Source organism: Pseudomonas sp. JV245A, assembly GCF_032424515.1.
GTDB classification, from domain to species: domain Bacteria; phylum Pseudomonadota; class Gammaproteobacteria; order Pseudomonadales; family Pseudomonadaceae; genus Aquipseudomonas; species Aquipseudomonas protegens.
In genome coordinates this window covers 1-47832 of sequence record NZ_VYKE01000034.1, presented here as the reverse complement: position 1 = coordinate 47832, position 47832 = coordinate 1, and the positions used below count along the sequence as shown (strand labels likewise).

Sequence of the window (47832 nt, the reverse complement as noted above, 5' to 3'; positions counted from 1 at the left end):
GGCAAAGGCCGGCGGGTAGCCCTGCGCCAGCAGATGCTCATGGGTTGATTCACAGCCACCGACTAGCGCCAGCAACAGCGCTGCCCACCCGTACCGCCACATTTTCGTCTCCCAGGCTTCCTCTGCGTGAAGTCTAGAAGGGCGTTTGTCAGCAAGCCGTGAAAGCCGGGTGATCAACCCATTTATCCGTGGCCGCTGGTGCAGGCTGCGACAAGGCTCGCAGCACCTTCCAGGGCCCTTGAGAGCGGCCTCTGGCTGCCTTTAGTAGTGATACCACTTGAGTTCGAGCATGACCTCGTTGACCGGAGTCGCCAGTTGGCTGAACTCCCGCTGTGCGCTCAGGCGCAGGCCCAGGTTGCGCGACAGCTCCCACTGCTGGTTGAGGCTCAGGCTGCGGCGTACCTCGCCATTGGTGAAGTAGTCGCCCTTGGCCTCAAGGCTGAAGTTGCCCAGCGGGTTTTTCCACAGCAGCCCGGAGTTGAAGCCCGCTGCCGGGGCGATGAAACCGGCGAAGTCGGCGTTGTGCTCGACCCGCACCGTGCCCAGGACAAAGCCCAGGGTGTCCTCGCCCAACTGCCAGGTGCCGCCGGCCCCGCCGTTGACGTGGCTGACCAGGGTCTCGTCGTCGTGTTTGCCCGGTACTCGCTCCAGGCCGCCGGTGACCTGCCAGGACCAGGGTTGCAGCAGGTCGTTGCGTGGGGTCAGGGAACGGATGGTCGCCAGGTCCAACTGTTGCAACTGCCAGTGGTTGCCTTCGTACTGGCGCAGCTTCATCTGCAGGATCTCGATCTGCGCCCCCAGGGGGAAGCCTTCGGCGTTGTCGTTGAGGTCGTGATAGGCCATGCGCAGGCCGTACTCGGCGAAGGCCTTGTCGTCCCGGGTGCCGACTCCCAGCTGCCAGGTGCGCGACTGGTGGCCGTCTTCCGGCAGGCCGGGGCGCTGGATCTGCAGCTCCGGTGCCGGGTTCTGGTTGATTGCCCGCAGCAGTTCGAAACTGCGTTGCGAGCGCTGCGCATCTCGTTCCAGGCCGTTGGCCCGGTAGCGTTCAAGACGGTAGGCGGCATCCACGATCAAGGCCTGGCGATCCCGGGGCAGAGCCTTCAGCTCAGGGGCCTGCAATTGCTTCTGGTCAGCGCTGACCTTGAGCACCCATTGCTGTTCTTCCGGGTCCAGGGGCTGGGCGCGGCTCAGCAGCTCCCGCTCCCGGGACGGGCGATAGTCGATGCGTTCCACCAGCCCGGCGTCCTTGACTGCCTTGACCGTATCGGTAGGGATCGCCGTCAGCGGGAACTGTTCGGTCAGGCGCAGGCTGGGGCGCGCCACTTGCAGCAGTTCCAGGAGCCGGTAGGAGCAGTTTTCATCGAAGAAGAAGTAGTCGAACTTGATCTGCTTGAGTTCCCAGACATGCTCCACCATGCGTTCGGTTTCGGCCTGGGTCAGGTTCAGGCGGTATTCCCACAGGTCGCGGTTTTCCAGGCTGCGGTATTCCGAGAGCTTCTCCTGGTAGGGCACCAGAGCGAACAGCCCCGGATAGCCGCCCATCAGGCCTTTCCAGGCGTAGAGAATGCTGTTGTCCGAGCCCTCGATATAGGCCCCGAAGTTGATTGCGTAGCTGAGCAGCGCGGTGTTGTTGCTCTGTACGTCCGCCTGATCGATGCGCAGGAGGGTGTGGCCGAACATCGACGAGGGGCTGTTCAGGTAGGCCGCGGGAAAGATCATCACCGTGCTGTGGGGCGAGACATCCTTGAACCATTGCTTGAACTCGGCGCACTCCACCGCAGGCAAGTCATTCAGGCCCAGTTGCGCCTTGAGCCAGCGGGTGCGGGACGGGTAGACGCACTGGGCATGCTGGTCACCCGCATCGGCGGGGGCGTAGAGGGCGTTCAGAGTCGCGGCCAGCTCAGCGTCGGGATGATGGGCACCGTCGGCAGCGAGGAAGAATTTCGGGTCGCTGACATAACTGCGCCAGCCGCCGAGCTTGGCAGTTTCGTAGTGACCTATGGATATCCAGAAGGGGTCATTGGCCAGTTGCTGCAAACGTTGAGGGTCGATGTGAGGCGCGGCATACAGCGGGGCGCAGACACAGAGCGCCAGGTAGGCAAGGCGTTTGAGCATGTTGGGCAACTTAAGTCGGAAATACAAAGACCCAAGGTGGGCAAGGTCCGGAAAATAAAACCCGCTCCTCGCGAGGAGCGGGTGGGGCGAGCTTAAGCTGGGGTTGCGTACTTGGCCAGGCGCGCGTCGTTTTTCAACACGGCCAGGGTATTGGTGTGCACATCTTCCGCGGTCACGTCAGCCTTGCTGAAGATCTGTTGGAAGTGCTCGTGGGTAACCGCGGCAAAGTGCGCGCGATCCTCAGGGGCTACACCGAGTACCACGGCGTAGGTGGTCAGGGCTTCGCCTTGACCCTTGGCCATGTCTTCGGAGAGCTCGTTCATCATGCCGTTCATGGCGAACCAGGACTTGCCGCCATAGGTCAGCGAGGCATTGGTCGAGCAGCCGTTGGTACCGGAGGTCATGCCGAAAGTGGCGTTGCCTGAAGTGCCGTTGGTGGTGGATGCGAGGAAGTGCGCCGGAGTGCCGCGCTGGCCTTCGAACAGCATGTTGCCCCAGCCGCAATCCGGGCCGCCTGGCGCCTGGGCCATGGCGTTGAGGGATACAGCGGTGAAAAGAGTACCGAGAAGAATCCGTTTCATAGCGTTGTTCTCTTTGTGTGCATACCAATGGACAGGGAGACTGGCCCGTGTGGGCGCCAGTGGGCCGGTTATCTATCCAGCCGCGCAGTTTGGAGTTTAGGCAGGTTCCTCAGGTTCCGTAACTATTTACAAAACAATACCTGAAACAGCTGGTTTTACTTGGTGCGGGTCGTGGCCTGCGGCTTGTCTATGCTTTCCCCTGAGGCGCGCCTTGCCAGCCGGGCATACCCGGCGCCAGAATGCCGCCATCTGCCCCGCCTGATGTAAGGAAGCCCGATGCCTGATCCTGTTGCTGCCAGCCTGCGTCTTGCGCCTGAAGCGCTGACCCGTCCTTTCTCTGCTGAACAGTTCAGCTTCTCCACAACCAATGATCTGGAGCCCTTCCGCGGTGTGCTAGGCCAGGAACGTGCGGTCGAAGCCTTGCAGTTTGGCGTGGCCATGCCGCGCCCCGGCTACAACGTCTTTGTCATGGGCGAGCCGGGCACCGGCCGCTTCTCTTTCGTCAAACGCTATCTGAAGGCCGAAGGCAAGCGCCTGCAGACCCCGTCGGACTGGGTCTATGTCAACAACTTCGACGAGCCCCGGGAACCCCGGGCACTGGAGCTGCCAGCGGGGGCCGCGGGCAGTTTCATCAGCGACATCAACGGCCTGATCGATAACCTGCTGGCCACCTTTCCGGCGGTCTTCGAGCACCCTTCGTACCAGCAGAAGAAGAGCGCCATCGATCGCGCCTTCAACCAGCGCTATGACCGCGCCCTGGATGTGATCGAGCGCCTGGCCCTGGAAAAGGACGTGGCGCTGTACCGCGACAGCAGCAACATCGCCTTTACCCCGATGTTCGAAGGCAAGGCCCTGGACGAGGCTGAGTTTGCCCAGTTGCCCGAGGCCGATCGAGAACGCTTCCACGAGGACATTTCCGCCCTGGAGGAGCGCCTCAACGAAGAACTGGCGAGCCTGCCGCAATGGAAGCGCGAGTCGAGCAACCAGTTGCGCCAGCTCAATGAAGAAACCATCACCCTGGCCCTGCAGCCCTTGCTCGCGCCGCTGTCCGAGAAGTACGCGGAAAACGCCGCGGTCTGCGGTTACCTGCAGGCCATGCAGGTCTATCTGTTGAAGACCGTGGTCGAACAACTGGTGGACGACAGCAAGACCGACGCCGTGGCGCGCAAGCTGCTGGAAGAACAGTACTGCCCGAGCCTGGTGGTCGGTCACCCGGCCAGCGGTGGTGCCCCGGTGGTATTCGAGCCTCATCCGACCTACGACAACCTGTTCGGGCGCATCGAGTACAGCACCGACCAGGGGGCGCTCTACACCACCTACCGGCAGTTGCGCCCTGGCGCCTTGCACCGGGCCAATGGCGGTTTCCTGATTCTGGAAGCCGAGAAGATGCTCAGCGAACCCTTTGTCTGGGACGCGCTCAAGCGTGCCCTGCAATCGCGCAAGCTGAAGATGGAGTCGCCACTGGGCGAGATGGGCCGCCTGGCCACTGTGACCCTGACGCCGCAGGTGATTCCGCTGCAGGTCAAGGTCATCATCATTGGCGCCCGCCAGTTGTATTACACGCTGCAGGACCTGGATCCGGACTTCCAGGAGATGTTCCGGGTACTGGTGGATTTCGACGAAGACATTCCGATGGTGGATGAAAGCCTGGAGCAGTTCGCCCAGTTGCTGAAAACCCGCACCTCGGAAGAGGGCATGGCGCCACTGACCGCCGACGCCGTGGCGCGGCTGGCCACCTACAGTGCGCGCCTGGCGGAGCATCAGGGACGCTTGTCGGCGCGTATCGGTGATCTGTTCCAATTGGTCAGCGAAGCCGATTTCATCCGGCACCTGGCTTCGGATGAAATGACCGACGCCGGGCATATCGAGCGCGCGCTGAAGGCCAAGGCCACGCGTACCGGGCGGGTGTCGGCGCGGATTCTCGACGACATGCTGGCGGGCATCATCCTCATCGACACCGATGGTGCCGCGGTAGGCAAGTGCAACGGCCTGACGGTGCTGGAGGTCGGGGACTCGGCCTTTGGCGTGCCGGCGCGGATCTCGGCCACGGTCTACCCCGGCGGCAGCGGTATCGTCGACATCGAGCGCGAGGTCAATCTCGGCCAGCCGATCCACTCCAAGGGGGTGATGATCCTCACGGGTTACCTGGGCAGCCGTTACGCCCAGGAGTTCCCCCTGGCGATTTCCGCGAGCATCGCCCTGGAGCAGTCCTATGGCTATGTGGACGGTGACAGTGCTTCGCTGGGCGAGGCCTGCACGCTGATTTCGGCGCTCTCCAAAACCCCGCTCAAGCAGTGCTTCGCCATTACCGGCTCGATCAACCAGTTTGGTGAGGTGCAGGCGGTCGGCGGGGTCAACGAGAAGATCGAGGGCTTCTTCCGTCTGTGCGAGGCCCGTGGCCTGACCGGGGAGCAGGGGGCGATCATTCCCCAGGCCAACGTCGCCACACTGATGCTCGACGAGAAGGTCTTGCAGGCGGTGCGAGCCGGGCAGTTCCATGTGTATGCGGTGCGCCAGGCCGATGAGGCCCTGAGCCTCCTGGTGGGCGAGCCGGCTGGCGAGCCGGATGCCGAAGGGCAGTTCCCCGAGGGCAGCGTCAATGCGCGTGTGGTGGAGCGGCTGCGGGTGATTGCCGAGATGATCAGCGAAGACGACCTGAAGGAGGCCGAGAAGGAACAGGCCCAGGAGGCGTTGGCCGATACCAAGCCGGCGTGATGCTGTTCGATGGCGAGGGGAGTATTCCCTCGCCATCGGCGCCAGGCCGCTGACGCCAATTTTTCAAAATAGACCATTCGGCGCCTGTTGGATCGGTCAACTTTGTTTATCAGGCTTTTCTTCTATTCTCAGGGCAAGGAGAACGACAGTCGTCGCTGGATCGAAACAGCCTTGCGTTGAAGGCTGAATAGTGGATCTACCGAGGGTCGCCGCCATGTCGCGCAACCTTTGCCTTACTCGCCAATGCCTTGGCCTGGTTACCCGTATCGAATGCATTGTTCGCCCTTTGGCGGGGGACAACGGTATGTGGACCCTTCTCTTCGCCGCCGGAATGGCCGGTGAACAACCCTCGGCGATCAAGTCCCAGGGGCCGTTCTGCGGACCTGTGGTGGCCGAATCGATCCTCGATTCGATCGTTGAAAGCCTGACTACCCACGGTTACCAACTGGCCGACGATCCGCAGATATGGTGCCTGCATCTGCAGGCCCAACTGCGGCAGATCAACGGTGAGCGGGGGCGTCACGCCGGGGATTTCCAGTTCCATCCCGAACACTGATGGCTAGGGTGGTGTCGACTCGGCTTTGTCGAGTTTGACCTCGAAGCCGTATTCGACGGCATTGAGTTCGCTGCGCTCGTAGCTTTCCAGTTGGCTGGGCTGGCCGTAGAAGTAATGCACGTCGAACAGCGCGGGCCCGTTGTTCGAGGCGCCGTGGCTGACGGCAAGGATCTCCTTCAGGTACTGGCCACTGTCGTCCTTGGCATAGAAGCGCCAGGCATCCGCGGGAAAGAGCTTCTGGTCGACTATCAGGGCATTGCCCTTGAGATCCAGGCCCTTGGGCAGTTGCTGGGCACTGATGGTCTTTTTCTCGATGTTGGCGAGAAACAGCGGGATAGAGCCGACGGCATAGGCCGGGGTTTCCGGGAACAGGTTCAGGTCATAGGTGATGACGCCATGCATGGGGTCGATTTCAAAGGCCTCGTCCGGCAGTTCGATCGGTTCGCCACGCTGGCCCTTGTCGTCCTGAGTGAAGAAGGTCAGCGGGGTGTCGCCGGCATTGAACTCCGAGCCCAGCAGTTCGTCGTTGAAGGTCCGCGGATGGCTGAACTCAATGCGTGCTGCACTGGCATCTTCCACCGATTGGCTGATGGTCACGGACTTTTTCAATGAATCCTCATCAAGCTCCGCGCCCTTGAGGTAGCTGGCGGCCTGATCGTCATAGACCACCACCGGCATCGGCAGTGGCTGGATGTTCTTGTCGGTGGTGAGCCGATCGAAGCGGTGTACCGGCAGGTCGAGGTCCTTGCGGGTCACGCTGGCCTGAGCGAAGTCGAGTACGGCGACCTCCAGCTTGTCGATCTGGCCGTTGAAATACACCTTGGCGTAATGCTGGGTGTGCTGCTGGTCGAAGGCTTTCTGCTCATCCTCCAGTTGCTTCTCGAAGGCCTCGCTCCAGCTCTTCTGCTTCTGCATCTCGGCCAGTTGCTGGCGGTAAAAGGCGACCTGCTGGGCGCTCTCATTGATCGAGCCCGACCGAGAGAGGATTTGCCCGCTGCTGTCCCGAGCCTGCGCCAGCAAGGGGTTGAGGGAGGCGTCGTCGGCTTCCTCAGGCAGGGCGGCGTTATTGCTCAGTTCGATCTCGGCGACATTCTTTTCCAGCGCCAGCAAGGTCAGGCTGATGTTGCCGTCCTGGCGTGGCTTGCCGATGTCGGCCCGGGTCAGTTCGAAGGTCAGGGTGCGGCCGGGAGCTATCACTTCCAGCTTGCCCTGCAGCGAGACCGGCTGCGGCTGGTTCTTGTTGTCCACTTCCAGGCCCTCGATGAAGGGATAGGTCACGGTCAGGTCATCCGGGTTGGTCAGGTTGGAACTGGACGGGCTGAGTTGAATCCCCGGGTCGGTTTCCGACCATTCGGGCTGAAAGGGGATGACCTTCTTGTTGCTCAGGGTGACGGACTGCCACTCCAGGCCATGGGGAAAGGGGAACTGCGCGGGCATGTTGAAGCTGAAGGGGAACACCGGCTGCAGGTCGGTCAGGTAGTCCGAGCTGGAGGGCTTGCGCAGCACGAACAGGCCATTGACGTAGGTGTCCACCAGCGCCTGGGCCGTGGGGTAGTGCTTGAGCAGGGCCAGGCTGTCGTCACCGTATTCGGTTTCGATCGGCTTGCTGTCGAGCTTGATCTGCGCACGCTCGAGCAGCAGCAGTGAGCCGCCGAGGTCGGCGATGGCGTCCTTGAGCTTGGGGTCCTGGATGGCGTCCAGGGATTTTTCAAACTGTGCGGTCCTCTCTTCGAGGCTGGCCTGCTTCTTTTCGTCGCTGGGTGAACAGCCGCCGCTGATCAGCAGCGCCAGACCAAGGCCGAAGCTGGCCAAAGGCAATCGCAAATCCATTTTCCAGTCTTCCTGTCCAGTGTCGGTGGGCGGTGGCAATGGCTTCGACACTAGCAGAAAAAACGTTTGGAAAAACCCGTGGGGCAGGGGATTGTCTGTGGTTTATGGGCTTTTGGCGCGCTGATATACTCGCCGCCGTTTTTACACCGGGTACGAGATTCAATGGAACGTTTTATCGAAAATGCAATGTATGCCTCACGCTGGCTGCTGGCGCCGATCTACTTCGGATTGTCCCTGGGCCTGCTGGCACTGGCATTGAAGTTTTTCCAGGAAGTCTTCCACGTTATTCCCAATGTGTTCTCCATGGCCGAGTCCGACCTGATCCTGGTGCTGCTGTCGCTGATCGACATGGCGCTGGTGGGTGGCCTGCTGGTGATGGTGATGATTTCCGGCTACGAAAATTTCGTGTCGCAGCTGGACATCGATGAGGACAAGGAAAAGCTCAGCTGGCTGGGCAAGATGGATTCTTCGTCGCTGAAGATGAAAGTGGCGGCGTCCATCGTCGCGATCTCCTCGATCCACCTGCTGCGGGTGTTCATGGACGCCAAGAACACCCCCACCGAGTACCTGCTGTGGTACGTGGTGATCCACATGACCTTCGTGATCTCGGCATTTGCCATGGGGTACCTGGACAAGCTGACCAAGCACTGACCGCCCCCTGCCCACCGGACACCAGCCGCCCGGCCGTTGTGAAACGGACGGGCGGCGTTGTTTGTGGCTTGTGCTTTTTCCGGGCGGGGCATATGCCTGTAGGGGTCATGGCTTTCAATTGCACGAGGTGCGCTCATGAACCTGCAGGAAATGAATGCCTACGCCATTGCCGGAAAAGTCGATGAGTTGAACCTGATTTCGCTGGAAGGCGGAATCTACCTGCTTGAGGCGCGCATGCACGGGGCTGCATACCCGTTGAGCGATGCCCATGGGCAGATGTTTCATCTGCGTTCGGTGGAGCATGCCCGTGAAGTGCTGCAGTCGTTTCCCAAGCTGCCGTTCAACCTGATCCACACCTCGGTGCATGACGAGATGTGCGGGTTGTCTGCCAGCGCCGAGGAAAGCCTCAAGGTGCCGATCACCCTGCACTCCGGCTGGTAGCGCCGGGGTTGCGCTGATTGTCGCCGGACTTCTGTGCTAGTCTGCTCGCCCTTTTGGTTCCGGGCGCTCCGGAAGGTGCTGTGTTTCCACGGCCTTTCCCGAGCCGTCCGCACAGCGGAGCAGTGTCATGTCCGAAGTAAATCTGTCCACCGACGAAACCCGCGTCAGCTACGGCATTGGCCGTCAGCTGGGCGACCAACTGCGTGACAACCCGCCACCGGGCGTGAGCCTGGATGCAATCCTGGCCGGTCTGACCGACGCTTTCGCCGGTAAGCCAAGCCGTGTGGGTCAGGAAGAAATGTCTGCCAGCTTCAAAGTCATCCGCGAAATCATGCAGGCTGAAGCCGCTGCCAAGGCTGAAGCGGCTGCCGGTGCCGGTCTGGCATTCCTGGCGGAAAACGCCAAGCGTGAAGGCATCACCACCCTGGCTTCCGGCCTGCAGTTCGAAGTGCTGACCCAGGGCGAAGGCGCCAAGCCATCCCGTGAAGACAGCGTTCGCACTCACTACCACGGCACCCTGATCGACGGCACTGTGTTCGACAGCTCCTACGAGCGCGGCCAGCCTGCCGAATTCCCGGTTGGCGGCGTGATCGCTGGCTGGACCGAAGCGCTGCAACTGATGAACGCCGGTAGCAAATGGCGTCTGTACGTGCCGAGCGAACTGGCTTACGGCGCACAAGGCGTGGGCAGCATCCCGCCGCACAGCGTCCTGGTGTTCGACGTCGAGCTGCTGGACGTTCTGTAACCCCTGTAGGAGCCAGCTTGCTGGCGATGAAGGCTGCGCACTCGCGGTCTGCTCATCGCCGGCAAGCTTGCCCCTTGATCGGCTTAGGTTTCATAGACGGATTTTTGCGCTCAGGCTTTGACCATCGGTACCGGTCGGCCGCAAGGCTCTGGCGTAGCAGAACAAAAACAGGTTGCGCACCAATTCCTTGAGTACCAGCGGTTCGCTGGAGCTCAGGCCGTTCAGGTCCAGATCTCCCTGGTCCTGCAGCTCGTTCAGGGCTTCCTCTTCCAGTACCGCACAGACTTCCCCGGTTTCCCGATGCAGGATTCGCAGGTAAGGGTGTGGGCGGTCCAGCCAGGCATCAATCAAATAAGTCATGGTCGTCATCTCCTTGAATGGGGTTCAATGAGAATAATTCTTATTCAATGAATAGCAAGTGCCTATTGGCGGTTTCTGCTTTTTTCTGTGCAGAAATTGTTTTCGATCAAATCGACTGGCTTTCTGCTAGCAAGGTTGCGGGTTGACCGAGCGGGGAGGGGCGTAGGGGGGGACCCTCTCGCGGCGGGCGCGAGAGGGGGGGATTCAGACCTTGCGGACGAACTCGGACTTGAGTTTCATCGGGCCGATACCGTCGATCTTGCAGTCGATGTCATGGTCGCCATCGCACAGGCGGATGTTCTTGACCTTGGTGCCGACCTTGACCACCAGCGAGGTGCCCTTGACCTTGAGGTCCTTTATCACGGTAATGGTGTCGCCGTCTTGCAGCACGTTGCCCACCGAATCTTTCTTCACGGCTTCATCGGATACGGCTTCGGCTTCACCGCTGGCGGACCACTCGTGGGCACACTCAGGGCAGATCAGCTGGGTGCCGTCCTCGTAGGTGTATTCGGAATTGCATTTTGGGCAGGGTGGCAAAGTGCTCACTTAAGCTCCTCAAAGTCAGGATGGCTAAAAAGCGCACATTGTATAGGGTTTTGTGGGCGAGAGGGGGCGAAGGGGGGCAGGGCAACGAGCCGGCTCCTGTGATGAGCAGGAGCCGGGCTGTTTAGTGGGTGCGGGCGACGGCGAATTCGCTCAGTTCCACCAGGGCATCGCGGTACTCGCTCGGTGGCAGGGCTTCCAGGCAAGTGATGGCGCGCGCGACGTAATCGCGGGCCAGTTGTGCGGTGTAGTCCAGGGAGCCCGAGGCCTCGACGGCGGCACGGATGCTTTCCAGATCTTCGATGCCGCCTTTCTGGATCGCCTGGCGAACCAGGGCTGCCTGCTCCGGTGTGCCTTCGCGCATGGTGTAGATCAGCGGCAGCGTCGGCTTGCCTTCTGCCAGATCGTCACCGACGTTCTTGCCCAGGGTCTCGGCATCGCCGCGGTAGTCCAGCAGGTCGTCCACCAGTTGGAAGGCCACGCCCAGATGGTCGCCAAAGGTGCGCAGGGCCTCGGCCTGTTCCTCGGTGGCGCCGGCCAGTGCGGCGGCGCTGTGGGTCGAGGCTTCGAAGAGCATCGCGGTCTTGCCGCGGATGACTTCCATGTAGGTTTCTTCGGTGGTGCTGGCGTCACGCACCTTGGAGAGCTGCAGGACTTCGCCTTCAGCGATGATCCGGGTGGCCTGGGACAGGATGCGCATGACCGGCATCGAGCCGAGCTCGACCATCATTTCGAACGAGCGCGAGTACAGGAAGTCGCCCACCAGTACGCTGGGAGCGTTGCCCCACATGGCGTTGGCGGTTGAGCGGCCACGGCGCATGCCGGACATGTCGACCACGTCGTCATGCAGCAGAGTGGCGGTGTGCAGGAATTCGATGGTAGCGGCCAGCAGGCGCAGGTCGTCGCCTTCGCGGCCCAGGGCCTTGCCGCACAGCAGCACCAATAAAGGACGCAGGCGCTTGCCTCCGGCCGAGGTGATGTAATCGCCGATTTTGGAAACCAGCGGAACTCGGGAGGTCAGCTGTTTCTTGATGATGCCGTCGACGGCGCTAAAATCGTCCGCCACCGCGCGGTAGAAAGCTTGGGGTTGCATCAGCGACAGGTGCTCCAGAAGGGTTGCGCGGCATGCTAGGACCCACGTCCGCGGGTGTCAAGGCGCGGTCCCGCAAGGCTAAAGCCCCGACGGGCTGTAATTTGTCAGGGTAAAACACTGGGGTATAGTCGCGTGCTGCCATTAAACCCTGGTTTCAGGGGGTTAGGTCCCCGGCGCCAGGGCTGGCAGCGTTGTCCGACGTGGCCTGAACGGCACTTGCAAGGCCATTGAGCCTTGCGTACAATCGCGCACCCTGAACTTCCTGGGCAGCACCTGCCTTACGCAATTGCACTTGGGCCGTTCCAGCCCCATGCAGCCATGCCAGCCAATACCTCTTCTTATAAAGAGCTGGGTGAGCAGGATTATCGGAGAAATACCATGTACGCAGTAATCGTTACCGGCGGTAAGCAATACAAGGTCGCTGAAGGTGAATACCTGAAGATCGAAAAACTGGAAGTCGCTACTGGCGAATCCGTGACTTTTGACCGCGTTCTGTTGGTCGCCAACGGCGACGACGTGAACATCGGCGCACCTGTTGTTGCTGGCGCAACCGTCAAGGCTGAAGTGATCTCCCAAGGTCGTCACGATAAAGTCCGCATCATCAAGTTCCGTCGCCGTAAGCACCACATGAAGCGTATGGGCCACCGCCAGTGGTTCACCGAGATCAAAATCACCGGTATTCAGGCTTAATTTCAGCCTAATTCCTCACTAGGAGAATTGAACTCATGGCACACAAAAAAGCTGGTGGTAGTACCCGTAACGGTCGCGACTCAGAAGCCAAACGCCTTGGCGTGAAGATGTATGGCGGCCAGGTCATCAAGGCCGGCAACATCATCGTGCGTCAGCGCGGCACCCAATTCCACGCTGGCTACGGCGTTGGCATGGGTAAAGATCACACCCTGTTCGCGAAAATCGAAGGCGTGATCAAGTTTGAAGTAAAAGGCGCCTTCGGTCGTCGTTACGTGAGCGTCGTCGCAGCTTAATTGCGCGATCGCTGGAAAAGCCCTGTCTCGCGACGGGGCTTTTTCGTTTGTGGGATGAGTCTCTTGCAAAACTGTTTGTACGAGCTGCCAGCGTTGGATGTTTCGGTCGTTGATTGAGGTCGCTGCGCTCATTTTTGCAAGAGTCTTATGTCTTAGTGCTTTTCAGCTCGCCCGTGTGGCGAGAGGCGTTTGAACATGAAGTTTGTTGATGAAGTATCGATTCGAGTAAAGGCTGGCGACGGCGGCAATGGTTGCATGAGTTTCCGTCGGGAAAAGTTCATCGAGAACGGTGGTCCCAACGGTGGTGATGGTGGTGATGGCGGCTCGATCTACATGGTCGCCGACGAAAACCTCAATACCCTGGTGGACTACCGCTACACCCGGCACTTCGATGCCGAGCGCGGCTCCAACGGCGGCAGTACCGACTGTACCGGCAAGAAGGGTGAGGATCTGGAGCTGCGGGTTCCGGTCGGTACCACGATCATTGATGCGGGCACTCAGGAAGTCATTGGCGACCTGACCAAGGCTGGCCAGCGGTTGATGGTGGTGCAGGGCGGCTGGCACGGTTTGGGCAACACCCGTTTCAAGTCCAGTACCAACCGTGCGCCGCGCCAGACCACTCCGGGCAAGCCGGGTGAGCAGCGTGATCTCAAGCTGGAGCTGAAGGTGTTGGCGGACGTGGGTCTGCTGGGCTTGCCGAATGCGGGCAAAAGTACCTTTATCCGCTCGGTGTCCGCGGCCAAGCCGAAGGTGGCCGATTACCCGTTCACCACCCTGGTGCCGAACCTGGGTGTGGTCAGCGTCGATCGCTGGAAGAGCTTCGTGATCGCCGACATTCCGGGTCTGATCGAGGGTGCTTCCGATGGTGCCGGCCTGGGGATTCGCTTCCTCAAGCACCTGGCGCGTACGCGCATCCTGCTGCACCTGGTGGACATGGCGCCGCTGGATGAAAGCAGTCCGGCGGATGCGGCGGAGGTGATTGTCAATGAGTTGATGAAGTTCAGCCCGTCCCTGGCCGAGCGCGAGCGCTGGCTGGTGCTGAACAAGTCCGATCAGATCCTCGAGGAAGAGCGTGAAGAGCGGGTCAAGGAAATCGTTGATCGCCTGGAGTGGACGGGGCCGGTATACGTGATCTCGGCCATCTCCAAGGATGGTACCGAGCGCCTGAGCCGCGACATCATGCGTTACCTGGAGGATCGTGCCGATCGCCTGGCAGCCGACCCTGCCTATGCCGACGAGTTGGCTGAGCTGGATCAGCGCATCGAAGACGAGGCGCGTGCCCAGTTGCAAGCCCTCGACGATCAGCGTGCTCTGCGCCGCAGTGGCGTGAAGAGCGTCCATGACATCGGTGATGATGACTGGGACGAAGAAGACGTTGACGATGAAGATGGTCCGGAAATCATTTACGTCCGCGACTGATTCGGCAGGAGCGGGCTTGCCCCGCGAAGACGGTTTATCTGGCAGGGTGCGGTGTTATCATCGCAGCCAAGCCAGCTTCCAAGGCGCCGCTCATTTGAGCGGCGTTTTGGTGTCTGCAGGATACAAATACGAATAACCCCATGAGTGGCGCTCGGTCGCGTCGCTCGCTGGCAAAGGTTGAATAAGATGCGGAGCAAGGTGACAGGTGCGCAGCGCTGGGTCGTTAAGATCGGCAGTGCGCTGCTGACGGCGGACGGCAAGGGGCTGGATCGCACGGCAATGGGTGTGTGGGTGGAGCAGATGGTGGCCTTGCATGAGGCTGGCGTCGAGCTGGTACTGGTTTCCTCCGGTGCTGTAGCGGCCGGCATGAGTCGCCTGGGCTGGACCGCACGACCGAGTGCGATGCATGAGTTGCAGGCCGCTGCGGCCATCGGCCAGATGGGGCTGGTGCAGGCCTGGGAGTCGAGCTTTGCCGAGCATGGCCGGCATACTGCACAGATTCTCCTGACCCATGACGACCTCTCCGATCGCAAGCGCTACCTCAATGCTCGCAGTACCTTGCGTGCCCTGGTGGAGCTCAAAGTGATCCCGGTGATCAACGAGAACGACACCGTGGTGACCGACGAGATCCGCTTTGGCGACAACGATACTCTGGCGGCGCTGGTGGCCAACCTGGTTGAGGCTGATCTGCTGGTGATTCTTACCGACCGTGACGGCATGTTCGATGCCGACCCGCGTAACAATCCTGATGCCCAGCTGATCTATGAGGCGCGGGCCGACGACCCGGCGCTGGATGCGGTGGCTGGTGGTACGGGTGGTGCGCTGGGGCGTGGCGGCATGCAGACCAAGTTGCGTGCGGCGCGGCTGGCTGCGCGTTCCGGGGCGCATACGATCATCGTTGGTGGGCGTCTGGAGCGCGTGCTGGACCGCCTCAAGGCTGGCGAGCGCATCGGCACCTTGCTGTCGCCGGAGCGCGGCATGCTGGCGGCGCGCAAGCAGTGGCTGGCCGGGCATCTGCAGACCCGCGGCACCCTGGTGCTGGATGAGGGGGCGGTGTCGGCTCTGTCCCAGGGTAACAAGAGCCTGTTGCCGGTGGGGGTCAAGCAGGTCCAGGGTGGTTTCCGGCGTGGTGAGATGGTGGTGTGCGTAGCGCCGGATGGTCGTGAGATTGCTCGTGGCCTGGCCAACTACAGTGCGCTTGAGGCGCAGAAGATCATTGGTCAGCCGTCCGACGCTATTGTCGGTGTCCTGGGGTATATGGCGGAGCCTGAATTGGTACACCGCGATAACCTGATTCTGGTGTAAGTGGCGTAAGGAAAAACGTATGCGCGTAGCAAAAGGATTGTTGGGCTTGCTCTTGGCGATGCCGTTCATGGCTTCGGCCGAGGAGATTGGCCAGGTGTCCACGGTGTTCAAGTTTGTCGGGCCGAATGATCGGATCGTGGTCGAGGCGTTCGATGATCCCAAGGTCGATGGGGTGACGTGCTATCTGTCGCGAGCCAAGACGGGTGGGCTCAAGGGTGGCCTGGGCCTGGCGGAAGATCGTGCGGAGGCCTCCATTGCCTGTCGTCAGGTGGGGCCTATTGCGTTCAAGGGTGAGCTCAAGGATGGCGACGAGGTATTCAAGGAGCGCACCTCGCTGGTATTCAAGACCATGCAGGTGGTGCGTTTCCTGGATAAGAAGCGCAATACCCTGGTGTACCTGGTCTACAGCGATCGCCTGATCGAGGGTAGTCCGCAGAATGCGGTGACGGCTATCCCGATCCTGCCCTGGCCGCACCCGTAACGGAGTTTCTCCTGGCATGCTGGCCCTCTGTTGGGGGCGGGGCTGGTTTGCCGGGTGGGTAAAACGCGGGCAATAAAAAACCGACCCTTGGGTCGGTTTTTTAACAAGCGTGTCGCTTAGGCTGCAGCAGCAAGGTTCAGAGCCTTGATGTGGCCATTCAGACGACCTTTATGGCGAGCAGCCTTGTTCTTGTGGATGATGCCTTTATCGGCCATGCGGTCGATAACTGGCACAGCCAGAACATAAGCAGCTTGCGCTTTTTCAGCGTCTTTTGCGTCGATGGCTTTAACTACATTCTTGATGTAGGTACGAACCATGGAACGCAGGCTGGCGTTGTGGCTGCGACGCTTCTCAGCCTGTTTTGCACGTTTTTTGGCGGAAGGTGAGTTGGCCACCGTCGAGCTCCTCGAAAGACTTTTTGGGAAATAGCAAACAAAATAGGCCGCGAATCATGCCGATGAGTTGAAGTCTTGTCAAGGGCGGGTGATGCGTTCCGCTGAGTGGTCGATCTGAAGAGGCGGGATATTTATTTCCGGCGCTTGACCTGTAAACTCGCGAGCTTTGGCTCTGTGCTGTTGCGGCGCGGAGTATCGCATAAGTGGGTGTCTTTTCGCCTGCTGTTTATCTACAAGGCGCAAAACCTTTTCATGAACCTGCTCAAGTCGTTGGCCGCCGTCAGCTCTATCACGATGCTTTCCCGGATACTGGGGTTTGTGCGTGACACCATCATCGCGCGCACTTTCGGTGCCGGGATGGCCACCGATGCCTTCTTCATTGCCTTCAAGCTGCCCAACCTGCTGCGGCGCATCTTTGCCGAAGGAGCGTTCTCCCAGGCGTTCGTGCCGATCCTGGCGGAATACAAGAGCCAGCAGGGGGAAGAGGCGACCCGTACGTTCATTGCCTATGTCTCGGGTCTGCTGACCCTGGTCCTGGCGCTGGTGACGGCTTTGGGCATCATCGCCGCGCCCTGGGTGATCTGGGCCACGGCACCGGGGTTCGTCGACTCTCCGGAAAAGTTCGCCCTGACCTCTGACCTGTTGCGGGTGACCTTTCCTTATATATTGCTGATCTCGCTGTCGTCTCTGGCCGGGGCAATCCTCAATACCTGGAATCGTTTCTCGGTGCCGGCCTTCGTGCCGACCCTGCTCAACGTCAGCATGATCATTTTTGCGGTGTTTCTCACGCCGTACTTCGATCCGCCAGTGATGGCTCTGGGCTGGGCGGTGCTGGCTGGTGGCCTGGCGCAGTTGCTGTATCAGCTGCCGTACCTGAAGAAGATCGGCATGCTGGTGCTGCCACGCCTGAACCTGCGGGATACCGGGGTCTGGCGGGTGATGAAGCAGATGCTGCCGGCGATTCTCGGGGTTTCGGTGAGCCAGATCTCGTTGATCATCAACACCATCTTCGCCTCTTTCCTGGTAGCCGGTTCGGTGTCGTGGATGTATTACGCCGACCGCCTGATGGAGCTGCCGTCCGGTGTGCTGGGGGTGGCGCTGGGCACCATTCTTCTGCCGACCCTGGCCAAGACCTACGCCAGCAAGGACCGCCACGAGTATTCGCGGATTCTCGATTGGGGCCTGCGCCTGTGTTTCATCCTGGTGCTGCCGTGCTCCCTGGCCCTGGGTATCCTCGCCGAGCCGCTGACCGTGTCACTGTTCCAATACGGTGAGTTCAGTGCCTTCGATGCGTCCATGACCCAGCGTGCGCTGGTGGCTTATGCCGTGGGTTTGCTGGGGATCATCGTGATCAAGGTGCTGGCGCCGGGCTTCTATGCGCAGCAGAACATTCGTACACCGGTGAAAATCGCCATCTTTACGCTGATCGTCACCCAACTGCTGAACCTGGCCTTTATCGGCCCCCTGAAACACGCGGGCCTGGCCCTGGCCATCAGCGCCGGGGCCTGTATCAACGCCGGACTGCTTTTCTACCAGTTGCGCAAGCAACAGATGTTCCAGCCGCTGCCAGGGTGGGGGCGGTTCACCTTGAAGTTGCTGTTGGCGGTAGCGGTCATGTCCGCGGTATTGCTGGGCCTGATGCATTTCATGCCGGCCTGGGATCAAGGCCATATGCTCCAGCGGTTCCTGCGCCTGGGCGTGCTGGTGGTGGCTGGGGTGGTGGCATATTTCGGCATGCTGGCGCTGCTGGGCTTCCGTTTGCGCGACTTCAATCGCAAGGCCTTGAACTGACGGCTGTTTAGTCGCCAGGGCAGGGCAGGCATCGGTTTTGTCGGATCAACCACATTGGGTGCGGTGCTGCCTGTCGTCGGCCGCCGGGTGTGGTTATAATCGACCACTTTATGAGCAAGAAGCGCGTTATGCAGCTGGTTCGAGGCCTCCACAATCTGCGCCCCCAGCATCGGGGCTGCGTCGCCACTATTGGCAACTTTGACGGTGTTCACCGTGGTCACCAGGCTATCCTGGGCCGGCTGCGCGAACGTGCGCTCGAGTTGGGCGTGCCCAGCTGCGTGGTGATTTTCGAGCCCCAGCCGCGGGAATTCTTTGCCCCCGAGACGGCTCCGGCGCGTCTGGCCCGCCTGCGGGACAAGCTGCAGTTGCTGGCTGACGCCGGTGTCGACCGGGTGCTGTGCCTGGCCTTCAACCAGCGCCTGAGCAAACTCAGCGCCAGCGAGTTCGTCGAGCGAATCCTGGTGGATGGCCTGGGTGTACAGCACCTGGAAGTGGGTGATGACTTCCGCTTCGGTTGCGACCGGGTCGGTGATTTTGACTTCCTGCAGCAGGCCGGAGCCACCCACGGCTTTACCGTCGAGGCGGCGCAGACCGTCGAGCTCGACGGCCTGCGGGTGAGTAGTACCCAGGTCCGCAATGCCCTGGCCGCCGCCGATTTCGATCTGGCCGAGCGCCTGCTGGGTCGCCCGTACCGCATTGCCGGGCGGGTGTTGCACGGCCAGAAACTGGCGCGCCAGTTGGGTACGCCCACTGCCAATGTGCAGTTGAAACGCCGTCGCGTGCCGCTTTCCGGGGTGTACCTGGTGAGTGTCGATCTCGATGGCAAGACCTGGCCCGGCGTCGCCAATATCGGCGTGCGGCCCACGGTCGCAGGTGATGGCAAGGCCCACCTGGAAGTACATCTTTTAGATTTTGCCGGCGATCTGTATGACCGGCGTTTGACGGTGGTTTTCCACCACAAGCTGCGTGAAGAGCAGCGTTTCGCCTCCCTGGAGGCGTTGAAGACGGCGATCAATGCGGATGTTGCCGCCGCCCGTGCCCAAGTGGCACGTATCCATAGCGCCAATCGCTAATGAAGAGCCTTAAATGACCGACTATAAAGCCACGTTAAACCTTCCGGACACCGCCTTCCCAATGAAGGCCGGCCTGCCTCAGCGCGAACCACAGATTCTGCAGCGTTGGGACAGCATTGGCCTGTACGGAAAGTTGCGCGAGATTGGCAAGGATCGTCCCAAGTTCGTACTGCACGACGGTCCTCCCTATGCCAACGGCTCGATTCACATCGGTCATGCGGTCAACAAGATTCTCAAGGACATGATCATCCGCTCGAAAACCCTGGCGGGTTTTGACGCGCCTTACGTTCCTGGCTGGGACTGCCACGGTCTGCCGATCGAGCACAAGGTCGAGGTGACCCACGGCAAGAACCTGTCCTCGGACCAGACCCGCGAGCTGTGCCGCGCCTACGCTTCCGAGCAGATCGAAGGGCAGAAGGCCGAGTTCATCCGCCTGGGTGTGCTGGGCGACTGGGCCAATCCCTACAAGACCATGAACTTCGCCAACGAGGCCGGCGAAATCCGTGCCCTGGCGGAAATGGTCAAGGGCGGCTTCGTGTTCAAGGGCCTGAAGCCGGTGAACTGGTGCTTCGACTGCGGCTCGGCCCTGGCTGAAGCAGAAGTCGAGTATCAGGACAAGAAGTCCGCGACCATCGACGTGGCCTTCCCGGTCGCCGACGAAGCCAAGCTGGCCGGCGCCTTCGGCCTGGCCAAGCTGGCCAAGCCTGCTGCCATCGTGATCTGGACCACCACCCCCTGGACCATCCCGGCCAACCAGGCGCTGAACGTACACCCTGAGTTCAACTATGCCCTGGTCGACACCGGCGAACGCCTGCTGGTGCTGGCCGAAGAGCTGGTGGAATCCTGCCTGGCCCGCTACAACCTGGAAGGCTCGGTGATTGCCACGGCTCCAGGTTCGGCCCTGGAACTGATCAATTTCCGTCATCCGTTCTACGATCGTCTGTCGCCGGTGTATCTGGCCGAATACGTGGAGCTGGGTGCTGGCACTGGCGTGGTTCACTCGGCCCCGGCCTATGGTGAAGACGACTTCGTGACCTGCAAGCGTTATGGCATGGTCAACGACGACATCCTCAACCCGGTGCAGAGCAACGGTGTCTACGCGACATCGCTGGAGTTCTTCGGCGGCCAGTTCATCTGGAAGGCCAATCCGGCCATTGTCGACAAGCTGAGCGAAGTCGGTGCGTTGCTGCACACCGAAACCATCAGCCACAGCTACATGCACTGCTGGCGCCACAAGACCCCGCTGATCTATCGCGCCACCGCGCAGTGGTTCGTTGGCATGGACAAGCAGCCGGAAGCCGGCGACACCCTGCGCCAACGCGCCCTGCAAGCCATCGAAGACACCCAGTTCGTACCGGCCTGGGGCCAGGCACGCCTGCACTCGATGATCGCCAACCGCCCGGACTGGTGCATCTCCCGCCAGCGCAACTGGGGTGTGCCGATCCCGTTCTTCCTGAACAAGGAAAGCGGCGACCTGCACCCACGCACTGTCGAGCTGATGGAAGAAGTGGCCCAGCGCGTCGAGCAGGAAGGCATCGAGGCCTGGTTCAAGATGGACGCCGCTGAGCTGCTGGGCGACGAAGCCGCCCAGTACGACAAGATCAGCGACACCCTGGACGTCTGGTTCGACTCCGGCACCACTCACTGGCACGTGCTGCGCGGTTCGCACCCCATGGGCCACGAAAGCGGTCCGCGGGCCGACCTGTACCTGGAGGGCTCCGACCAGCACCGTGGCTGGTTCCACTCGTCCCTGCTCACCGGTTGCGCCATCGACAACCACGCGCCGTACCGCGAACTGTTGACCCACGGCTTCACCGTGGACGAGAACGGCCGCAAGATGTCCAAGTCCCTGGGCAACGTGATCGCGCCACAGAAGGTCAACGACACCCTGGGTGCCGACATCATGCGCCTGTGGGTCTCGGCCACCGACTACTCCGGCGAGATGGCGGTTTCCGATCAGATCCTGCAGCGCAGCGCCGACGCCTACCGGCGGATCCGCAACACTGCGCGTTTCCTGCTTTCCAACCTGAGCGGCTTCAACCCGGCCACCGACCTGCTGCCGGCCGAAGACATGCTGGCCCTGGACCGTTGGGCCGTGGACCGTACCTTGTTGCTGCAGCGCGAGCTGGAGCTGCACTACGGCGAATACCGCTTCTGGAACGTCTACTCCAAGGTGCACAACTTCTGCGTGCAGGAGTTGGGCGGCTTCTACCTCGACATCATCAAGGACCGCCAGTACACCACCGGCGCCAACAGCAAGGCGCGCCGCTCGGCGCAGACCGCGCTGTACCACATCTCCGAAGCGCTGGTGCGCTGGATCGCACCGATCCTGGCCTTCACCGCCGATGAGCTGTGGGAATACCTGCCGGGCGAGCGTAACGAATCCGTGATGCTCAACACCTGGTACGAAGGCCTGACCGAATTGCCCGCGGACTTCGAACTGGGCCGCGAGTACTGGGAAGGCGTGATGGCCGTCAAGGTTGCGGTGAACAAGGAGCTGGAAGTTCAGCGCGCGGCCAAGGCCGTCGGTGGCAACCTGCAAGCCGAAGTCACCCTGTTTGCCGAGGATGGCCTGGCCGCTGACCTGGCCAAGCTGAGCAACGAACTGCGTTTCGTGCTGATCACCTCGACCGCCAGCCTGGCCCCGTTTGCCCAGGCACCAGCGGACGCCGTGGCCACCGAAGTACCGGGCCTCAAGCTCAAAGTCGTCAAGTCGGCCTTCCCCAAGTGCGCCCGTTGCTGGCACTGCCGTGAAGACGTCGGTGTGCACCCTGAGCACCCGGAAATCTGCGGTCGTTGTGTAGACAACATCAGCGGAGCAGGCGAGGTCCGTCACTATGCCTAACGCCGCAGGCCGTTTCGGCCGTCTGGGCTGGCTGTGGTTGAGCGTGCTGGTCCTGGTCATCGACCAGGTCAGCAAGCTGCACTTCGAAAGTTCGCTGAGCATGTACCAGCAGATTGTGGTGATCCCGGATTACTTCAGTTGGACCCTGGCCTACAACACCGGCGCCGCCTTCAGCTTCCTCGCTGACGGCTCCGGCTGGCAGCGCTGGCTGTTCGCCCTGATCGCGATTGCGGTCAGTGCGGTGCTGGTGGTCTGGCTCAAGCGTCTGGGGCGCAATGAAACCTGGCTGGCCATCGCTCTGGCGCTGGTGCTGGGCGGGGCCCTGGGTAACCTGTACGACCGCATCGCACTGGGCCATGTGATCGATTTCATCCTGGTGCACTGGCAGAACCGCTGGTACTTCCCGGCATTCAACTTCGCCGACAGTGCCATTACCGTTGGCGCGGTGATGCTGGCCCTGGATATGTTCAAGAGCAAGAAAACCGGAGAAGCCGTTCATGACTGAACAGGTATTGACTGAGCAACGCATCGGTCAGAACACGGAAGTCACTTTGCATTTCGCATTGCGCCTGGAGAACGGCGACACCGTAGACAGCACGTTCGACAAGGCCCCGGCGACCTTCAAGGTCGGCGATGGCAACCTGCTGCCAGGGTTCGAGGCGGCGCTGTTCGGCTTCAAGGCCGGCGACAAGCGCAACCTGACCATCGAACCGGAAAACGCCTTCGGCCAGCCCAACCCGCAGAACGTGCAGGTCATCCCGCGTTCGCAGTTCCAGGACATGGAGCTTTCGGAAGGCTTGCTGGTGATCTTCAACGATGCGGCGAACACCGAGTTGCCAGGTGTGGTCAAAACTTTCGATGACGCGCAGGTGACCATCGATTTCAACCACCCGCTGGCCGGCAAGACCTTGACCTTCGACGTTGAAATCATCGACGTCAAAGCGCTTTAAAAGCATCGCCGGCATGCCGTCTTCTATTATCCAGGAGCCGGCTGCAGGCGATCCGCTGTCTACAACGATCTAACTTCTTGCGCGCAAGACACGAGGCACAGCATGCAAATCAAACTCGCCAACCCCCGTGGCTTCTGCGCCGGCGTGGACCGGGCGATCGAAATCGTCAATCGCGCCCTGGAAGTCTTCGGGCCGCCGATCTACGTCCGGCATGAAGTGGTGCACAACAAATTTGTCGTCGAAGACCTGCGCAATCGTGGAGCGATCTTCGTCGAAGAGCTGGACCAGGTGCCGGATGATGTCATCGTCATCTTCAGCGCCCACGGTGTTTCCCAGGCGGTGCGCAGCGAGGCTGCAGGTCGTGGCCTCAAAGTGTTCGACGCCACCTGCCCGCTGGTGACCAAGGTGCATATCGAAGTGGCGCGCTACAGCCGCGACGGCCGTGAATGCATCCTGATCGGCCACGCCGGCCATCCCGAGGTCGAAGGCACCATGGGCCAGTACGACGCCAGCAATGGCGGCGCCATCTACCTGGTGGAAGACGAAAAGGATGTGGCCGAATTGCAGGTGCGCAACCCCGAGCGCCTGGCATTCGTGACCCAGACCACCTTGTCCATGGATGACACCAGCCGGGTGATCGATGCCCTGCGTACACGTTTCCCGGCCATCGGCGGGCCGCGCAAGGATGACATCTGCTACGCCACGCAGAACCGTCAGGACGCGGTCAAGCAACTGGCCGACGAATGCGACGTGGTGCTGGTGGTCGGCAGCCCCAACAGCTCCAACTCCAACCGCCTGCGCGAGCTGGCCGAACGCATGGCCACCCCGGCCTACCTGATCGACGGTGCCGAAGACCTGCAGCGCAGCTGGTTCGATGGTGTGGAGCGCATCGGCATTACCGCCGGCGCCTCGGCCCCGGAAGTGCTGGTGCGTGGCGTGATCCAGCAACTGCAGGCCTGGGGTGCCACCGGCGCCGATGAGCTGGCCGGCCGCGAAGAAAATATCACCTTCTCCATGCCCAAAGAGCTGCGGGTTCGCTCGCTGCTCTGATCAGCCGACGCCTGCACACAAGGCCTGCTCGGCGTTTTCGCTGCGCAGGCTGACCCTCCCGCTACGTGACAGCACCACTTGATGGCGGCTGTACTCCTGGCCTGCCTGGCAGACATGGAGTGTTCCGGCCTGGAAGGCGCCACTGGGCAGCAGCGGATGGCCCAGGGCACTGAAGCGCACGAAGTGCTGCACCGGGCGATTGCCCACGATCAATACCTGCCCACTGCCTTGGCGCTCGATCAGTTGCGGGTTGCGTGCGTCCTGGGCGCCCTTGCCGCTGATATCCAGGATGATCCTCCAGCCCCGGCTCCAGTCGTCTTCCAGCCCATGGATCAGGACCGTGCGCTGGTGCAGGATCGCTGCCGCCCGGGCGTTGCGCAGGCCACTGGCGAGCATCTGCGCGGCGTCCTGCTGGCGATTGGAGCGCAGCAGCTCACTCATGGCGCTACCGGAAAGCGGCAGCAGCAGGGCCAGCAGAACCAGTGTGGTCAGCAGTTCAATCAGGCTGAAGCCTTTCTCATGCATGGGGTCTCCCTCCCTGGGGACGACGGTTTCACGCAATCCGTGCGTGTTCATTGAGCAAATGGCCAAAGCGCCGGTCTATGGAGGGTCCGGGCGCTTGCCTGTTATAGCCGATGACACTTCCAAGGCCGGCCATGAATTTGCATACAAAGGGTTTCACCTTGCTGGAATTGCTCGTCGCCCTGGCGATCGCGGCCCTTCTTCTGGGCCTGGTGGTGCCAGCCTATCGCACCACCGTGCAGCGAGTGCGTGCCGACACCGAGATCAATCAACTACGCCAGGCCCTGGCTTACGCACGGTTGGAAGCGATCAATCGCCGCCAGAGGGTCGGGATTCGCCCGGCTGCCAAGGACGCTCCCTGGAACGGCGAATTGATGGTGTATGCGGGGCAGGACCCCGGAGGCAATGTATTGCGGGTTGTTCCAGCCATCAGTCCGGGCGCCACCCTGACGCTAACCTCAGATGACCACAGCATCGATTTCAATCGCCTCGGCGGCTTGGCGGCCAGTGATGCGCTGCACATCGTCTATGGACTGGACCAGCAGCGGCGGGTGATCAGTGTCTGTCTCAATGGGCGGGTGATAGCAGCGGAGAACTGCGGATGAACGTGCGGGATGCACAGGATGGCATGACCCTGATCGAGGTGCTGGTGGCGCTGTTGATACTGGCGGTGGGCCTGCTGGGTGCGGCGGCGGTGCAGATCAAGGCGCTGCAGTACACCGACAGCTCGCGGATGACCACCCAGGCCAGCTTTATCGCCTATGACATGCTCGACCGGATCCGCGCCAACGCCGCCGCCGACTACAGCGTGGCGATGCCGGCCGAGGGCAACCCGGGCAATGTGCGGGATCAGGACCTGTACGACTTCGCCGCCAATATCGCGAGCTTCGCCGGCCCCAGCGGCAAGGGCAGCATCAGCGTCAAGCAGCATGTCTACACCATTCGCATCACCTGGGACGACTCCCGTGCCGAAGGCCGGGGGGGCAGCCTGCGTAGCCTGGAGCTCAGCAGCCGGGTTGCAGCGCAACCGGGAGGCTTGCCGTGAACCGGGCCGATAGTGGCTTCGGCCTGGTGGAGATGATGCTGGCACTGGCGTTGAGCCTGGTGCTGGTACTGGGGGTGGCCCAGGTATTCATTGCGGCGAAGAACACCTACCAGAGTCAGAGCGCTGCCGCCTACCTGCAGGAGGATGCTCGCTTTGTCCTGAGCAAGATGCTTCAGGAAATCCGCATGGTGGGGCTGTTCGGTTGCCTGCGGACCATCAGTGATGCCAGCACGGCACGGGAGTTCTCGCACTATGCGGCGACGCCGATCCAATGGGACAACGCCGAGCAGAAACTGACCCTGATCACCGCCGATGTCGGGGACGATGGCGGTACGCCGACCTGGAGCGTGGTCAGCGACTGCCAGCACAGCGCCGTAGCCTATTCAGGCGCTCATCGAGGGGCCGGCGCTGAGCAGGTGTTCGCCCTGCGCCGGCTGTTCTACAGCCTGAAGAATCGCCAGTTGCTGCTGGGCAGCGGCCTTGGCAAGCAGCAAGCGGTGCTGCTGGACAACGTCGAAGCCTTTGATGTGAGTTTCGGCATGGCCCGTTCGGCCACCGACATTGCCGCCTCCAGCTACAGTCGCAACCCGTTGGACCCGGAACGGATCCGCAGTGTGCGCTTGCGCCTGACCCTGGTCGACCCCCATGACCGCGTGCGCCCGCAGACCTATAGCGTGGTCGCGGCCCTGCGCAACAGGTTGCCCTGATGACGCGCTTGCGAGGTCGGGTACCTCTCGGGCAGCGGGGCATGGCGTTGCTGGTCAGCCTGGTGTTCCTGTTGCTGCTGACCCTGATCGGGCTCTCGTCGCTGCAGAGCGCCACCCTGCAGGAAAAAATGGCCGCCAGCCTGGCTCTGCACAACCGCGCATTCCAGGCCGCCGAAGCCGCGCTGCGGGTGGGGGAGAGTGCGGTGCAGCAGGATGATTTTCGCTTGCCGGTATGTGCCAGCCCTGCTCAGTGTGCGCCTCCCGCCGAATCAGCGCTGGTCAAGGCTCCTGGAGTCAATGCTGCTTCGGCGGTGCTGTGGATCGCTAGCGGCTCTGGCTTCTACGGGGTGCAGAACCTCGGTGTTTCACAGGATGCGGTGAATGTGCCGAGCAATACTCCAGCCACCTTGTATCGCGTGACCGCTGTCGGTCTGGCCGGGCAATCGCGCAGTGTGCTGGAGAGCATCTATGCCAAGTATTGATCGGGGTATGCGTCGGCCCGGCTGGCGAAGCCTGGGCGCGCTGCTGCTGAGCCTGTTGCCGGTGCCTCTAGCCATGGCGTTCAACCCTGCCAGCACCCCGCTTCTTGGTGCCGCGGCGGTGGCGCCGAACGTGATGCTGGTGCTGGATGACTCCCTGGGCATGAACAGCATTGTCCATGCCCGGGAGTTCGATCCGCTGCTCGCCCGGGCTGCGGTCTGGCGCTGTGCCGGAGTGGGGGGCGAGTGTGCTCGGGGTGAGCGGCTTGCAGGCCAGGTGATTGCCTTGTCCAGCCTTGGCGAGTCGGGGTGCCGAGCAGGCTTTCACAGCTTCCATGATCCCGAGCGTGGGGTGCGCTGCCTGAAGCTGCCGGACCCGGTTGGGGCGGGAAATACGCTGTACTCCGCGGACTACCTGTCCTGGCTACTGGCGCAGGCCAAGGGACGGGAGCGAGACTTCACTGACGGTTCCATTCCCAACGACTACCGGATGAATGTGGCTCGGCGGCTGGCCACGGCCCTGGTTACCCGGTATCGCTGGCTGCGCCTGGGGTTGGCCACCTTCAACCCGCCGGCCCCGGGTGATCCGGGCCCTGGGGGTTACATTGCCCGTCCCATCAGTGACCTGTCGGCCATTGAAGGCGCTGTGAGCCCGGCCCAGGCCGAGGCCAATTACCAGGCCCTGCTGGCGACAATCAACGGCCTCAAGGCCGGCGGTCATACGCCGTTGGCGGAAACCTACTACGAGATCACCCGCTATCTGCGCGGCATGGTGCCGTACTACAACCTTTCACCGGCGCTCTACAGCAGCCCCATTCAATACCGTTGCCAGAAGAACTACGGGGTGGTGATCAGTGCCGGTGCGGCGGATCACGATACTCAGTTCCCGCTCAACGACCCTTTGGGGGCGGGGCGCCTGCCCAACTGGGACGGGATCGGCAACGATGGTGGCGAGCGCGATGGGCAGACCCTGTTCCTCGATGACCTGGCCAAGTTCGCCTTCGATATCGACTTGCGTGGCCCAGGAGTGGATGAGGCCGGTAAAAGCTGGGCGGCGGTGGATTTCCCCCGTCAGTACCTGAATACCTTCACGGTGGGTTTCCAGGCCCACAATCCTCTGCTGATGGGTGCTGCGGACTACGGCCAGGGTGAGTATTTCCAGGCCCGCAGCAACCTTGAAGGCGTGCTGGCAGGCGTTCTGGGCGAAGGCGTAGCCAGTGCCGTGACTGCCGGCAGTGGTGTACTGGATGCCGCCAGTGGTCGTTATTACCAGAGCCAGTACGACCCGGTCGATTGGCATGGCACGATCCGCGCCTACGGCATCGACAATCAGGGCCGAGTGGCTGTCGGTTCGCCGTTGTGGAGCAGCGATAGTGGCGTGGATGGTGCCGGCGCGGCGGTAATCCATGAGACCTGGAACACTGCCAGCCGGCGTCCGGTGAGCCTGGCCTACGGCAACTTGTCCACCGCTCAGCGTGGCGAACTTGAGCAGTCGTTGCCTGCAGGTGTCAGTGGCGCCGAGCTATTGGACTGGAGCCAGGGCCGCTCCGTGAGCGGGCTCAGGGAGCGCCGCTATCAGTTGGGAGATATCGTCAATTCGCCGCTGGTGCTGGCAACTGCCGGGCAGCGCAGTGCTGTCGATGGGGCTGCCGGGGGCGACTACAGCCGCTACCTGGCACAGAAAGCCACGGCCATGGCGACGCGCTTGTTGGTGAACAGCAATGACGGGTTGTTCAATGTGCTGGACCCGGCCAGCGGTGAGCGCCTCTATGGCTACATGCCCTCCAGCGCGTTGGGCGCCCTGGCGCAGGTCGCCGATCCCGGTTATCGGCGGGGCGAGCGCCATCGCTATCTGGTGGATGGTCCCCTGGCGGTGTTCGATGGGCAGCGGGGCGGTGCCTGGCAAACCCTGGCCCTGGGGGGCGTCGGGGCGGGCGGCAAGAGTTTCTTTGCGGTGCGTCTGTTCGACGCCGTGCACGGCAATACGCCTGGCGCCTTGTGGGAAATCGGCGCTCCTCCCGAGCCGGACCGCAATCATCCTTTCAATGACCTGGGGTATGCCTATGCCCGCCCACAGGTAGCGCGCTTGGCCGATGGTCGCTGGGCGGCCTTCATCGGCAATGGCTACGGCAGCCATTCCGGGGTGGCAGCGCTGTATGTGGTGGACCTGAATGATGGCTCGCTGATTCGCGAGATCGCCATTGACGACCAGCCTGACAATGGCCTGTCGTCCGTCACCCTCAAGGTCAATGCACGCAATGAAGTGCAGGCGGCCTATGCGGGCGACCTCAAGGGGCGACTGTGGAAATTCGAGCTGTCCGGCAACGATAGCGCCAGCTGGCATCTGGCATTTGCCGGGCAGCCCTTGTTCCGCACCGCGGGAGGCGCCAGCCAGCCGATCAGCGTACCGCCGCGCCTGCTCGATCATCCCCGTGGTGGCCAATTGGTGCTGTTCGGTACGGGCAAGCTCAACGAGACCCGGGACAAGCAAAGCCGGGCGCGCCAGGGATTCTATGGCGTGTGGGACGCCGAGGGCGGTCCTGGGGGCATTGGCGAAAGTCAGTTGCAGGTGCAGCACCTTGAGGCCGGGTTCAGCGCGGCGGCCGGCAGTTTCCTGCGCAGCACCCTCAACGAGGTGCGTTATCCGGCGCAGCGCGGCTGGTACCTGCCCCTGGTACAAGGTGGCCTGGCAGCCGGCGAGCGGGTGCTCAACGAGGCGACCCTGGTGGCCGGCAGGGTGGTGTTCAGCACCCTGCAACTGGAGCCCGACGACCCTTGTTCGAGTGCCGGCAGTGGGAAATTGATCGAGCTGGAGGCGTTCAGCGGTAAGATGCTCGACGCTGCGGTGCTCGACACCAATGGCGACGGGGTCGTGGATGACCAGGACCAGCCCTCCAGCGGCGTGCGCTACGTCGGCACCGTACCCAGCCTCGGCGGAGTTGCCAGCAATGGCGCCCGCAAGATCATCAGTGACTCCAGGGGTGGCATCAGCACCCTGGTGGAAAGGCCCGGCGGTGGTAGCCGGCGCATCCTGTGGCGACAAATCCAGTAAGCGAGATTCTTGACCATGCGCAGATCCAACCAAGGTTTTACCCTGATCGAAATCATGATCGTGATTGCGATCATCGGTCTGGTCCTTACCTTGAGCCTTCCCAGCATCACCGAATACGTGAAAAAACCGCACCGCAGTGAAATCGCGGTACTGCTTACCGAGCAGGCACAGCAGCTTGAACGGCATTTCTCCAAGGCTGGGGTCTACAGCAACGCCCCGGACCTGAGCGCCGGCAATGAGTACTACAGCATTGCCGCAACCCTGACCGACACCGGCTTCTCCCTGACCGCGACCCCGAAGGACGATGGGCTGATGGCGGCGGACAAGTGCGGCAGTTTCAGCATCGACCAGACCGGCGCGACCCGCATCAGTGGCCAGGCCGAAGGGCTGACCGCCAAGGATTGCTGGGGGCGCTGAGCACCTGATTCGGGCCGCGGCGCCCACTGTCTTTCTCATGATTGGATCGGACTATGGCTAAGCAACAGCAAGTGCTGGTGGTGGGCGGCGGGGTGATCGGCCTGCTCACCGCCTTCAATCTGGCGTCCCAGGGCCAGCAGGTACGGCTTCTGGAACGTTCGGACCTGGGGCGTGAATCGTCCTGGGCCGGTGGTGGGATCGTCTCGCCGCTTTACCCCTGGCGCTACAACCCGGCGGTCACTGCCCTGGCGCACTGGTCGCAGGATTTCTACCCACAACTGGCCCAGCAACTGTTCAGTGCCACCGGTGTCGACCCGCAAGTGCATGTCACCGGCCTCTACTGGCTGGACCTGGAGGATGAAGCCCAAGCCCTGGAGTGGGCCAAGCGTGAAGGCCGGCCGCTGAGTGCTGTGGATATCTCGGTGGTGCATGACGCGGTGCCGGTGCTGGGCAATGGTTATCAACAGGCGATCTACATGGCGGATGTGGCCAACGTGCGCAACCCGCGCCTGGTCAAATCCCTGAAGGCGGCGTTACAGGCGTTGCCTAATGTGCAAATCGATGAGCAATGCACCGTCAGTGGTTTTATCCGCGAAGGCCAGCAGGTGGTGGGGGTCGATAGCTCGCTGGGCCAGGTTCGCGCTGATCAGGTGGTGCTCTGCGCCGGGGCCTGGAGTGGCGAACTGCTGGGCAGCCTGGGCCTGGAACTGCCGGTGGAGCCGGTAAAGGGGCAGATGATCCTCTACAAGTGTGCTGCCGACTTTCTGTCCTGCATGGTCCTGGCCAAGGGGCGCTATGCCATCCCGCGCCGCGATGGCCACATTCTGGTGGGCAGCACCCTGGAGCATGAAGGCTTCGACAAGACCCCGACCGTTTCGGCCCTGGAGAGCCTCAAGGCCTCCGCGGTCGAGCTGATTCCCGCACTGGCCGAGGCCGAGGTGGTCGGGCACTGGGCCGGGCTGCGCCCGGGCTCTCCGGAAGGCATTCCCTACATCGGGCCGGTTCCGGGCTTTGCAGGCCTGTGGCTCAACTGCGGGCACTACCGCAATGGCCTGGTGTTGGCGCCGGCCTCCTGCCAGCTGTTCTGCGACCTGCTGCTGGGGAACCCGCCGATCATCGACCCGGCGCCTTATGCGCCTGAAGGTCGGATCTAGTCCAGCCCGAGCTTCTTCATGCGGTAACGCATCGAACGAAACGACAGGCTCAGCCGCCGGGCCGCCGCCGTGCGGTTCCAGCGGGTTTCCTCCAGGGCCTGGAGCAGCAGCTGGCGCTCCACCTGTTGCAGGTGCAGCGCCAGGTCTAGCTGGGTGGCCGCCGCCGATGATCGGGCTTCAAGGCTGTCGGCTCTGGGCAACTGCAGGTCGTCTGTTTCTATCCAGCGTCCTTCGCATAGGGTCTGCGCCCGTTCCAGCAGGTTTTCCAGCTCTCGCACGTTGCCCGGAAAGTCATAGCGCTCCAGGGCTTGCAGGGCTTCGGGACGTAGCTGGACGGCAGGCTGTCCGCTGTCCCTGGCCAGGCGCTGCAGGACGTGCCCGGCCAGTGCGGGGATGTCGCCACGGCGCTCGCGCAACGCCGGGACTCGCAACTCGATGACGTTCAGGCGGTAGTAGAGGTCCTGGCGAAAGCGTCCGGTCTCTACCTCGTTTTTCAGGTCCTTGTGGGTGGCACAAAGAATCCGCACGTCGACGGTTTTTTCCTGTTGGCTGCCTACAGGGCGCACGGATTTTTCCTGCAAGGCTCGCAGCAGTTTTACTTGCATGGCCAGGGGCAGGTCGGCGACCTCATCAAGAAACAGGGTGCCGCCGTGGGCGGCCAGAAATAGCCCGGGCTGATCGCTGACGGCGCCACTGAAGCTGCCTTTGCAATGGCCGAAGAGTTCACTCTCCATCAATTCGGAAGGAATCGCCCCGCAGTTGACCGGGACGAACGGGTATCGGGCCCTGGGGCCAAGCTGGTGGAGCAGACGGGCGACCCGTTCCTTGCCACTGCCGGATTCACCGCTGATATAGACCGCCGCCAGGCTGTGGGCCAGCTTGTCGATGTGGCGACGCAGGGCATTCATGGGCGCCGAGTCTCCCAGCAATTGCCGGGCTGGGTCCTCCGTTGCGCAGTCCGTGGCCTGCTTCAGGCTGGCACCTACCCAAGCGCGCAGTTGCTTGAGGTCCAGAGGCTTGTGCAGCAACTGGCAGGCTCCGGCCTGCAGGGCGCCCGCGCTGGCCTGTGCACAGGCGCCGTTGCTTAGCAGCGCCACAGGAAGGTTGGGGTGGGACTGGCGGATGTGCCGCAGCAGCTCCAGCCCGCTGCCGTCCGGTAGCTGCAGGTCGGTCAGGCACAGGTCAAAGCGCTCACGGGCCAGGCGGCCACGGGCTTCCTGCAGGGTGCGCGCACTTTGGGTGTGCAAGCGCATTCGGCCCAGAGTGATCTCCACAAGGGCGCGGGTTTCCGTGGCGTCATCGACCACCAGCACCGATTGCCGTGGGTTCATGGCGGCTGCAGTTTTCATCCGTGAGTGAGGAGCGGGCAACAGTGCTCGCCCGATGGGCGTGAACTCAAGTCTAGGCCCGACGGGGTAGCGGCGCAGGGGATGGGCCACTGGTCATCCTGCCGGGCGTCCTGAAGGTGCGCGTCGTCGGGACGTTGTGGTGCCCGTGGATGGGGGGCTACAGCGCTCTGCCCGAGAGCGAAACGGCGAGTGGGCGCCCACAGGCTATTTTGTCGCCAATTGTTCGGCCGGGGTTGGCACTTGGGCCTTCCCGTTCCTGAGTAGAGGTTCGAAGCCTGGGAGAGGCGAGGGAGGAAGGGGGCGACGAGCCGGTTCATGCGCTGACCAAGGCCTGGAATAGTCCGTGTCAGACGCCATTTTTCGCCCCCGAGTTCCTTGCCTCGGGTATCCGCAGTGGGCCTGGCGGCTCAGCGGTCCTGGTTTCCCGGCCCTTGTTGCAGGTGTGCCTGGCTGCAGTACCACTGTTGCGACTGGCTCAGGGCCCGGTCCTGGGGCAGGTGCACGCCGCAATGGGCGCAACGCACCATGGGCGTAGTGGCCGGTTCATTGGGGGAGCGAGGGGCGGCGGCAGGACGCTTGAACTTGCGCCAGAACCATACCGCGGCGGCAATCAGAGCGATCCAGAACAGTAGACGAACCATGGCAACCAGCTTTTTGAAGGGGGAGGGGGCAGTTTAGCCAAGCGCCCGTCGGGCGCACAGGCCCATCAATGCGCGGGCATAAAAAAGGGAGACTTCAAGTCTCCCTTTCCGGCCTGCGGGGTGATCAGTCGAACACGCCGAAGGTCATGTAGCTGAACCAGGAACGGTCGCTATTGTTGTTGCCGGCAGCCTCGTGCTCTTCTTCCTCGACCACGTCGCCGTTGCTGTCTTTAGGCTTGAGCTCGGACGGAATGGCGTCCTTGGCATCCTGGTACTGCTTCATCACGTCCTGGTTGGCGCGGGTTTCTCCCGGCGGCAGCGGTGGACGGGACTCGATCAGGCCCAGGGTGGCCTTGCTCAGCCACGAACGGTTGTCGGCCTCAGCCACGCGTGGCACGAACTGACCGTCCACCAGGCTTGGGTGGTTGGGGTAGTTGAGCTTGAGAGTTTCCAGGCTGGTGGCAGCCAGTTCATCCAGGTGCAGGCGCTGGTAGGCCTCGGTCATCACCGCCAGGCCGTCGCCGACCGATGGGGTTTCCTGGAAGTTCTCCACTACGTAGCGGCCACGGTTGGCGGCGGCGACATAGGCCTGGCGGGTCAGGTAATAGTCGGCTACGTGGATCTCGTAGGCAGCCAGCAGGTTGCGCAGGTAGATCATGCGCTGCTTGGCGTCCGGCGCGTAGCGGCTGTTGGGGAAGCGGCTGGTCAGCTGGGCGAACTCGTTGTAGGAGTCGCGGGCGGCACCCGGGTCACGCTTGGTCATGTCCAGCGGCAGGAAGCGCGCCAGCAGGCCGACATCCTGGTCGAACGAGGTCAGGCCCTTGAGGTAGTAGGCGTAGTCCACGTTCGGGTGCTGGGGGTGCAGGCGAATGAAGCGCTCGGCGGCGGACTTGGCGGCCTCCGGCTCGGCATTCTTGTAGTTGGCGTAGATCAGCTCGAGCTGTGCCTGATCGGCGTAGCGACCAAAGGGATAGCGCGATTCCAGGGCCTTGAGCTTGGCAGTGGCGCTGGTATAGCTGTGGTTGTCCAGGTCGGTCTGCGCCTGCTGGTACAACTCGACTTCGCTCAGGTTTTCGTCAACGACTTCCTTCGATGAGCAAGCAGCGGTCAGTGCGAGGATGGCGATCAGCAGCAGGTGTTTCACTTGCATGGCGGCTTGCGTCCCTATGACGGCCGCTGTCTTGGGCGGGGCCGTCCTGTTATGATGAGCGCCCCGTTGAAAGCCTCGGGGCAAAAGACGCCGTATTTAACCACAAGCGCGCAGCCGAAACCAAAGGCTGTGCCGACGCCCAGTCCGAGCATGTCCGATAAAATTGAACTTCGCGCAGAGGTGCCGTCCGAACTGGGCGGTCAACGCCTCGATCAAGTCGCCGCCCAACTATTCGCTGAGCATTCGCGCTCGCGCCTTTCCGCCTGGATCAAGGACGGCCGCCTGACTGTGGACGGAGCGGTCATCCGCCCGCGGGACATCGTGCACGGCGGCTCCATTCTTGAGCTGACTGCCGAGCAGGAGGCCCAGGGCGAGTGGATCGCCCAGGATATCGAGCTGGATATCGTCTATGAAGATGACGACATCCTGGTGATCAACAAGCCTGCGGGCCTGGTGGTGCACCCGGCTGCCGGCCATGCCGACGGCACCCTGCTCAATGCCCTGCTGCATCACATCCCGGACATTATCAATGTGCCGCGGGCCGGTATCGTCCACCGCCTGGACAAGGACACCACAGGACTGATGGTGGTGGCCAAGACCATCCAGGCGCAGACCCAACTGGTGGCCCAGCTGCAAAGCCGCAGTGTCAGCCGCATCTATGAATGCATCGTGATCGGCGTGGTAACCGCCGGGGGCAAGATCAACGCTCCGATCGGCCGTCATGGCCAGCAGCGCCAGCGCATGGCGGTGATGGAAGGCGGCAAGCAGGCCGTCAGCCACTACCGGGTCCTGGAACGTTTCCGTTCCCACACCCATGTGCGGGTCAAGCTGGAAACCGGTCGTACCCACCAGATCCGGGTGCACATGGCCCACATCAACTTCCCGCTGGTGGGGGATCCAGCCTACGGCGGCCGCTTCCGCATTCCGCCGGCGGCGAGCCAGACCATGGTCGACTCGCTGAAGAACTTCCCGCGCCAGGCCCTGCATGCACGCTTCCTGGAGCTGGATCATCCGACCACCGGTATCCGCATGAGCTGGGAATCGCCGCTGCCGGACGATTTCGTCTGGCTGCTGTCGCTGCTCAAGCAGGACCGTGAGGCGTTCATCGGATGAATGACTGGCTGATTCCCGACTGGCCCGCGCCGGCCGGAGTCAAAGCCTGTACTACCACCCGCGCTGGCGGCGTCAGCCTGACGCCGTTCGACAGCCTCAACCTGGGCGACCATGTCGACGATCAGCCCCAAGCAGTGGCCGAGAATCGCCGTCGCCTGAGCGAACACTTCGGCATCGCCCCGGCCTGGCTGCAACAGGTGCACGGGGTGGCCGTGGCCCACGCCGACCCTTCCAAGGTCGCGACCGCGGACGCCAGTTGGTCCGCCACCCCGGGCGTTGCCTGTGCGGTGATGACGGCCGACTGCCTGCCGGCAATGTTCTGCAACCGTGCCGGAACCCGAGTCGCCGCGGCCCATGCCGGCTGGCGCGGGTTGGCGGCGGGCGTGCTGGAAGCCACCCTCGACAGCCTGCATACGCCCTGCGCCGAGGTGCTGGTGTGGCTGGGGCCGGCCATTGGCCCGCAGCGCTTTGAAGTGGGGCCCGAGGTGCGTGAAGCCTTCGTCGCCCAATTGCCGGCAGCCGAGCAGGCCTTTGTGCCGAGCGCCAATGCCGGGCGCTTCATGGCCGATATCTATCAGCTGGCGCGCCTGCGCCTGGCTGCCTGTGGTGTGACTGCCGTGTACGGTGGCGGCTACTGCACCGTCAGCGATCCCCGTTTCTTTTCCTACCGGCGCAGCTCGCGCACCGGGCGTTTTGCCTCCCTTATCTGGCTTGAGCGCTAGACTAATCTGACTTGTGTCAAGCTGCTGACGCTTGAATCTCCCAGAATCGACCGCATCTAGTGAAACATCTGGCAGGTTTCTCTATTTAGGTGTGTCCATCGCTCCGGCCTGCTCAAAAGGAAGGTGACTAATGCGTATAGACCGATTAACCAGCAAATTGCAGCTGGCCTTATCCGATTCTCAATCTCTGGCGGTTGGCCTCGATCATCCGGCCATTGAACCGGCGCACCTGATGCAGGCGCTGCTGGAACAGCAGGGCGGCTCGATCAAGCCTCTGCTGATGCAGGTGGGCTTCGACGTCAACAGCCTGCGCAAGGAACTGAGCAAAGAGCTCGACCAACTGCCGAAAATCCAGAACCCCACTGGCGACGTCAACATGTCCCAGGATCTGGCGCGCCTGCTCAACCAGGCCGACCGCCTGGCGCAGCAGAAAGGCGACCAGTTCATCTCCAGCGAGCTGGTGCTGCTGGCCGCCATGGATGAGAACAGCAAACTCGGCAAATTGTTGCTGGGCCAGGGCGTGAGCAAGAAAGCCCTGGAGAACGCCATCAACAACCTGCGTGGCGGTGAGGCGGTGAATGACGCCAACGTCGAAGAGTCGCGCCAGGCCCTGGACAAGTACACCGTCGACCTGACCAAGCGCGCCGAAGACGGCAAGCTTGATCCGGTAATCGGCCGTGACGACGAAATTCGCCGGACCATCCAGGTGCTGCAACGCCGGACCAAGAACAACCCGGTGTTGATTGGTGAACCAGGCGTGGGTAAGACCGCCATCGCCGAAGGCCTGGCCCAGCGGATCATCAACGGCGAAGTGCCCGATGGCCTCAAAGGCAAGCGCTTGCTGTCCCTGGACATGGGCGCCTTGATCGCCGGTGCCAAATACCGTGGCGAGTTCGAAGAACGCCTGAAGTCTTTGCTTAATGAACTGTCGAAGCAGGAAGGGCAGATCATCCTGTTCATCGATGAGCTGCACACCATGGTCGGCGCTGGTAAAGGCGAAGGCTCGATGGATGCGGGCAATATGCTCAAGCCGGCCCTGGCCCGTGGCGAGCTGCACTGCGTGGGCGCCACCACGCTCAACGAATACCGCCAATATATAGAGAAGGACGCAGCCCTCGAGCGGCGCTTCCAGAAAGTGTTGGTGGATGAGCCGAGCGAGGAAGACACCATTGCTATCCTGCGCGGCCTGAAAGAGCGCTATGAGGTGCACCACAAGGTGGCGATCACCGACGGCGCGATCATTGCCGCGGCCAAGCTCAGCCATCGTTACATCACTGACCGGCAACTGCCGGACAAGGCCATCGACCTGATCGACGAGGCCGCCAGCCGCATCCGCATGGAGATCGACTCCAAGCCGGAAGTGCTGGACCGTCTGGAGCGGCGCCTGATTCAGCTCAAGGTTGAATCCCAGGCCCTGAAGAAAGAAGACGACGAGGCCGCGATCAAGCGCCTGGAAAAACTCCAGGAAGAGATTGTCCGCCTGGAGCGTGAATACGCTGACCTGGAAGAAGTCTGGACCTCGGAGAAAGCCGAAGTGCAGGGTTCTGCGCAGATCCAGCAGAAGATCGAGCAGTCGCGCCAGGAACTGGAAGCGGCGCGTCGTAAAGGCGATCTCAATCGCATGGCCGAGCTGCAGTACGGGGTGATTCCGGACCTGGAGCGCAGCCTGCAGATGGTCGACCAGCACGGCCACAGCGAGAACCAGTTGCTGCGCAGCAAGGTTACCGAGGAAGAGATTGCCGAAGTGGTGTCCAAGTGGACCGGCATTCCAGTGTCGAAAATGCTTGAAGGCGAGCGCGACAAGCTGCTGAAGATGGAAAGCCTGCTGCACGAGCGGGTGATTGGCCAGAACGAAGCCGTGGTGGCGGTGGCCAACGCTGTGCGCCGTTCCCGAGCCGGGTTGTCCGACCCGAACCGGCCCAGCGGTTCGTTCATGTTCCTCGGCCCGACCGGCGTGGGTAAGACCGAACTGTGCAAGGCCCTGGCGGAATTCCTCTTCGATACCGAAGAGGCCATGGTGCGGATCGACATGTCCGAGTTCATGGAGAAACATTCCGTGGCTCGCCTGATCGGTGCGCCACCAGGCTATGTCGGTTATGAAGAGGGCGGTTACCTGACCGAAGCCGTGCGTCGCAAGCCGTACTCGGTGATTCTTCTGGACGAAGTCGAGAAGGCGCACCCGGATGTGTTCAACATCCTGCTGCAGGTCCTGGAGGATGGCCGTCTGACGGACAGCCACGGGCGTACCGTGGATTTTCGCAATACGGTGATCGTCATGACCTCCAACCTGGGGTCGGCGCAGATCCAGGAGCTGGTAGGGGATCGCGAGGCACAACGTGCGGCGGTGATGGACGCGGTGTCCACCCACTTCCGGCCGGAGTTCATCAACCGGGTCGACGAAGTGGTGATCTTCGAGCCTCTGGCACGGGATCAGATCGCCGGCATCACGCAGATCCAGTTGGGTCGCCTGCGCAGTCGCCTGGCGGAGCGCGAGCTGAGCCTGGAACTGAGCGACGAGGCCTTGGACAAGCTGATCGCTGTGGGTTACGACCCGGTGTATGGCGCACGGCCGCTGAAACGGGCCATCCAGCGCTGGATCGAGAACCCGTTGGCGCAGTTGATCCTCTCCGGCGGTTTCCTGCCGGGAGCCACGGTTACCGCCTCGGTGCAGGACGACGAAATCGTCTTCGCCTGATCACTGATCGGTGGGTTTATAGAGGAGGCCTCGCATTGCGAGGCCTTTTTTTTCACTAGGGCGTTGAACTGTAAGGAAAAGGCTTGTAAAGTGCGCCCCGCAGTCAGTCACCCTCGAGGTTTTTTCTGATCAAGAAGAAACCGGCAATGAAGTCGCAAATCATTGTCTTAAAAGCAATTTAAGGGGTTGACAGGGTGTTTTAAGATTGTAAAATAGCGCGCCTCAGAGACATGAACGTAGCGATACGAACAAGTCGAAGAGGATGAAGTAAAAAGTTGTAACTTGAAATATGTAGTTCCGTGATAGCTCAGTCGGTAGAGCAAATGACTGTTAATCATTGGGTCCCAGGTTCGAGTCCTGGTCACGGAGCCAATTTCAAACCGGGGTATAGCGCAGTCCGGTAGCGCGCCTGCTTTGGGAGCAGGATGTCAGGAGTTCGAATCCCCTTACCCCGACCATTTTTGGGTCGTTAGCTCAGTTGGTAGAGCAGTTGGCTTTTAACCAATTGGTCGTAGGTTCGAATCCCACACGACCCACCATTTTTGAAACCAGTTAGCGCTGGAATCGAATCTTAAGAACAGAGGCCAAAAGCGCTGTTCGAAGAAGGCGCCTCTAGAAGGTGCCTTTTTTTTACCGGGGTATAGCGCAGTCCGGTAGCGCGCCTGCTTTGGGAGCAGGATGTCAGGAGTTCGAATCCCCTTACCCCGACCATATTCACGAAAAAGGGCACCTCAATGAGGTGCCCTTTTTTGTATGCCCGTGGAAAAGTTCGCAGGCCCGCTGGTGTCGAGCCTGGGCAGGGTACCTACGGCCCTTGATGCCTCGATTGTGCTTGTGCTGAATGTTCTCCGTCACAGTATTTGGCTGATGACTCAAGTCATGGTTGAAGCGGCGAGCCTTCTCTGTGGGGGAGGGCGTTTTCCAGACAGTTGAGTCAACTGCCAATGATGTTGTACCGCGGCCCGTACGGCAGCCCGGTGATATTGCACGCGCCGAGCTCGTCGACGATCAGGATGTCGTGTTCCCGATAACCGCCGGCACCGGGCAGGCCTTCGGGCAGCCTGATCATCGGTTCGATGGACACCACCATGCCGGGCTCAAGAATGGTCTCCACATCCTCACGAAACTCCAGCCCGGTCTCGCGCCCATAGTAGTGGTTGAGGATGCCGAACGAATGGCCATAGCCGAAGGTACGGTATTGCAGCAGGTCGTGCTCCAGGTAGAGGGCGTTCAGTTGTCGAGCGATATCGCTGCAGCGTGCGCCGGGCTTGACCAGTTGCAGCCCGGCTTCATGCACCTGGACGTTGATCTCCCACAATCGCAGGCAGGCGTCGGGGCAATGGCCGAGGAACAGCGTGCGCTCCAGGGCGGTGTAGTAGCCGGCGATCATCGGGAAGCAGTTGAGGCTCAGCACTTCTCCTGGGCTGACCCGTCTCGAGGTCAGTGGATTGTGGGCGCCATCGGTATTGAGCCCGGACTGAAACCAGGTCCAGGTATCCATCAGTTCGGCCCCCGGAAACGCCTCGGCAATCGCCCGCACCATGGCCTGGGTGGCGTGTCCGGCCACTTCGTATTCCGGTACCTGGTCGTGCAGGGCTTCGATGGCGGCGGCCCCGCCGATGTCTGCAATCCGCGCACCCTGGCGGATCAGCGCTTGCTCTTCGGCGGACTTGAGCATGCGCAGGTTCATGCAGGGCGCGGCGATGTCCAGTAACTGTGCCTGGGGATAGAGCTCGGCAAAGGCCCGGTGATTGGGCAGGGTCAGATGATCGAACTCCAGCCCCAGGCGCGAAGCGCGGGGCAGGGCCTGCTTGACCGCGACGAAGAAATTGCCCCGCTGCCAGTCGGTGTAGATCACCTGGGCATCGCAGGTCGCCCGCCGCCCCGGTTGGCCGCCGTCGATATTGGCGCTGATCAGCACGCTGTGTTCCTGGGTCACCACGAGGGCGTACTGGCGGCCGAAGGAGCAATACAGGAAGCCGGCGTAGTAGTTGATGTTGTGGTACGAGGTGAACAGCGCGGCGTCAATGTCCTGTTGCGCCATGTAGGCCCGCAGGGCGCTCAGGCGTCGAGCGTATTCTTTGGGGGAGAAGGTGGCAGGGGCTTTGTCACCGTTGTGCAACTCAAGCGTCTGGGGCATCTGCATGGCCTGGGTCCTTGTCTGCTATGAGCGATGCATGGCGCCACACGGGGTGGGCCGTGACACTGCATTGCAGCAGATAGGGCGGGGGCAGGCATGTGCGGTACCGACCTTGAGCTGGTTGTCAGCGCTGTTTTGCAGGTCATGGCCATGGGCGCCGATGACGCTGGGGCAAGCGCTGGTTGTACCGCAAACCTGGTATTTCTTATAGGTTTTGCCTGGCCCGTTGCTGCCGGGCGTGGCATTCTGGCCCTTCGCTGTTAAGGATCAACAGTAAGGAAGCGGCAAGGATGCAGAGCAGGCTCGCGGAATTTGATACCCATCTTTTGTCCGGAAACTCGCTGCATGAGCGAATGACGGGAACCATGACACTGGCCTCGGAACTGGGTTTCGATGCCCTGGTTTATGACTACAGCCCGGTGCCTTTCGATCAGGCAGGCGAGCTGATCATCCCCAGTGCCATGGTCTGCAATACCCCCAGGGACTGGCTGGAGCTCTGGTGCGATCAGGGTTACTACCATATCGACCCGGTCCAGCAGGTTGCTCTGGACAGTTCCTCGCCCTTTATCTGGTCCTACAAGCCCGAGGCGGAAACCGTCCTGCGCCAGGCCCTCGGGCAGCAGCACGCTCCGGTATCCAGTTACCTGCACCATCATCAAATGGCCCACGGCATGACCGTGCCCATCCATTTACCCAGGGGCGGTTTCGCCAGCCTCACCGGTTTGCGCTCCGGCAATGCCACGGTGGCATTACAGGACTTGCAACAGGTTCAGGGCCACTTCACCCTGCTTGCTCATGCGTTGCAGGAGCATCTCTATCCACAGCTCAGCAAATGCGTTCGCAGTTATCCGGTTGATCTGACCCGGCGTGAACGCGAGTGCCTGAAATGGGCTGCAGAGGGCATGACTTCCGGCGAGATTGCCGAGCGCCTGCAGCGTTCGCAGGCCACGATCAACCTGCACCTGACCTCGGCGATGCACAAGCTGGGCGCCAGGAATCGGGTTCAGGCGGTGGTTCGCGCGATTCACTATCGCCTGCTGGGTAACTGAGGCGAGTAGCACAGGCTCTGCCGCACTGGAGGCGTTGGAGCGCGGAACGGAAGATTGAACGACACAGGCTGATTGTCATCAGGGAGCGATGCGCAATGAATGCAAGCAAACCACCACTGGAAGGCTATGCCTCCTTTGGCGTCCATCAGACGTGGTATCGGGTCACCGGGGATCTGCACAGCGGACTTACGCCCCTGGTGATTCTGCACGGCGGTCCGGGCTGCACCCATGACACCCTGGACGCCTTCAGGGATGTGGCCGCCAGTGGTCGGGCGATCGTTCAATTCGATCACCTGGGAAGTGGCCTCTCCACTCGTCTGGATGGCAAGCCGCCGTCGTTCTGGAGCCTTGAACTCTACCTGGAGCAGCTGGACAACCTCCTGGACCACCTGCGCATCAGCCAGGACTACGCCCTGCTGGGTCACTCCTGGGGAGCTGCGCTGGCCAGCGAGCACGGGGTGCGCGCGCCGGCCGGCTTGCGTGCGCTGATCCTGGCCAATGCGCCAGCCGACATGCGCACCTGGGAAGCCGAGACCCTGAAACTGCGCACAGCCCTGCCTGAGGAAGCGTTGCAGGTGCTGGCCTGGCATGAGCAGCCGGGCTCCCCTCGTGGCGCCGAATATGTGCAGGCCTGGCAGTTGTACTTTGAACGGCATGTATGTCGGCTGCGCCCGTGGCCTGAAGAGGTGGCGCGGATGTTTGCCCAGGGCCGTGGTACCGATGGCGCGGAGCGGGGGGGAGGTTTTCCGCTGATGGACAACCTGCGGGACTGGAGCATCGTCGAGCGCCTGGAACGCATCGAGGTGCCGACGCTTTTGATCTGTGGCCGCTACGATGAAGCCACGCCCGTTGTGGTCAGACCCTACCTGGAGAAGATTCCCGGCATTCGCCTGGCGTTGTTCGAACACTCCAGCCACATGCCCCACGTCGAGGAGCGGGTCGCCTGCATGGGCACCGTCGTGAGTTTTCTCGATGAATGCCTGTAACCGCACGCCAGCAGCCCCCGCTACGTTACGTAGCGGGGGGCGTGGTTTTTCAGGGGCCTAGTGCAGCTTCAGGCGTGGATCGGTACCGCGGCCGATTCGGCTGCCAAGCATCAGCATCGCGGTGCGGAAGACTCCGTACAGCGCCATCTGGTGCATGCGATACAGCGAGATGTAGAACATCCGCGCCAGCCAGCCTTCGAGCATCACGCTGCCAGTGAGGTTGCCCATCAAGTTGCCCACCGCCGAGAAGCGCGACAGCGAGATCAGTGAGCCGTAGTCGGTGTACTTGTAGGTCGGCAGGTCCTTGCCTTCGATGCGCAGCTTCAGCGACTTGGCCAGCAACGAGGCTTGCTGGTGCGCGGCCTGGGCCCGTGGCGGCACATTACGGTCGCTGCCTGGTTGCGGGCAGGCGGCGCAGTCGCCGAAGGCAAAGATGTTCTCGTCGCGAGTGGTCTGCAGGGTCGGTAGTACCTGCAGTTGGTTGATGCGGTTGGTCTCCAGGCCGTCGATGTCCTTGAGGAAGCCTGGCGCGCGAATGCCCGCGGCCCAGACCTTGAGGCTGGCGGGAATGGTCTGGCCGTCGGCGGTGATCAGGCTGTCGGCGGTCACTTCGCTGACCGAGGCGTTGGTCAGCACCTTGACCCCGAGTTTCTCCAGGGTCTTGTGCACCGGGCCGCTGATGCGTTCGGGCAGGGCAGGCAGCACCCGTGGCCCGGCCTCGATCAGGGTGATGTGCATGTTTTCCGGGAGAATCCGGTCCAGCCCGTAGGCCGCCAGTTCATGGGCCGCGTTGTGCAGTTCTGCCGCCAGTTCCACGCCAGTGGCGCCGGCGCCGACGATGGCCACGCTGATCTGCTCCACGGCATCGGTCTGCCCGGCATGGGCTCGCAAGTAGTGGTTGAGCAGTTGCTGGTGGAAACGCTCGGCCTGCTTGCGGGTGTCGAGGAACAGGCAATGCTGGGCCGCGCCCTGGGTGCCAAAGTCGTTGGTGGTGCTGCCCACGGCGATCACCAGGGTGTCGTAGCCCAGCTCCCGGGCCGGCAACAGCTCCACACCTTCTTCGTCGTAGGTGGCGGCCAGTTGGATTTTCTTGCGCTGCCGATCGAGCCCGCTCATGCGGCCCAGCTGGAACTCGAAGTGGTTCCATTTTGCTTGGGCGACGTAGTTGAGTTCGTCTTCGGAGGAGTTCAGCGAACCGGCAGCCACTTCGTGGAGCAGCGGTTTCCAGATGTGGGTCAGGTTGGCGTCCACCAGCATCACACTGGCGGTGCCGCGCTTGCCCAGAGTCTTACCCAGGCGGGTCGCCAACTCCAGGCCGCCGGCGCCGCCGCCAACGATGACAATACGATGAGTCATGGGGATATCTCGCAAGGCTAAAAGAAATCGGTGCAGTCAACCGAGCGAGCGCGAAGCAGCTCATAGCGTCAGGTAACTGATGAAACGGCTCAACAGGCCCAGGGCGACAGTCACCGTAATCACCACCACGAGGAGCATCCACGGCCGGAAGGGCCGGCGCTCGACTCGATGCTGGGGCAGTTGCAGGTATTCTTCGACATGGCGTTGGTCGTCGGGGTTCAGGCGGCTGCTCATAAAAGACCTCGTCAGATAGACGTCGCAACGTTGAGGAATGTTACAGCGCGGTGTTATCCGGCATGAACGGAGCATAGCCGCTGCCGCGTGAGGGCTCGCTGGCACGGGCCCGGCGTTGGCAGGCAAGTGTGCTTTTTTACCATTGCCGGGCGGATTGCGCCATGGCTACACAGGCCGCATTGACCGGCGTTACAAACTGATGCCGACGTCGAAGAGGATGCTGCGGCCCAGGTTGCTGCGCAGGAACTCCGGCGCATCCGGGTGGGCGAACAGCACGCGGGCGAACGTCGGCCCCACCAGGGACAGCGAGCGCCAGCCCTGGCGCAGGTATTCGGTGGGGGGCGGGAAGTGGCTGTTGAGGTCCAGGACTTCGCGTTTCAGGGCGGCGAAGGCAATGATGTCCAGCTCGCCGAGGTTCATTCCGCGTTCCTGATAGTTGTGGGCCTTCTTGCGCAAGGTCGGTGCCAGGCGCAGCAACAGTTCGCTGGCCGGGATGCGCTTGGGCTTGGCTTCGCGGCGCACCAGCTGGCTCAGGGAGAACGCGCTGCGCCGGCGCTGCAGTTCGTCGCGCCATTCATCGTTGAGCCTGCGGCCTTCGTCGAGGACGAAGAACACTTCGAAGCTGGCCTCGCGAAACAGCACATCGGGGGGCTCTTGCCCGGCGGCGGTGAACTCGTCGTTGCGGTAGGGAATGTTCAGGCCTTGCAGCAGGCGCTGGCAGACCCAACGCTCACGCTCCCATTTGCGGGCATTGGACAGGAACGCGTTGGCTTGTTCGGCCTGGATGGTAAGCAGGCGCAAAAAATCTGAGTCATCCATACCCCCAAGCTTAGCGCTCAAATATGACCTTAAAAACCACGGCCGTGCAAAAACCTCCGCAGGCGTTGCCGGCAACCTCGCTGGAGCCTGCCCAAGGGCGGTGTAGACTGTTTGCCGTCCAACCATTCGATAAGGAGTGCGCAGTGAAGCGCTGGTCAATGCTGTTGCTGGCCCTGTTGCCGTTGTGGGCCCAGGCCCTGGAAATAGGAGAGTGCCTGGCGCCCTGGACCCTGCTGGATCAATTCGACCAGCCCTACAGCCTCGATTCCCAGGCGCGGATCCTGTTGGTGGCACGCAGCATGGACGCCGCCAAAGTGGTGAACGCGGCGCTCAAGGACAAACCCAAGGGCTACCTGCAGGAGCGCCACGGGGTGTTTGTCGCCGATATCCAGCGCATGCCGACAGTGATCGCCAAACTGTTTGCGGTGCCGGCCATGAAGGATTACCCCTACCGAGTGATGCTCGATCGCGATGGGCGCGTGGCACCACGCTATCCCGCCGCCGAGGATCAGGTGCTGTGGCTGCAGCTGCAGGATGGGCAACTGGTCGCCCGGCAGGCGTTCGCCACGGCCGCGCAATTGGCTGCGGCGCTGGAGCGGGCCCAGCCATGATCAGCGCGGCGCTGCTGTCGCCGCAAAGCCTGATTGGCGGCTGGCTGCTGTATGTGCCAGTACTGATCTGGGCGGTACTGCGGGCGCCCTGGGTCGAGCTGTTTACCGACAGCCGGCGCCAGCACTTGCTGTTTGGCACGGTGTTCGCCTTGTTTCTGCTGTGGCTGGTGCGCCGGGATTTCGACACGGGGGTCTCCTACCACTTCATCGGCATGACCGCAGTAACCCTGCTGCTGGACTGGCCGCTGGCGATAGTTGGCGGCTTGATCGCACAGTTGGGCCTGCTGGCCCTGGGCCGGCAGGACCTGGCGGCGCTGGGGGTCAATGGAACCTTGCTGATCCTGCTGCCGGTGGCGGTCACCGAGGCCTGCGCCTGCCTGGTGGAACGGGCCCAGCCGCGCAATCCCTTCGTCTATATCTTCTGCTCGGGGTTCTTTGCCGCGGCACTCTCGGCATTGTTATGCCTGCTCTGCGGCCTGGGCCTGCTGTGGTTCGACGAACGCTTTGCCATGCCCGAATGGCTGGAAGATTTTGTCGGCTACCTGTGGCTGATCATCTTCCCGGAAGCCTTTATCAACGGCATGGTGATCAGCGCCCTGGTGGTGTTCTGCCCGGAATGGCTGGAAACCTTCAACCGTACCCGCTACCTGTCGGCGCCCTGGAAAGACGAGGATCCGCGCCCTTGATCCATATCAATCCACGGTGTTTTGCCGGGCTGCATGCTCGGCAAAAATCTCAGGAGTGCGGTCATGAGTGTCTACCAGTGGGCCCGGCAGGAAGTGCGCGACAGTCTGCACAATGCTCAGCAGGAAGGTTTTGAACCGGGGTTGAGCCTGCGCGCCCTGCTCAGTGCGGTGGTGCAGCAAAGCAAGAGTGTGCGCAGCATCGAGGACCTGGCAGACGAGCTGCAGTTTCTAGCGGAGAACCTCGACGACGATCAGGACTACAGCTTCATGCGGCCCTGACCGGCGCCGGGGTCAGCACTCAGTGAGCGCGAGGGGGCAGCTCTTCGGAGAACAGCTCGTCCTCGGCATCCGGGCTCACCGGAATCTTGTGCTCCTCGGCAGCCCAGGCGCCCAGGTCGATCAGCTTGCAGCGATCGGAACAGAAGGGCCGGTTGATGTTGGCCGCGGTCCATTCCACAGGGGCGCCACAGGTTGGGCATTCGACGGTCAGGGGTTGGCTCATGACTGGCCTCCACGCAAAGTTAGGTAAAAGTGATGCAGGCGCTCGACCTCGCTGCGCAACCAGGCGTGGTCGCGGTCGTTGACCAGCACGTCATCGGCATGGCGCAGGCGTTCCTCACGGCTGGCCTGGGCCTGGAGAATCGCCTGGACCTGCTGTTCGCTGATCTGGTCGCGCTGCAGGGTACGCTCGATCTGCAGTTGCTGGGGCACGTCGATCACCAGAATCCGCTGGGTCATCCGCGACTGGCCGGATTCGATCAGCAGCGGCGACACCAGGATTGCGTAGGGAGATTCGGCGCGGGCCAGGTGGCTGACAATTTCCTCGGCGATCAGCGGGTGCAGCAGGGCTTCCAGCCAGCGACGCTGTTCGGGCACCTCGAAGATCAGCTTGCGCAGAGCCGCGCGATCCAGTTGGCCGTCGGCCTGCAGCACGCCTTGGCCAAAGTGCCGGGCAATCTGTTCCAGGGCCGGGCGGCCGGGCT

At 62.1% G+C, this 47832-nt stretch carries 48 protein-coding genes and 4 tRNA genes; 35 read left to right on the top strand and 17 right to left on the bottom strand.

Annotation, left to right across the window (positions count from 1 at the left end):
* Positions 1-261: 261 nt before the first annotated feature.
* Both F6S12_RS12690 and F6S12_RS12685 read right to left on the bottom strand, forming a co-directional pair.
* Complete coding sequence (locus F6S12_RS12690) at positions 262-2115, bottom strand: DUF4105 domain-containing protein (RefSeq protein WP_026020072.1); 1854 nt, start codon at positions 2113-2115, stop codon at positions 262-264.
* Positions 2116-2207: 92 nt separating this feature from the next.
* Positions 2208-2696, bottom strand: coding sequence for a DUF3015 domain-containing protein (locus F6S12_RS12685; RefSeq protein ID WP_011063564.1), 489 nt, complete (start codon positions 2694-2696; stop codon positions 2208-2210).
* Between the two features lie 276 nt (positions 2697-2972).
* Here F6S12_RS12685 and F6S12_RS12680 point away from each other — a divergent pair, with 276 nt between their 5' ends.
* Complete coding sequence (locus F6S12_RS12680) at positions 2973-5411, top strand: Lon protease family protein (protein WP_015637098.1); 2439 nt, start codon at positions 2973-2975, stop codon at positions 5409-5411.
* 214 nt (positions 5412-5625) lie between these two features.
* Positions 5626-5967 carry a hypothetical protein gene (locus F6S12_RS12675; RefSeq protein WP_015637097.1) on the top strand — a complete coding sequence of 114 codons (342 nt, stop codon included), beginning with the start codon at positions 5626-5628 and terminating at the stop codon, positions 5965-5967.
* A gap of 3 nt (positions 5968-5970) precedes the next feature.
* Here the strand turns inward: F6S12_RS12675 and F6S12_RS12670 are convergent, their stop codons facing one another.
* Positions 5971-7797, bottom strand: a complete 1827-nt coding sequence (locus tag F6S12_RS12670) for a hypothetical protein (protein ID WP_161466723.1) — start codon at positions 7795-7797, stop codon at positions 5971-5973.
* Between the two features lie 162 nt (positions 7798-7959).
* Between F6S12_RS12670 and F6S12_RS12665 the strand changes: the two genes are divergently transcribed.
* The 3 genes from F6S12_RS12665 to F6S12_RS12655 all read left to right on the top strand — a co-directional run bounded on the left by F6S12_RS12665 (position 7960) and on the right by F6S12_RS12655 (position 9634).
* The gene (locus tag F6S12_RS12665; protein WP_015637095.1) at positions 7960-8448 is read left to right on the top strand and encodes a TIGR00645 family protein; all 489 of its coding nucleotides are present in this window, start codon (positions 7960-7962) and stop codon (positions 8446-8448) included.
* 135 nt (positions 8449-8583) lie between these two features.
* Positions 8584-8889 carry a DUF6482 family protein gene (locus tag F6S12_RS12660; protein WP_011063559.1) on the top strand — a complete coding sequence of 102 codons (306 nt, stop codon included), beginning with the start codon at positions 8584-8586 and terminating at the stop codon, positions 8887-8889.
* Between the two features lie 127 nt (positions 8890-9016).
* Entirely contained in the window at positions 9017-9634 is a 618-nt protein-coding gene (locus tag F6S12_RS12655; RefSeq protein WP_007924751.1) for an FKBP-type peptidyl-prolyl cis-trans isomerase, read from the top strand.
* Between the two features lie 90 nt (positions 9635-9724).
* On the opposite strand, the gene F6S12_RS12650 is transcribed toward F6S12_RS12655, so the two are convergent.
* From F6S12_RS12650 to F6S12_RS12640, 3 genes are all read right to left on the bottom strand, one after another.
* The gene (locus F6S12_RS12650) at positions 9725-9994 is read right to left on the bottom strand and encodes a hypothetical protein (protein ID WP_015637094.1); all 270 of its coding nucleotides are present in this window, start codon (positions 9992-9994) and stop codon (positions 9725-9727) included.
* Positions 9995-10198: 204 nt separating this feature from the next.
* Entirely contained in the window at positions 10199-10540 is a 342-nt protein-coding gene (locus F6S12_RS12645; protein WP_011063557.1) for a zinc ribbon domain-containing protein YjdM, read from the bottom strand.
* 121 nt (positions 10541-10661) lie between these two features.
* Positions 10662-11630, bottom strand: coding sequence for a polyprenyl synthetase family protein (locus tag F6S12_RS12640; protein ID WP_011063556.1), 969 nt, complete (start codon positions 11628-11630; stop codon positions 10662-10664).
* A 378-nt stretch (positions 11631-12008) separates the two neighbouring features.
* Between F6S12_RS12640 and rplU the strand changes: the two genes are divergently transcribed.
* The 5 genes from rplU to F6S12_RS12615 all read left to right on the top strand — a co-directional run bounded on the left by rplU (position 12009) and on the right by F6S12_RS12615 (position 15818).
* Positions 12009-12320 carry a 50S ribosomal protein L21 gene (gene rplU, locus F6S12_RS12635; RefSeq protein ID WP_003228361.1) on the top strand — a complete coding sequence of 104 codons (312 nt, stop codon included), beginning with the start codon at positions 12009-12011 and terminating at the stop codon, positions 12318-12320.
* 35 nt (positions 12321-12355) lie between these two features.
* The gene (gene rpmA, locus F6S12_RS12630; protein ID WP_003228360.1) at positions 12356-12613 is read left to right on the top strand and encodes a 50S ribosomal protein L27; all 258 of its coding nucleotides are present in this window, start codon (positions 12356-12358) and stop codon (positions 12611-12613) included.
* Positions 12614-12808: 195 nt separating this feature from the next.
* Positions 12809-14032: an Obg family GTPase CgtA gene (gene cgtA / locus F6S12_RS12625; RefSeq protein WP_011063554.1), complete on the top strand. Its 1224-nt coding sequence runs from the start codon at positions 12809-12811 to the stop codon at positions 14030-14032.
* Between the two features lie 186 nt (positions 14033-14218).
* The gene (proB, locus tag F6S12_RS12620) at positions 14219-15337 is read left to right on the top strand and encodes a glutamate 5-kinase (protein WP_077934802.1); all 1119 of its coding nucleotides are present in this window, start codon (positions 14219-14221) and stop codon (positions 15335-15337) included.
* A 19-nt stretch (positions 15338-15356) separates the two neighbouring features.
* Positions 15357-15818: a CreA family protein gene (locus F6S12_RS12615; protein ID WP_011063552.1), complete on the top strand. Its 462-nt coding sequence runs from the start codon at positions 15357-15359 to the stop codon at positions 15816-15818.
* Positions 15819-15934: 116 nt separating this feature from the next.
* Here the strand turns inward: F6S12_RS12615 and rpsT are convergent, their stop codons facing one another.
* The gene (rpsT, locus tag F6S12_RS12610) at positions 15935-16213 is read right to left on the bottom strand and encodes a 30S ribosomal protein S20 (protein ID WP_007924739.1); all 279 of its coding nucleotides are present in this window, start codon (positions 16211-16213) and stop codon (positions 15935-15937) included.
* A 252-nt stretch (positions 16214-16465) separates the two neighbouring features.
* Here rpsT and murJ point away from each other — a divergent pair, with 252 nt between their 5' ends.
* The 6 genes from murJ (at position 16466) to ispH (ending at position 23922) form a co-directional block, all read left to right on the top strand.
* Entirely contained in the window at positions 16466-18004 is a 1539-nt protein-coding gene (gene murJ / locus F6S12_RS12605; RefSeq protein WP_161466725.1) for a murein biosynthesis integral membrane protein MurJ, read from the top strand.
* Positions 18005-18132: 128 nt separating this feature from the next.
* Complete coding sequence (gene ribF, locus F6S12_RS12600) at positions 18133-19077, top strand: bifunctional riboflavin kinase/FAD synthetase (protein ID WP_161466726.1); 945 nt, start codon at positions 18133-18135, stop codon at positions 19075-19077.
* A gap of 13 nt (positions 19078-19090) precedes the next feature.
* Positions 19091-21922: an isoleucine--tRNA ligase gene (ileS, locus tag F6S12_RS12595; protein WP_015637091.1), complete on the top strand. Its 2832-nt coding sequence runs from the start codon at positions 19091-19093 to the stop codon at positions 21920-21922.
* Positions 21915-22427 (top strand): signal peptidase II, encoded by a 513-nt coding sequence (gene lspA, locus F6S12_RS12590; protein WP_011063548.1) that lies wholly within the window; start codon positions 21915-21917, stop codon positions 22425-22427. Before ileS ends, lspA begins: the two co-directional genes overlap by 8 nt.
* Positions 22420-22872, top strand: coding sequence for an FKBP-type peptidyl-prolyl cis-trans isomerase (gene fkpB, locus F6S12_RS12585; RefSeq protein WP_011063547.1), 453 nt, complete (start codon positions 22420-22422; stop codon positions 22870-22872). The genes lspA and fkpB overlap by 8 nt, the downstream gene beginning before the upstream one ends.
* Positions 22873-22974: 102 nt before the next feature.
* The gene (gene ispH / locus F6S12_RS12580; RefSeq protein ID WP_011063546.1) at positions 22975-23922 is read left to right on the top strand and encodes a 4-hydroxy-3-methylbut-2-enyl diphosphate reductase; all 948 of its coding nucleotides are present in this window, start codon (positions 22975-22977) and stop codon (positions 23920-23922) included.
* Here ispH and F6S12_RS12575 read toward each other — a convergent pair whose 3' ends face one another.
* Complete coding sequence (locus F6S12_RS12575) at positions 23923-24447, bottom strand: GspH/FimT family protein (RefSeq protein ID WP_041774482.1); 525 nt, start codon at positions 24445-24447, stop codon at positions 23923-23925.
* Between the two features lie 131 nt (positions 24448-24578).
* Between F6S12_RS12575 and F6S12_RS12570 the strand changes: the two genes are divergently transcribed.
* The 7 genes from F6S12_RS12570 to thiO are packed head-to-tail and all read left to right on the top strand — an operon-like array spanning position 24579 to position 31298.
* The gene (locus tag F6S12_RS12570) at positions 24579-25049 is read left to right on the top strand and encodes a GspH/FimT family protein (protein WP_011063545.1); all 471 of its coding nucleotides are present in this window, start codon (positions 24579-24581) and stop codon (positions 25047-25049) included.
* Entirely contained in the window at positions 25046-25489 is a 444-nt protein-coding gene (pilV, locus tag F6S12_RS12565; protein WP_152686453.1) for a type IV pilus modification protein PilV, read from the top strand. Before F6S12_RS12570 ends, pilV begins: the two co-directional genes overlap by 4 nt.
* Entirely contained in the window at positions 25486-26196 is a 711-nt protein-coding gene (locus F6S12_RS12560) for a PilW family protein (protein WP_053153961.1), read from the top strand. The genes pilV and F6S12_RS12560 overlap by 4 nt, the downstream gene beginning before the upstream one ends.
* Entirely contained in the window at positions 26196-26678 is a 483-nt protein-coding gene (locus tag F6S12_RS12555; protein ID WP_237615477.1) for a PilX N-terminal domain-containing pilus assembly protein, read from the top strand. Before F6S12_RS12560 ends, F6S12_RS12555 begins: the two co-directional genes overlap by 1 nt.
* Positions 26665-29727 (top strand): pilus assembly protein, encoded by a 3063-nt coding sequence (locus F6S12_RS12550; RefSeq protein ID WP_152686452.1) that lies wholly within the window; start codon positions 26665-26667, stop codon positions 29725-29727. Before F6S12_RS12555 ends, F6S12_RS12550 begins: the two co-directional genes overlap by 14 nt.
* A 15-nt stretch (positions 29728-29742) precedes the next feature.
* On the top strand, positions 29743-30144 hold the full coding sequence (locus F6S12_RS12545; RefSeq protein ID WP_015637084.1) for a type IV pilin protein: 402 nt from the start codon (positions 29743-29745) through the stop codon (positions 30142-30144).
* Between the two features lie 53 nt (positions 30145-30197).
* Complete coding sequence (thiO, locus tag F6S12_RS12540) at positions 30198-31298, top strand: glycine oxidase ThiO (protein ID WP_152686451.1); 1101 nt, start codon at positions 30198-30200, stop codon at positions 31296-31298.
* On the opposite strand, the gene F6S12_RS12535 is transcribed toward thiO, so the two are convergent.
* From F6S12_RS12535 to F6S12_RS12525, 3 genes are all read right to left on the bottom strand, one after another.
* Positions 31295-32629, bottom strand: coding sequence for a sigma-54-dependent transcriptional regulator (locus F6S12_RS12535; RefSeq protein ID WP_125063599.1), 1335 nt, complete (start codon positions 32627-32629; stop codon positions 31295-31297). The two genes, thiO and F6S12_RS12535, sit on opposite strands and share 4 nt — an antisense overlap.
* Before the next feature lie 425 nt (positions 32630-33054).
* Positions 33055-33288 (bottom strand): PP0621 family protein, encoded by a 234-nt coding sequence (locus F6S12_RS12530; protein ID WP_125063600.1) that lies wholly within the window; start codon positions 33286-33288, stop codon positions 33055-33057.
* Between the two features lie 124 nt (positions 33289-33412).
* Entirely contained in the window at positions 33413-34438 is a 1026-nt protein-coding gene (locus F6S12_RS12525) for an outer membrane protein assembly factor BamD (protein WP_011063536.1), read from the bottom strand.
* 150 nt (positions 34439-34588) lie between these two features.
* Between F6S12_RS12525 and rluD the strand changes: the two genes are divergently transcribed.
* From rluD to F6S12_RS12490, 7 genes are all read left to right on the top strand, one after another.
* Positions 34589-35551 carry a 23S rRNA pseudouridine(1911/1915/1917) synthase RluD gene (gene rluD, locus F6S12_RS12520; RefSeq protein ID WP_011063535.1) on the top strand — a complete coding sequence of 321 codons (963 nt, stop codon included), beginning with the start codon at positions 34589-34591 and terminating at the stop codon, positions 35549-35551.
* On the top strand, positions 35548-36273 hold the full coding sequence (gene pgeF / locus F6S12_RS12515; protein WP_169893453.1) for a peptidoglycan editing factor PgeF: 726 nt from the start codon (positions 35548-35550) through the stop codon (positions 36271-36273). Before rluD ends, pgeF begins: the two co-directional genes overlap by 4 nt.
* A gap of 130 nt (positions 36274-36403) precedes the next feature.
* Entirely contained in the window at positions 36404-38968 is a 2565-nt protein-coding gene (clpB, locus tag F6S12_RS12510) for an ATP-dependent chaperone ClpB (RefSeq protein ID WP_011063533.1), read from the top strand.
* 296 nt (positions 38969-39264) lie between these two features.
* A tRNA-Asn gene (locus F6S12_RS12505) sits at positions 39265-39340 on the top strand.
* A gap of 9 nt (positions 39341-39349) precedes the next feature.
* Positions 39350-39426, top strand: a tRNA-Pro gene (locus tag F6S12_RS12500).
* Between the two features lie 5 nt (positions 39427-39431).
* Positions 39432-39507, top strand: a tRNA-Lys gene (locus tag F6S12_RS12495).
* 95 nt (positions 39508-39602) lie between these two features.
* Positions 39603-39679, top strand: a tRNA-Pro gene (locus F6S12_RS12490).
* Between the two features lie 223 nt (positions 39680-39902).
* Here F6S12_RS12490 and F6S12_RS12485 read toward each other — a convergent pair.
* Positions 39903-41114, bottom strand: coding sequence for an aminopeptidase P family protein (locus F6S12_RS12485; RefSeq protein WP_152686450.1), 1212 nt, complete (start codon positions 41112-41114; stop codon positions 39903-39905).
* 284 nt (positions 41115-41398) lie between these two features.
* On the opposite strand from F6S12_RS12485, the gene F6S12_RS12480 reads away from it, so the two are divergent.
* Both F6S12_RS12480 and F6S12_RS12475 read left to right on the top strand, forming a co-directional pair.
* Positions 41399-42157, top strand: coding sequence for a LuxR family transcriptional regulator (locus F6S12_RS12480; RefSeq protein WP_015637076.1), 759 nt, complete (start codon positions 41399-41401; stop codon positions 42155-42157).
* Between the two features lie 95 nt (positions 42158-42252).
* Positions 42253-43143, top strand: coding sequence for a proline iminopeptidase-family hydrolase (locus F6S12_RS12475; protein WP_015637075.1), 891 nt, complete (start codon positions 42253-42255; stop codon positions 43141-43143).
* 57 nt (positions 43144-43200) lie between these two features.
* On the opposite strand, the gene F6S12_RS12470 is transcribed toward F6S12_RS12475, so the two are convergent.
* The 3 genes from F6S12_RS12470 to F6S12_RS12460 all read right to left on the bottom strand — a co-directional run bounded on the left by F6S12_RS12470 (position 43201) and on the right by F6S12_RS12460 (position 45552).
* A complete protein-coding gene (locus tag F6S12_RS12470) occupies positions 43201-44499 on the bottom strand; it encodes an NAD(P)/FAD-dependent oxidoreductase (RefSeq protein WP_011063529.1) in 1299 nt (432 codons plus the stop codon).
* A 60-nt stretch (positions 44500-44559) separates the two neighbouring features.
* Complete coding sequence (locus tag F6S12_RS12465) at positions 44560-44733, bottom strand: DUF3094 family protein (RefSeq protein ID WP_053153937.1); 174 nt, start codon at positions 44731-44733, stop codon at positions 44560-44562.
* Between the two features lie 189 nt (positions 44734-44922).
* Positions 44923-45552 carry a DUF1780 domain-containing protein gene (locus tag F6S12_RS12460; RefSeq protein ID WP_011063528.1) on the bottom strand — a complete coding sequence of 210 codons (630 nt, stop codon included), beginning with the start codon at positions 45550-45552 and terminating at the stop codon, positions 44923-44925.
* Positions 45553-45695: 143 nt separating this feature from the next.
* Here F6S12_RS12460 and F6S12_RS12455 point away from each other — a divergent pair, with 143 nt between their 5' ends.
* The 3 genes from F6S12_RS12455 to F6S12_RS12445 all read left to right on the top strand — a co-directional run bounded on the left by F6S12_RS12455 (position 45696) and on the right by F6S12_RS12445 (position 47128).
* A complete protein-coding gene (locus F6S12_RS12455; protein ID WP_315868945.1) occupies positions 45696-46163 on the top strand; it encodes a hypothetical protein in 468 nt (155 codons plus the stop codon).
* Positions 46160-46849, top strand: a complete 690-nt coding sequence (locus tag F6S12_RS12450; RefSeq protein WP_053153931.1) for an energy-coupling factor ABC transporter permease — start codon at positions 46160-46162, stop codon at positions 46847-46849. The genes F6S12_RS12455 and F6S12_RS12450 overlap by 4 nt, the downstream gene beginning before the upstream one ends.
* A 63-nt stretch (positions 46850-46912) precedes the next feature.
* Positions 46913-47128 carry a hypothetical protein gene (locus tag F6S12_RS12445; RefSeq protein ID WP_011063525.1) on the top strand — a complete coding sequence of 72 codons (216 nt, stop codon included), beginning with the start codon at positions 46913-46915 and terminating at the stop codon, positions 47126-47128.
* A 19-nt stretch (positions 47129-47147) separates the two neighbouring features.
* On the opposite strand, the gene yacG is transcribed toward F6S12_RS12445, so the two are convergent.
* Positions 47148-47351: a DNA gyrase inhibitor YacG gene (gene yacG, locus F6S12_RS12440; protein WP_011063524.1), complete on the bottom strand. Its 204-nt coding sequence runs from the start codon at positions 47349-47351 to the stop codon at positions 47148-47150.
* Positions 47348-47832: dephospho-CoA kinase (coaE, locus tag F6S12_RS12435; protein ID WP_315868944.1), on the bottom strand; the 485-nt coding region annotated here is incomplete at its 5' end. The genes coaE and yacG, both read right to left, overlap by 4 nt.

What these genes read in the sequence shown, in the direction of transcription:
- F6S12_RS12690 (WP_026020072.1), bottom strand. Translation starts at nt 2,115, where the DNA reads ATGCTCAAACGCCTTGCCTACCTGGCGCTCTGTGTCTGCGCCCCGCTG.
- F6S12_RS12685 (WP_011063564.1), bottom strand. Translation starts at nt 2,696, where the DNA reads ATGAAACGGATTCTTCTCGGTACTCTTTTCACCGCTGTATCCCTCAAC.
- F6S12_RS12680 (WP_015637098.1), top strand. Translation starts at nt 2,973, where the DNA reads ATGCCTGATCCTGTTGCTGCCAGCCTGCGTCTTGCGCCTGAAGCGCTG.
- F6S12_RS12675 (WP_015637097.1), top strand. Translation starts at nt 5,626, where the DNA reads ATGTCGCGCAACCTTTGCCTTACTCGCCAATGCCTTGGCCTGGTTACC.
- F6S12_RS12670 (WP_161466723.1), bottom strand. Translation starts at nt 7,797, where the DNA reads ATGGATTTGCGATTGCCTTTGGCCAGCTTCGGCCTTGGTCTGGCGCTG.
- F6S12_RS12665 (WP_015637095.1), top strand. Translation starts at nt 7,960, where the DNA reads ATGGAACGTTTTATCGAAAATGCAATGTATGCCTCACGCTGGCTGCTG.
- F6S12_RS12660 (WP_011063559.1), top strand. Translation starts at nt 8,584, where the DNA reads ATGAACCTGCAGGAAATGAATGCCTACGCCATTGCCGGAAAAGTCGAT.
- F6S12_RS12655 (WP_007924751.1), top strand. Translation starts at nt 9,017, where the DNA reads ATGTCCGAAGTAAATCTGTCCACCGACGAAACCCGCGTCAGCTACGGC.
- F6S12_RS12650 (WP_015637094.1), bottom strand. Translation starts at nt 9,994, where the DNA reads ATGACTTATTTGATTGATGCCTGGCTGGACCGCCCACACCCTTACCTG.
- F6S12_RS12640 (WP_011063556.1), bottom strand. Translation starts at nt 11,630, where the DNA reads ATGCAACCCCAAGCTTTCTACCGCGCGGTGGCGGACGATTTTAGCGCC.
- rplU (WP_003228361.1), top strand. Translation starts at nt 12,009, where the DNA reads ATGTACGCAGTAATCGTTACCGGCGGTAAGCAATACAAGGTCGCTGAA.
- rpmA (WP_003228360.1), top strand. Translation starts at nt 12,356, where the DNA reads ATGGCACACAAAAAAGCTGGTGGTAGTACCCGTAACGGTCGCGACTCA.
- cgtA (WP_011063554.1), top strand. Translation starts at nt 12,809, where the DNA reads ATGAAGTTTGTTGATGAAGTATCGATTCGAGTAAAGGCTGGCGACGGC.
- proB (WP_077934802.1), top strand. Translation starts at nt 14,219, where the DNA reads ATGCGGAGCAAGGTGACAGGTGCGCAGCGCTGGGTCGTTAAGATCGGC.
- F6S12_RS12615 (WP_011063552.1), top strand. Translation starts at nt 15,357, where the DNA reads ATGCGCGTAGCAAAAGGATTGTTGGGCTTGCTCTTGGCGATGCCGTTC.
- murJ (WP_161466725.1), top strand. Translation starts at nt 16,466, where the DNA reads ATGAACCTGCTCAAGTCGTTGGCCGCCGTCAGCTCTATCACGATGCTT.
- ribF (WP_161466726.1), top strand. Translation starts at nt 18,133, where the DNA reads ATGCAGCTGGTTCGAGGCCTCCACAATCTGCGCCCCCAGCATCGGGGC.
- ileS (WP_015637091.1), top strand. Translation starts at nt 19,091, where the DNA reads ATGACCGACTATAAAGCCACGTTAAACCTTCCGGACACCGCCTTCCCA.
- lspA (WP_011063548.1), top strand. Translation starts at nt 21,915, where the DNA reads ATGCCTAACGCCGCAGGCCGTTTCGGCCGTCTGGGCTGGCTGTGGTTG.
- fkpB (WP_011063547.1), top strand. Translation starts at nt 22,420, where the DNA reads ATGACTGAACAGGTATTGACTGAGCAACGCATCGGTCAGAACACGGAA.
- ispH (WP_011063546.1), top strand. Translation starts at nt 22,975, where the DNA reads ATGCAAATCAAACTCGCCAACCCCCGTGGCTTCTGCGCCGGCGTGGAC.
- F6S12_RS12575 (WP_041774482.1), bottom strand. Translation starts at nt 24,447, where the DNA reads ATGCATGAGAAAGGCTTCAGCCTGATTGAACTGCTGACCACACTGGTT.
- F6S12_RS12570 (WP_011063545.1), top strand. Translation starts at nt 24,579, where the DNA reads ATGAATTTGCATACAAAGGGTTTCACCTTGCTGGAATTGCTCGTCGCC.
- pilV (WP_152686453.1), top strand. Translation starts at nt 25,046, where the DNA reads ATGAACGTGCGGGATGCACAGGATGGCATGACCCTGATCGAGGTGCTG.
- F6S12_RS12555 (WP_237615477.1), top strand. Translation starts at nt 26,196, where the DNA reads ATGACGCGCTTGCGAGGTCGGGTACCTCTCGGGCAGCGGGGCATGGCG.
- F6S12_RS12550 (WP_152686452.1), top strand. Translation starts at nt 26,665, where the DNA reads ATGCCAAGTATTGATCGGGGTATGCGTCGGCCCGGCTGGCGAAGCCTG.
- F6S12_RS12545 (WP_015637084.1), top strand. Translation starts at nt 29,743, where the DNA reads ATGCGCAGATCCAACCAAGGTTTTACCCTGATCGAAATCATGATCGTG.
- thiO (WP_152686451.1), top strand. Translation starts at nt 30,198, where the DNA reads ATGGCTAAGCAACAGCAAGTGCTGGTGGTGGGCGGCGGGGTGATCGGC.
- F6S12_RS12535 (WP_125063599.1), bottom strand. Translation starts at nt 32,629, where the DNA reads ATGAACCCACGGCAATCGGTGCTGGTGGTCGATGACGCCACGGAAACC.
- F6S12_RS12530 (WP_125063600.1), bottom strand. Translation starts at nt 33,288, where the DNA reads ATGGTTCGTCTACTGTTCTGGATCGCTCTGATTGCCGCCGCGGTATGG.
- F6S12_RS12525 (WP_011063536.1), bottom strand. Translation starts at nt 34,438, where the DNA reads ATGCAAGTGAAACACCTGCTGCTGATCGCCATCCTCGCACTGACCGCT.
- rluD (WP_011063535.1), top strand. Translation starts at nt 34,589, where the DNA reads ATGTCCGATAAAATTGAACTTCGCGCAGAGGTGCCGTCCGAACTGGGC.
- pgeF (WP_169893453.1), top strand. Translation starts at nt 35,548, where the DNA reads ATGAATGACTGGCTGATTCCCGACTGGCCCGCGCCGGCCGGAGTCAAA.
- clpB (WP_011063533.1), top strand. Translation starts at nt 36,404, where the DNA reads ATGCGTATAGACCGATTAACCAGCAAATTGCAGCTGGCCTTATCCGAT.
- F6S12_RS12485 (WP_152686450.1), bottom strand. Translation starts at nt 41,114, where the DNA reads ATGCAGATGCCCCAGACGCTTGAGTTGCACAACGGTGACAAAGCCCCT.
- F6S12_RS12480 (WP_015637076.1), top strand. Translation starts at nt 41,399, where the DNA reads ATGCAGAGCAGGCTCGCGGAATTTGATACCCATCTTTTGTCCGGAAAC.
- F6S12_RS12475 (WP_015637075.1), top strand. Translation starts at nt 42,253, where the DNA reads ATGAATGCAAGCAAACCACCACTGGAAGGCTATGCCTCCTTTGGCGTC.
- F6S12_RS12470 (WP_011063529.1), bottom strand. Translation starts at nt 44,499, where the DNA reads ATGACTCATCGTATTGTCATCGTTGGCGGCGGCGCCGGCGGCCTGGAG.
- F6S12_RS12465 (WP_053153937.1), bottom strand. Translation starts at nt 44,733, where the DNA reads ATGAGCAGCCGCCTGAACCCCGACGACCAACGCCATGTCGAAGAATAC.
- F6S12_RS12460 (WP_011063528.1), bottom strand. Translation starts at nt 45,552, where the DNA reads ATGGATGACTCAGATTTTTTGCGCCTGCTTACCATCCAGGCCGAACAA.
- F6S12_RS12450 (WP_053153931.1), top strand. Translation starts at nt 46,160, where the DNA reads ATGATCAGCGCGGCGCTGCTGTCGCCGCAAAGCCTGATTGGCGGCTGG.
- F6S12_RS12445 (WP_011063525.1), top strand. Translation starts at nt 46,913, where the DNA reads ATGAGTGTCTACCAGTGGGCCCGGCAGGAAGTGCGCGACAGTCTGCAC.
- yacG (WP_011063524.1), bottom strand. Translation starts at nt 47,351, where the DNA reads ATGAGCCAACCCCTGACCGTCGAATGCCCAACCTGTGGCGCCCCTGTG.